Below are 41,782 nucleotides of genomic sequence, written 5' to 3' on the forward strand. Positions count from 1 at the left end.
CATTGGTTTGTAATAGACGTAAAGTGATGTGGTCTCCGGGTTGTGGAACTTTGACTGAGATTTGTCGTGCTGAAGAATTAGGTTGTGAGATAGTAAAACTGTTTCCGGGTGGAACATACGGTGCTGATTTTGTAAAAGCTATTAAAGGTCCGCAACCATGGACAAGTATAATGCCTACAGGTGGTGTCTCTCCAACTAGAGATAGTTTAGAAGCTTGGTTTAAGGCAGGTGTAACTTGTGTAGGGATAGGTTCTAAGCTTATCGCAAAGGGTGCTGATGGTAGTTATGATTTAGATAAAATAAAATCTACAACAGAAAGTACTTTAAAAATTATAGATTCGTTAAAATAATACGTTATTTAGCGCTATTAAATATATCCCTTCAATATTTTTTATTGAAGGGATTTTTTACTTGAAAATGAATTATAATAAGTCCATCATATTTATGGTTGTAAGTGCATTAGCTTTTGCACTTATGAATTTGTTAGTCAAATATCTAAATGGGTTTGGTGTGTATCAAATTGTTTTTTTTAGAGCCATCGGTACATTAGCTTTTACAACGCCATTAATCTTAAAAAATAAGATTCCTTACTTTGGTAAAAAGAAGCAATTAATGATAATAAGAGCCATAGTAGGTGTGATATCTTTGACCTGTTTCTTTCAATCTTTAAATTATATTGCTGTTGGTACTGCTGTGTCTTTACGGTATACAGCGCCAATTTTTGCAGCAATTTTAGCTGTGTTTTTACTTAAAGAAAAAATCAAATTATTGCAATGGTTTCTGTTTGCGTTAGCCTTTTCAGGAGTTTTAATTATCAAAGGGTTTGGTCAGGATATAAATACATTAGGATTAGTTTTAATCTTTGTTTCGGCTTTTTCTAATGGATTAGTTTTTGTTTTAATTAGAAAAATTGGAAAGGATGAAAGCCCATTGGTTATAATCAATTACTTTATGCTTACAGCCTTAATATTTGGAGGTGTAATGAGTATTGGAGACTGGAAGACGCCAAATCAAATAGAGTGGCTAATACTGCTTAGTTTAGGTGTTTTTGGCTATGTTGGACAACTCTATATGACCAAAGCTTTTCAAACAGGAAAAACTAGTGTTGTCGCACCGTTTAAATACGTTGAAGTAATTTTTACAATTATAGTAAGTACATTCTGGTTTTTAGAATCCTATAGTGCTATGGTATTATTAGGAATAGCTATAATAATAGCGGCTTTAATAAGTAACACCTTGTATGCTGCTAAAAAATAGTACTGTTTTTATTGCTGTAAATAGGTCATCACGGTAGTTGTAGCACCTTTGTTTTTTGCTATAAAATCTAAGTTTTTTAATCCCGTCGTTTTTCTAAAATCCGTATCATTAATAAGACGGTTTAAATTAGTGGTAAGTAAATCTATGTTAGCAATAGAAAACACACCACCATTGTCAATCATGTCAAAAGCTTCAGGAAATTTACTATAGTTTTTTCCAATCAGTATTGGTACACCAAATACAGCAGGCTCTAAAATGTTGTGCAGACCAGTGTTACCCATAGCGCCACCAACATAAGCAATATCTGCATAGCTATATGCTTTATTTAATAGCCCAATAGTATCTAAAATAAACACATCAAAATCTTGTAAATTCTGTCCTTCTTTTTTTGAAAATAAGACGGAAGATTTAATTAATCCAGACTGTATGTTTTCAATCTGTTTGGATTTAATATTATGTGGTGCAATTATAAACTTAACTGGTAGGCCTTCATAATCGTTGATAAAATCAATTAAAAGCAATTCGTCTTCCGGCCAAGAACTACCAACTACAATACATAATTTGTCGTCTTTAAAGGCTTTTATAAATGGTAAGTTGTTATCAATTAGTAATTGGTTAGAAACGCGATCAAATCTAGTATCTCCAGATATGGTTGCATGCTTATAACCAATAGTTTCTAAAAGTGTTTTTGAAGTTTCGTTTTGTGTAAAAATATGGTCAAAAGCAAATAGCGCTTTTTTAGTTTCCTTACCATACCATTTAAAAAAGGATTGGTCTTCTCTAAAAGCTGCTGATATTAATATAGCTTTCAGCCCTCTGTTTTTTATTTCATTTAAGTAATTAGGCCAAATTTCATATTTAACAAAAACAGTTAACTCTGGGTTAATCATAGTTATAAAACGTTTTGCATTTTGTTTACTATCTAAAGGCAAGTAAACAACGATATCCGCAAAAGGGGCGTTTTTTCTTATTTCAAAACCAGAAGGAGAGAAAAACGATAACACAATTTTATGATCGGGATAGTTTGTGCGTAATTGGTTAAAAATTGGTAAACCCTGCTCGTACTCTCCCAAAGACGCACAATGAAACCATAGTGTTTTATCACCAGTATTTAACGCTTGTTGTAGTTTTTTAAAAGTTTCAGCACGCCCAATAACCCCTAATTTAAGCTTGTTATTAAATAAACTTAGACCTTTTAAAGCTAAATTAGCTACTATAATGGTTGTGTTATAAAGTGTTTTCACGTATCTATTTTTGCTAAAATAAACAATTCATTGCTTAGCGTTTGGTATTTTTGTAAATTCGATAATTATAAATTAAAAGTAAAACTAAGTTTCTAACATTAGTTTACCACATATACAGCGATGAAAAAAATACAAATGGTTGATCTTAAAGGTCAATACGCAGCTATAAAAAATGTTGTAGATTCTTCAATTCAAGAAATTATAGACAACACCAGTTTTGTAAATGGGCCTAAGGTGCATGAGTTTCAAAAAAATCTTGAAGATTACTTAGATGTAAAACACGTAATCCCTTGTGCTAATGGTACAGATGCATTGCAAATTGCAATGATGGGATTAGGTCTGGAGCAAGGAGATGAAGTGATCACAGCCGATTTTACCTTTGCTGCAACTGTAGAGGTTATCGCATTATTAAAACTTACACCTGTTTTAGTAGATGTAAACCCTGACGATTTTAATATCAGTATTGAAGCCATTAAAAAGGCAATTACACCAAAAACCAAAGCGATTGTACCTGTACATTTATTTGGGCAATGTGCCAATATGGAAGCAATCATGCAAATAGCAGAAGAGCATAATTTGTATGTTATAGAAGATAATGCACAAGCAATTGGCGCAAACTATAAGTATAGCAATGGGACAAAAGCAAAAGCGGGTGCCATAGGTCATGTGGCTTCAACATCCTTCTTTCCTTCTAAAAATTTAGGATGTTATGGAGATGGAGGCGCTATTTTTACTAACGATGATGCGTTAGCACATACTATAAGAGGAATAGTAAATCACGGAATGTACGAGCGTTACCACCATGATGTGGTAGGGGTAAACTCGCGTTTAGATTCTATACAAGCAGCAGTTTTAGATGCAAAATTACCTAAGTTAGATAGTTATAATAATGCACGTCGTAATGCCGCAAGAAAATATAGTGCAGCATTGGCAGGCGTACCGCAAATAACAACTCCAAAGACGGTAAATAATTGCGAAGGTATTTGTGATACGTGCGACTGTCACGTGTTTCATCAATATACTTTAAAAATCCAAAACGCAGACAGAGATGCTTTAGTGAAGCACTTAAATGATAACGGAATTCCATGTGGTGTGTACTACCCAATCCCGTTACATTTACAAAAAGCATACAAAGATGAGCGTTATAACGAATCTGATTTTCCTGTTACAAACCAATTAGTAAAGCAAGTAATATCATTACCAATGCATACCGAGTTGGATGACGAGCAAATCGAATTTATAACAACAACAATTAAAAATTTTTTAGCCTAAACCATTAGGGCGTTACCACAAGGGTCGGGTTATCCGCTAAAATCTTTTTTTGCCATATATGGCAGCAAAAAAAGGATACCGCTTCTATCCCTAACGCATATAACCACATATGAAAATACTAGTAACAGGCGGTTTAGGGTTTATAGGGTCACACACCGTTGTCGAGCTTCAAAATAAAGGATACCAAGTTGTAATAATAGATAATCTCTCCAATGCCTCATTAGACGTTTTGGAGGGTATTGTTTCAATTACAAATCAGGCGCCTATTTTTGAAAAGCTAGATTTAAAAGATAAGTCAGCAGTTCAAAACTTTTTTAAAGCACATCAAGACATTCAAGGTGTTATCCATTTTGCAGCAAGTAAAGCAGTAGGAGAGAGTGTAACCAATCCTTTAATGTATTATGAGAATAATATCAATACCTTGGTTTACGTACTACAAGAACTAATAAAATTAGAAGTGTCTAATTTTATCTTTAGTTCTTCGTGCACCGTTTATGGGCAGGCAGACGTAATGCCAATAGCAGAAACTGCACCAGTAAAACTAGCAGAATCACCCTACGGAAACACAAAACAAATTGGAGAAGAAATAATAAAAGACACATGTAATATCAATGCTAAATTAAACAGTATTGCTTTGCGTTATTTTAATCCAATTGGCGCACACGATTCTGCAAAAATAGGCGAGTTACCAATTGGTGTGCCTCAAAATTTAATACCATATATAACGCAAACTGCCATAGGACAAAGAGCACAATTATCTGTGTTTGGAGATGATTACCCAACTTCGGACGGCACTTGTGTTAGAGATTATATTCATGTTGTAGATTTAGCAAAAGCGCATGTTGTGGCATTACAACGCTTATTAAATAAGAATAATCAAACTAATTTTGAGGTCTTTAATTTAGGGACAGGAACAGGTAGTACAGTATTAGAAGTCATTAAAGCATTCGAAAAAGTTTCAGACACAAAACTTAATTATAAGATAGTAGACAGACGTCAAGGTGATGTTATTTCTGCTTATGCAGATACGTCAAAAGCTAACGCAGAATTAGGATGGAAATCAGAGCATACATTGGAAGATGCTATGCTATCTGCTTGGAAATGGCAAAAAGTGTTACACTCTAATTAACATATTAGGTGCCAGATGTTATTCTAGTTGTCAATCTTATAATTATAACGGAACATAGTTAACACATTTGTATTAATTATCTGATTAACACTATTTTAGTTTTTTAAATTCGTTGTTGGTCATTATTCTTTATTCCTTTGCAACTAATGCAAATGATAAAACAATGAAATTGATCACAGTAAAACGTCAGACAAGACAGGAAAACAGATTTGCTCCCAAAATGGGGAGACTTAGTGCCAAAGTAACGTACATTAAAAAACAAGTGCTTGGCATACCAATTAAAACGCTTCACAAGTATCGCGAAACGTATTACGGAGAAGTTAAAGATTGCAGTGCATGTAATTTAGCTAGATAAATAAAAAAGCCTCGATAAATATCGAGGCTTTTTTTTTATGCTTTTTTAGTATTAAAACTGCCCACTATCAAACAGCCCATTCCAACCATAACAGATACATCTGCTAGATTAAAAATTCCTGTTCTAAACACACCACCTAAGTCAATGTGTAAAAAGTCGGTTACAGAGCCATATACAATACGATCGTATACATTGGCTATTCCACCACCTATTATACAACAAAACCCAACTAAGGTCATTGTATTCATCGTTTTGTCTTTAATAATATGTCTTAAAACTAAAGCTAAAACTATTATAGGTAATACTAAAAGTAACCCAATACGCAGCGCAGGACTAAAGTCACTACCCATACCTAAAAAGGCACCTTTATTCTCTACATTATGAAGTGTAAAATATTGTCCAAAAATTTCAGTTTCAGTACCTGCAATAACATCAACTCTAACAATGATTTTAGAGACTTGATCCAAAATTATATTTAAAACAATTAAGCCTAGAATAAGTATATTTCTACTACTCATCATTTTTTAGATCTAAGGTTGCAGATGCCGTCTGTGCGTCTCTGTTAATCTTTTTTACCAACCCTTGTAATACTTTTCCAGGTCCAACTTCAGTAAATAAAGTTGCCCCATCTGTTATCATTTGCTGCACAGATTGTGTCCAACGCACAGGTGCAGTTAATTGAGAGATTAAGTTTGCTTTTATTTCGTTTTCATCAGTAATTGCAGTTGCAGTTACATTTTGATAAATTGGGCAATGTGGTGTGCTAAATGTTGTGTTTTCAATAGCTGCTGCTAATTCTTCTCTTGCAGGCTCCATCATTGGTGAGTGAAATGCGCCTCCAACAGGAAGCATTAATGCACGTCTTGCTCCTGCTTCTTTCATTGCTTCACAAGCTTTTTCTACTGCACTAACTTCTCCAGAGATTACTAATTGTCCAGGACAATTGTAATTTGCTGCAACAACAACACCATCTATATTAGCACAAATATCTTCAACAACTTTGTCTTCAAGACCTAATACTGCAGCCATTGTACTTGGTTGTATTTCGCAAGCTTTTTGCATGGCTTGTGCACGCTGAGATACTAATTTAAGTCCATCTTCAAAGCTTAGTGCGCCTGCTGCTACTAAAGCAGAAAATTCACCTAAACTATGTCCTGCAACCATTTCAGGTTTAAAAGTGTCTCCTAAGGTTTTTGCTAAAATAACGGAGTGTAAAAAAATAGCAGGTTGTGTAACCTTTGTTTCTTTTAATTGCTCAGCACTACCTTCAAACATAATGTCTGTAATGTTGAAACCTAAAATTTCATTTGCATCTTCAAATAAATGCTGTGCTTCTGGTGAGTTTTCGTATAAATCAAGACCCATTCCTGTAAATTGGGCACCTTGACCTGGAAATATATATGCTTTCATTGATTTCTAATTTAAGAGGCAAAAATAAGAATAATATCTTTATTTGAAGCACGACTAATATTAAGACTTATAACCGTAAAGGTTAAGTCTAAATGGATTTATGTCTATGTTAATAGCGCTTTTAAAAGGACCTATTATAGTTTGCCTGTTGCAGCTTCTGCACAACGTTCACCATCCATGGCAGCGCTAATAATTCCACCAGCATATCCACCACCTTCACCGCAAGGATATAAGTTTGTGATTTCTGGATGCGCTAACGTTTCTCCTCTTGGAATACTAACCGGAGATGAAGTACGAGATTCAACCCCAATAATATTAGCTTCTTCAGTATAGTATCCTTTCATTTTATCTCCAAATGCTTTAAACCCTTTTCTTAAAGAGGCTCCTATTAATTTAGGAAATAAACTATGTAAAGGGGCACTGTTTAGACCGGGTTGGTAAGAGGTTTCATTTAAACTACTTGATAATTTACCTTCAACAAAATCAGTCATTCTTTGTGCGGGCGCTACTTGGCTGCGTCCACCTGCATTAAATGCTAACTTCTCTAAGTCTTTCTGAAATTCTAATGCTTTTAAAGCGCCAAAATGTTCGTATTTTTTAAGATCGCGATTGGCATCAATTTCTACAACAATTCCTGAGTTTGCAAATTTGTTATTTCGCCTTGAAGGTGACATTCCATTAACAACAACTTCTCCATTAGCAGTTGCTGCAGGAACAATAAATCCACCTGGACACATGCAAAAACTGTATACACCACGTCCATTGACTTGTTGTACTAAGCTGTAAGAGGCAGCGGGTAATAACTCAGGTCTTGGTCCTTCACAATGGTATTGAATGCTATCAATAATATGTTGTGGATGTTCTGCTCTAACACCCATTGCAAAAGACTTTGCTTCTAGTGCAATATTTTTGTTATGTAGTAGATTAAAAATATCTCTAGCAGAGTGCCCTGTTGCTAGTATCACTTTATCGGTTATTAATTCGTCTCCATTTTTAAGTTGGATAGCTTCGATCTTATTATTTTTAATTGTAAAATCTGTGACACGGGTATTAAAATGGACTTCTCCACCATATTTAAGGATATTCTCTCTAATATTTTGTACAACTTTTGGTAGCTTGTTGGTTCCAATATGTGGATGCGCATCAACCAAAATTTGATCCGTAGCGCCGTGATAAACAAGGTTTTCAAAAATACGACGTACATCACCACGTTTTAAACTACGGGTGTATAATTTACCATCACTATAAGTTCCTGCACCTCCTTCTCCGAAGCAGTAATTAGAGTCTTCGTTTACAAAATGGTCTTGATTGATGGCTTTTAAATCGCGTCGTCTATCTTTTACATTTGCACCACGCTCTAAAACTATAGGTTTAAACCCTAATTCTATACAACGTAAAGCTGCCCACATACCAGCGGGACCAAATCCTATAATATGTATAGGTTTTGCTTTTGATACATCTTTATAGTCAAAGGTGTAGTCAGATGTGTCAGGCATAGGTTCCTTAATAAAAACCGAAACCTTATAATTAAAGATGATTTTTGGTTTTCTGGCATCAATAGATTTTCTTAAAACCTTAATTCCTGTAATGTCATCTCTTGACATGGAAAGGGATATCGCAGATTTTTTAATTAAAATATCTGGAATCTCTTCTTCTTTTAACGAAACACGAAGTTGAATATCTTTTACCATGCTGCAAAATTAGTCAAATTTGAGATAAAAGACATGAACTACGATTTATCTTGTTTAACATTTTTTTTATTTGCTACTTATTAGAGAATAGGTTATTACAATATAAAGGGGTTTTGTGTGTTTTAAAACTATATGTTTAGTAATTGAAAACCGTCTTATTTATATTACTTTTACAGTCTAATCCTTCAAAATAAAAAAATCTTGATTTCAAAATCTTCCATAGACCAAGTATATGAAGTCTCCAGACTTGAAGAGGTTATTGGTGACTTTGTTCAGCTTAAAAAAGCAGGTAGTAATTTTAAGGGTTTAAGTCCTTTTTCTGACGAGAGATCGCCAAGTTTTGTGGTGTCTCCTGTTAAACAAATATGGAAAGATTTTTCTAGTGGTAAAGGGGGTAATGTCGTTGCTTTTTTAATGGAGCATGAGCATTTTACTTATCCAGAAGCTATTAAATATTTGGCTAAAAAGTATAATATTGAAATTGAAGAAACAATACAATCTGACGAGCAGAAACAAGAACAGGATAAACGTGAAAGTTTATACTTAGTTAGCGAGTTTGCAAGTAAGTATTTTCAAAATATACTGCATAATACAGATCAAGGAAAGGCAATTGGTTTAAGTTATTTTAAAGAGCGTGGTTTTACACTAGAAACCATAAAGAAATTTGATTTAGGATATAGTTTAGATCAGTGGAGTGGATTTACAGACGAAGCTTTAAAAAAAGGATATAAATTAGAGTTTTTAGAAGCTACAGGATTAACAATTGTAAAGGAGAGTAAGCGTTTTGACCGTTTTAAAGGGCGTGTGTTGTTTCCTATACAAAGTATGAGTGGTCGTGTTTTAGGTTTTGGAGGACGTATTTTAACCAACGATAAAAAAGCTGCTAAATATCTAAACAGCCCAGAAAGTGATCTGTACCATAAAAGTAAAGTGTTGTATGGTATTTATAATGCCAAACAAAGTATAGCTAAAGAAGATAATTGTTATTTGGTAGAAGGGTATACGGATGTTATTCAATTTTATCAAACAGGAATAAAAAATGTTGTATCCAGTTCTGGAACAGCTTTAACAAGTGATCAGATTAGATTAATTAACCGTTTAACTAAAAACATTACTGTATTATTTGATGGTGATGCTGCGGGTATGCGTGCCTCTTTAAGAGGAATTGATTTAATCCTTGAACAAGGTATGAATGTTAAGGTTTGTACATTTCCTGAAGGGGAAGATCCGGATAGTTTTGCTAAATCTAATACCTTAGAAGAGTTAACTAAGTATTTAGAAGACAATGCTCAGGATTTTATACAGTTTAAAGCTTCTGTGTTATACGAAGGTGCAAAAAATGACCCAATAAAAAAGGCGGAAACTATTAGAGATATTGTAAACAGTATTGCTAAAATTCCGGATAGAATTAAAACTGAAATCTATATTCAAGAGTGTGCTAGAATAATGGATATTAGTGAGGAAGTATTGTTTTCTACTTTGGCACAAATCACAAACAAAGATCAAAATAGTGGGTCTAAAGGTCCAGAAACACCTAAAGCTTTTGAGGTTGTTAAAAACACACCGACAGTTAAAAAAGTAGATGTACAATATACATTAGAACGAAAAATTATTGAAATTTTATTGCTTTATGGGGATAGAACAGAGGATTTTGAAGATTTAATTTTAAAAGAAAACGAAAAAGGACAGTTGGAGTTAGAACCTGTTGTGCAGCAATCTAAAGTGTTTGAAAAAGTGTTTTTAGATTTGCAAGAAGACGAAATGGAGTTTTTAAATCCAATGTTTAAAGATATTTATTTTGCAATAATTGAGACCTTAAATCAAAATCCTGAATTTAAAATAGAGAGTATTATAAATACAATTCATCCTGATTTAGCTTCAGAGATTACGTCTATATTAATGGAAGATGAGCGTTATGAATTGTCCGATTGGGAACGTAACAATATATTCCCGAAAACTAAAGTAGACTCTGTGCCACAGTTAGTAAGCGAAACGATTTTAACGTTAAGATGCTTTTTAATTGATCAAAAAGTACTTAATTACCAGCAACAAACACTTCAAAACAGAGCAGAAGTAAATAGAGACATCTTAGAAGAGGTCAAGGACTACTCTGGTTTGAAAATGTTGTTAGCTAGAAAATTAAACCGAGCGTTATAAATCTAAACTTTTGGCTTGATTTACAAGATCTATTAAGTTAGTTACGTTTAGTTTTTTCATTAAACGCGCTCTGTATGTACTTACCGTTTTCTCGTTGATTTGTAATTCTTCAGCAATTTCTTTATTTCTTCTTCCGTTAGATAAAAGTTTTAAGACTTCAACCTCTCTAGTAGATAGTTTTTTATAGTAATTACTTTTTCCAGAATTTTTATCAAGAGCAATCTTTCTAGATAGACTTGGGCTTATATAAACGCCACCCAAATGTACTTTCATGATGGCATCTTTTAGTGTTAATAAGTCCGTAGATTTTTGAACATAACCATCTGCGCCAGCTTTTATAGCACTTACCGCATACACTTCTTCTTGTTGTGCGCTGTAGATAATAACTTTTACTTCGGGATGTTCTTTTTTAATACGTCTTAAAACACTAATACCATTAAGCTTTGGTAAATCTATTTCACAAAGTAAAATATCTGTAGTGTATTGTTTTAGAGCGCCAAAAATAGCTTCGCCGTCAGGAACAGCTTCAATAAATTTTATATCACGCGAACTTGCGAAGACCAATTCTAACCCTTTTGTGACAATAGGGTGTTGGTCCGCAACCATTAGTTTAACCATGGTCAATTAGTTTTTAAGGTGCTCCTTTTAAATAAAAAAAGCACGAGTTATAGAAATAATAATAGCATGGTAAAGGTATGTAAAATTTTATTAGCTTAGACTTTTAGATTAAATCTTTAGGTATCTCGCAAACCGGAATTGGGTTCATTTTATGTAAGTTGTTGGTATTGTATCTTTTAAAAATTTTAAATACTTCTTTTTCTCTTCCAGAAAAGTCTGTTTCGGTTTTTCCTTCGTCTTTCATTTTCATTGCCCATTCTAATTCTGGGTAAGATGCACCAATTTGATCTTCGTCACTTCTAGCATCACCAAAAAGCCCATCACTAGGTGCCGCATTGATTATAGAACTTGATACTTTTAAATAATCGGCAAGGGTATAAACTTCACTTTTAAGTAAATCTGCAATCGGACTTAAATCCACACCGCCATCACCATATTTTGTGTAAAAACCAACACCAAAATCTTCTACTTTGTTCCCTGTTCCTGCCACTAGTAAGCCTAGTAATCCAGCATGGTAATATAGGGTTGTCATACGTAAACGTGCACGTGTATTGGCAAGAGCCATATCTACAATTTCTTGTTTCCCGTCTAAAGACACTTCGGTTTTAAACTCTTCAAAAACAGGTGTTAGGTCAGATATAATACCGCTAACGTTAGGATATCGTTTTTTAAGTTGCTCAATATGCTCTTGGCCTCTAGAGACATGACTAGCTGGTTGATGTATAGGCATTTCTACACATAAAACCTTTAAACCTGTTTCTGCGCAAAGCGTTGAGGTAACTGCGCTATCAATTCCGCCAGAAATTCCAACAACAAAACCATTAACTTTTGCGTTAGTAGCATAATCTTTTAACCATTTTACAATATGTTTAACAACTTTTTCTGTTTGCATAATCAAAGAATTTTAAACAAAGAATAGTACCTTTGCCTAACAAAAATAAAGTAAACCCTTTAGTAATAAAAATTAAGAGCGCTTAAGTTTTATGAGAGTATCCATTTTAATTATATCATTATTTTTCTTAGTGTTTTCTTGTCAAGATAATAACAAGGATGCAGATCAAATCGCAAATATTGATGTAAATCTTAATATTGCGCGTTTTGATGTCGCTTTCGCGGAAGCAAGGCCTGGTGATTTAGATCAGTTAAAGACAGAATTTCCATTTATGTTTCCTAGTCAGTTTGATGATGCCTTTTGGGTAGGAAAAATGAGCGATACTTTACAGCTTCAATTAAATGAAGAAACTATAAAACAGTTTCCTGATTTAAAAAAAGAAGAAGAGGAAATTAAGCAATTATTTCAATCCTTAAAATATTACTTCCCAACATTTAAAACCCCTCGCGTAATAACAACAACATCGGATGTTGATTACAGAAACAAAGTTATAGTTACAGATACTATTGCTGTTATAGAGTTGGATACCTATTTAGGGAGTGATCATTTTTTTTACGAAGGACTTCAAAATTACATTGTAGCTAACATGCGACCAGAACAGATTGTGGTGGATTTAGCAGATGCTTATGCTAAAAAGTATGTGTCCAACGCAAAAAGAAAAAATCTATTAGACGAAATGGTTTACTCAGGAAAGCTTTTATATATCAAAGACAAGCTTATTCCTTTTAAATCGGATGCAGAGAAAATAGGATACACACAAGCTCAATTAGATTGGGTTACGGCTAACCAAGAGCAAATGTGGCAATACTTTATTCAAAAAGAATTGTTATACAGTACGGACTCTAAATTACCTAATCGCTTTATTAATGCAGCACCATTTTCTAAGTTTTACTTAGCAGAAATAGATAACGAATCTCCTGGGAAAGTAGGGCAGTTTGTAGGTTGGCAAATTGTAAAAGCATACATGGAAAATAACGATGTGACATTAGCAGAATTGCTTAATGCACCAGCGCAAACAGTATTTAATAAATCTAAATATAAACCAAGACAGTAATGGCTAAAATTACCTCAGAAATAACTTTAAAAGTAGAGTTAGACGAAAACAGAGTGCCGGAAAAATTAAATTGGACAGCACAAGATGGAGGCATTAAAAATGCTGAAGCTAAAGCAATGATGTTATCCGTTTGGGATAATGTAGCACAAGAATCTTTAAGAATAGATTTATGGACTAAAGATATGCCTGTGGATGAAATGAAAGTGTTTTTTCATCAAACCCTAGTAGCGATGAGTGATACTTTTAATAGAGCAACTCAAGACGAGAAAATGACGGCAACAATGAAAGATTTTTGCGACTATTTTGCCGAAAAATTAGAACTTAAAAAGTAGTAGACTTATTTTTTATAGTTTACAATAAAGCAAAAAAAAACGCGAACCATTGGTTCGCGTTTTTTAGTTTATAAATAGTTGTTATACTATTCTCCTAAGAAAGGATATCTATAATCTACTGGAGTTACAAATGTTTCTTTAATCATTCTTGGAGATACCCAACGTTGTAAGTTTAAGATACTTCCTGCTTTGTCATTTGTTCCAGAGCCTCTTGCGCCTCCAAATGGTTGTTGTCCTACAACAGCACCTGTTGGCTTATCGTTAATATAGAAGTTTCCAGCACAGTTTTCTAAAGCTTTAGTTGCTTCGATAACAGCATATCTGTCTTTTGCTAAAATAGCACCAGTTAATGCGTAATCACTAGTCTCGTCTACTAATTTTAATGTTTCAGAATAGTTGTCATCTTCAAACACATAAATAGTAATAACAGGACCAAATAACTCATCGCACATTGTTGTGTATTTAGGGTCTTCTGCAACAATAACAGTAGGCTCTATAAAGTAACCCTTGCTTTTGTCGTGTCCACCACCAACAATAATGTCAGCACCTTTGTCTGCTTTTGCTTGATCTATGTATTTAGCTAATTTGTCAAATGATCCTTCATGGATTACAGCAGTTATGAAGTTACCCATATCTTCCGGAGATCCCATTTTAAATGACTTAACATCTGCAATTACTTGCTCTTTTACTTCGTTCCAAATACTTTTTGAAACGTAAGCACGAGAAGCAGCACTACATTTTTGACCTTGAAATTCAAAAGCACCTCTTGTAATAGCTGTTGCTACTTGTTTAGGATTAGCAGTTTTGTGTGCAACGATAAAATCCTTACCACCTGTTTCTCCAACAATTTTTGGATATGTTTTGTAGTTATGGATATTGTTACCAATTTGTTTCCATAATTCTTTAAATACATAAGTAGAACCTGTAAAGTGTAAACCAGAAAAATCAGGGCTAGCTAATACAGTATCTGTAATCATTACTGGGTCACCAAATACAACATTGATAACACCTGCAGGTACACCAGCTTCTTCAAATACATCCATAATTACTTTTGCAGAGTATATTTGAGAATCACTTGGCTTCCATACAACAACATTCCCCATCATTGCCATACAAGCAGGTAGATTACCAGCAATAGCAGTAAAGTTAAATGGAGATACAGCGTATACAAAACCTTCTAGTGGTCTGTATTCTATTTTATTCCAAGCACCACTTGTACTTTGTGGTTGCTCATGATACATTTCTGTCATAAACTGTACGTTAAAACGTAAAAAGTCTATTAACTCACATGATGCATCAATTTCTGCTTGATGAATGGTTTTTGATTGTGCAATCATAGTTGCGGCATTAATCTTAGCTCTGTAAGGACCTGCAATTAATTCGGCAGCTTTTAAAAAGATAGCAGCACGATCTTGCCAAGGCACTTGAGACCAGCTTTTTCTTGCTTCTAAAGCAGTAGAAATAGCTTCGTCTACGTGAGATTTCTCAGCTAAATGATATTGACCAACAACATGTTTATGATCATGCGGAGGAGACATTGTTCTAGTGTTTCCAGTTGTTACATCTTTTCCGTTAATATACATTGGCACGTCTAAGTTGCTATTGTACATTGTTTTGTATGTCTTAGCTATTGCTTCACGATATTGACAGCCTGGAGCATATTCTCTTACTGGTTCGTTAACAGCAATTGGTACATTGAAAAATCCTTTTCCCATGATAAGTGTTGTGTTTTTAGTTTGAAAATTTAAAGCACAAAGTTACGATTTTTTGTTGGGTTATATGTGTTAGTAAAATTGTAAAATATTAGAATTTAATATTTACATTTTTAGTATAACAGAGTACATTAATAAGAAAAGTAATCCGTGCTATTAATTGAGTGCAAAAGGAGCACTTAATTTAAAACTAGGAATAGCAACATTAAACTTTTTGGTAGTAGTAAAGTTTACCATACTGTAATACCCTTTCATCGCTCCAAAAGGAGAGGTTAGTAAGCATCCAGACGTATAGGTGTGGGATTCTCCAGGTTGTAATACTGGTTTTAGGCCAATAACACCTTCTCCAGAAACTATTTCTTCATCATTTAAGGCATCAGAAATAATCCAATGTCTAGCGTTTAGTTGCACAGAGTCTTTACTTTGATTTTCGATAGTAACAACGTAACCAAAAGCGAAGTTGATTTTATAATTTTTATAAAATGTGCCCTCAAAATTAGTTTCTACCGTAATTTTAATCCCGCTTGTAACTTGTTGAACCATAGTGTTAAGCAATTTGCTTATTGTAAAAATAATGAATTATTTGTTACAATGTAATAATTTATAGAGGTAAGGCTGTTTTTAACAATTAATTAGTGATTCCAACAGAGTTAGCTTCGCCTAAGCCAATAATTTTGTCATATCTAGTGCCTAGTGCTCTGTAATAGACTAATACTTTGTAGTTGTTTTCGGTTTGCCAAAAACTGCCACCAATAGTATGTTCTTGCAGTGTTCCGTCTTGGTCTACTATTACATATTTGTAATTATAATACCCTTGTTTTAATTGTATAGCGGTTGCGTAAATATCTTCCCCTTCATAATATTCTAAAGCTGTTTGAGGTTCTATAGCATAATTATTAAAATTACCATAGACGTGTATGGTTTGGCCTTCTTTTAGTTTTGGGTATTGTAAAGCAAAGTGTACCCAAGCATAATCTGCTTCCGTTTCTGGTTGATCAGAATTTAAAGCATTTATAAAAAAGTTTCCGTTAAGGTCGGGGCTATAAGTGTATTCTAAGTCAGCACGAGATGTGTTGGTGTAAAGATAGGTTTGATATAAATCTTCTAATCTTATGTATTGTACACCAGTATTTGCAGCTCTAATTTCTTTGTTTTCAAAGCTTAAAAACTCATTACCACCCAAAAAACTTGAGGCTTCATTATATCTGTAGCTTAATTCATTACCAAGTATGTATTGCGGTTTTAAGTCTGTAATAGCAGATGTTAGGTTGTTATTCTGAATTATTACTGTTTTTACGGTTTCTTTTGGGTTGACAAATTGTAATTGTCCCGAGCTTATTGAAATGTCTACCGATTGTTTTTCGGCAATGGTAGAAACATTTCTAGAGCGCTTAATTTCTAAACCTACATTGGCTTGAGATTGATAAACCATGAATTTTCTAGTAAAAATAACATCGTCATAATCGTCATAAATAGTAAGCAGGTAGTTACCTGTAATTTTTATGCTTTTAGTAAATTGATTGGGAATAGATAATTTGTAATGCGAAAACGTTTGTAGCGTATTAAATGAGTTGTCGTAGTCTCTGATGCGTTGCTCATCAAAGCCATCAATGTACTCTGATTCTACTAAAATAGAGGGTGTCCAATCAAAATTATAGTGTTCTATTTTATAATAATAATCTTCCTCGTCTCCGTTTAACGCATCAAATTCTAATAGTAATGTCTCTCCTAATTGTATTATTGGTAGTTGACTTTCTGAAGTACCTCCGTTAAAATAAATAGTTTTGATATAGTCGGGAGGTGTGATTTCTTCAACTTGAGAAAACCCCGTTGTAAAAATTAGAAACGCAATGACAAAGTGTTTAATATTTATAGGCATTTATAGGCTATTTTGAATAACAAAGATAAACAAAATCTATGCCTAAGTTATTTTTGTTATTTAGAATAATTATAAATAAAGCAACTACAGTCTTCTACTCAAAGAAATTTTGTTATTAATTTGTATTTTTGCACGGATTTTTAAGCCTATAAAAATCACAATCAGTATAACTATTAACCAATAGATTTATAATATGTCAAACGACATTAAGATTAAAAAAGGTCTGGATATTAAATTAGTCGGAGCAGCCGAAAAGGCTACCGAAAATGCTATTGTTAGCAATTTCTATTCAATACGACCGGAAGATTTTCATCAAGTTACACCAAAATTAGCAGCTAAAGAAGGCGCAAAAGTAAAAGCGGGCGAGCCTGTTTTTTACGACAAGTCAAATGAAGCTGTAAAATTTGTGTCTCCTGTTTCAGGAGAGATTATTGAGATAGCTCGTGGTGAAAAAAGAAAAATACTTTCAGTAAAAATCAAAGCAGACAAGGAACAATCGTTTCATGACTATGGTAAGTTAGATTTAAATTCAGCGAAAGCGGAAGATATTAAATCACGTTTATTAGAGTCTGGATGTTGGGCATTTGTAAAACAACGTCCGTATGATGTTATTGCAAATCCAGCAAACCAGCCTAAAGCGATATTTATATCAGCTTACGCTAGTGCGCCTTTAGTAGCAGATTTAGATTATGTGTTACAAGGTAAAGAAGCCGAGTTACAAGCTGCAGTTACTGCTTTAAGTAAATTAACAGACGGTAAAGTACATGTTAGTATTGCAAAAAATGGTAATTCGCCATTAGCAGGACTTTCAAATATTACTTTACACAAAGTTTCTGGACCGCATCCATCAGGAAATGTAGGGACACAGATTAACAAAATTGATCCAGTAAATAAAGGTGAGGTAGTTTGGACTATAAACGCTCAAGACCTTGTTATTATTGGAGAGCTGTTGTTAACTGGTAAGTTTAATGCAGAGCGTACAGTTGCTTTAGTTGGGTCTTCAGTTAAAAAGCCTCGTTATTTTAAAACTAAATTAGGAAGCGAAATAGCAACCATGATTTATGATAACGGTGTAGACAAAGATGGTAATGACCGTGTGATTTCTGGTAATGTATTATCAGGAAAACAAGTTAAGCCAGATGGTTATTTAGATTATTATAGTAACACAATTACTGTAATTCCTGAAGGAGACGATTATGAGTTTTTTGGATGGAATAAACCAGTTTTTAATAAAGTATCAACTTCAAGAGCACTAACTTTTTCTTGGTTAACACCAAACAAAAAGTTTGACTTAAATACCAATACTAATGGAGAGCACCGTGCTTTTGTTATTACAGGTAATTATGAAGAAGTATTTCCTTTAGATATCTTTCCAATGCAGATTTTAAAATCTTGTATGTATAAGGATTTAGACGAAATGGAAGCTTTAGGTATGTATGAAGTTGCACCAGAAGATTTTGCTTTGACAGAATTTGTTTGTGTTTCTAAACAACCACACCAGAAGATAATTAGAGAAGGATTAGACTTAATGCTTAAAGAGATAGGATAATGGGCTTAAAAAGTAATTTACATAATTTAAAAGAAAAGTATAAAGGAACCAAGATGGCTCCTGCGTTTAACGCGATTCATACTTTTTTATACTTGCCAAATGAAACCACTCATGGTGGAACGCACATTAAGGCAGCAGATGATTTAAAACGTACCATGAACATCGTAATTATGGCTTTAGTGCCATGTTTGATTTTTGGTATTTTTAATGCAGGTTACCAACATTATGCGGCTATTGACGCTGCAGCAGGTTTAACAAGAGAAGCATCTTTATTTGCAAACTTCTTGACTTGGGATAACTTTGTTGTTGGGGCATGGACAGTATTACCATTGGTAATTGTATCCTATGGAGTTGGTCTTATTGTAGAATTTATTTTTGCAGTAATTAAAGGTCACGAAGTAGAAGAAGGTTATTTAGTTACCGGGATGTTAGTGCCATTAATTGTACCAGTTGATATTCCTTTATGGATGTTGTCTGTTGCAGTAATTTTTGGTGTTGTGATTGGTAAAGAAGTATTTGGTGGTACAGGAATGAATATTCTAAACCCAGCATTAACAATACGTGCTTTCTTATTCTTTGCATATCCAACTTGGATGTCAGGAGATAAAGTTTGGGTACACGAAGCAGTAGAGCGTGCAGGAACAGCAGATGCTATTTCTGGAGAAACATTGCTTGGTGCGTATGCTCAAAACAGTAGTTTAGCCGGTATTGATTACATGGATATGTTTTTTGGTTTTATTCCAGGATCAGTTGGAGAAACTTCTAAATTGTTAATTATTCTTGGGGCATTGTTCTTAATCTTTTCAAAGGTAGGAAGCTGGAGAATTATAGTGTCTACTTTAATTGGAGCGCTTACAATGGGATTAATATTTAATGGTGTTGTATCTGCAGAATGGATTGGAGAATCTAGTAAGTTTTATGGATTAATGAATGTGCCTTTCTGGCAACATTTAATAATTGGTAGTATCTTATTTGGAGCCGTATACATGGCAACAGATCCAGTAACTGCATCTCAAACAAATAAAGGTAAATGGATTTATGGATTTTTAATCGGTTTTATTTCAATAATGATCCGTGTATTTAACCCAGCATATCCAGAAGGTGTATTCTTAGCTATTCTTTTAATGAATGTCTTTGCACCAACTATTGACCATTACGTAATACAAGGAAACGTAAAACGCAGAATGAAACGTTTAAAAGTTAAAACAGCATAATCATGGCAATGAACACAGATAAGAATTCATATACCGTAATATTTGCAATTGTAATGGTACTAGTTGTAGGGTCTTTATTGGCTTTTACAGCAGCAACATTAAAACCAAATATTGCTGAAAACAGAAGAATGGAAAGGCAACAGAACATTCTGTATGCAATGGGAGTTAATGGTAATGAAGGTGATGGAGATATCACTTTTGTATCTACTGATAAAGTTGCTGGAGATTTCTCAAAATACATCACTAAACAATTAGTAATTGAAGACGGTGTAGTTAAAGAAGATAAAGAAGCATACTTAATTGATGTTAAAAAAGAACAAGCAAAAGCTAAAAATGGAGGAACAAGACGTTTGCCTTTATTTGTTGGTGTAAAAGATGGTAAAACATTTTATATCGCGCCAATAAGAGGTAAAGGACTTTGGGATGCTATTTGGGGTTATGTTGCTTTAGACGAAAACATGGTTGTTCAAGGAACGTTCTTTGATCACGCAGGTGAAACACCAGGTTTAGGAGCTAACATTAAACAACGTTACTTTATGGATGATTTTTATGGTGAAAAACTACTAACAGATGCAGGAGCCTTTAAAGGTATTACTGTTGCTAAAGGTAATAATGATCCTAAAAATTTAATTAAAGACGATTACGAAGTTGATGCATTAGCAGGAGCAACTATTACAGGTGATGGTGTATCTGCAATGATTAAAAAAGATTTAAAGTTATACCAACCGTATTTCGAGAACTTAAAAAAACTAGCTAGCAATTAATTATGGGACTACTTTCAAAAAAAGACGCAAAGTTAATAACAGATCCTTTAGCAGATAATAACCCGATTACTATTCAGGTATTAGGTATTTGTTCTGCTTTAGCTATTACCGCAGAGTTAAAAGCGTCGTTGGTAATGGGTATTGCTGTAATGTTTGTATTAGGAATTGGTAACGTGGTAATCTCTTTAATGAGAAACATCATACCTTCTAAAATTAGAATTATTGTTCAACTTATTGTAGTTGCTGCTTTAGTAATTATAGTAGATCAAGTACTAAAAGCTTTTGCTTATGAGTTAAGTAAAACATTGTCCGTATTTGTTGGATTAATTATTACTAACTGTATTATTATGGGACGTTTTGAAGCTTTTGCTTTAGCAAACAAACCATGGAGATCATTCCTTGATGGAATAGGTAATGCTTTAGGGTATGCACTTATCCTTTTAATCGTTGGATTTTTTAGAGAACTTTTAGGTTCTGGTACACTTTTTGGAATTCCAGTTTTAGGAGATCCAATCGAGAAAACAGGAGTGTATTCTTTAGGATACGAAAACAACGGATTTATGTTAATGCCTCCAATGGCATTAATAATTGTTGGACTTATCATTTGGGTACAACGTAGTAGAAACAAAGCATTAATCGAAGACTAAAAATATTATGGAACATTTAGAATTATTTTTCAAGTCGATTTTTATAGACAACATGGTATTTGCAGTATTCTTAGGAATGTGCTCTTACCTTGCAGTATCTAAAAAAGTAGCAACAGCTGTTGGTTTAGGAGCAGCAGTAATATTTGTATTAGCTATTACAGTACCATTAAACTGGTTATTGGATCAATACATTTTACAACCAGGAGCATTATCTTGGTTAGGAGCAGAATATGTAGATTATGATTTAAGTTTCTTATCATTTATCATGTTTATTGCTACCATTGCAACAATGGTGCAATTAGTAGAGATAGTGGTAGAGAAGTTTTCACCATCACTATATAACTCTTTAGGTATTTTCTTACCACTTATTGCAGTAAACTGTGCCATTTTAGGAGGGTCATTATTTATGCAATCTAGAGAAATTGAAACATTAGGTTTAGCATTTAATTATGGTGTCTCTTCAGGTATTGGTTGGTTTTTAGCAATTCTTGCTATTGCAGCAATTAGAGAAAAAATTAGATACAGTAATGTACCAGCACCTTTAAGAGGATTAGGAATCACATTTATCATTACAGGGTTAATGGGAATTGGATTTTTAAGTTTTGGAGGGATGTTAACTGGAGGAGACGAAGAAGCACCTAAAAAAGAAACGACAACTGAAGTAAAAACGTTGTCTGTGGATAAAAAAGAATTAGCTAACAATACTAAAATAGTAGAGTAATATGATTTTAGCAGCAGGAACAGGAGGAACAGTAATAGTAACTGTAGTAGCGTTTTTACTTATTACGCTAGTATTAGTAAGTTTACTACTTTTTGTAAAACAAAAATTATCACCATCAGGACCAGTAAAAATCTTGATTAATGGTGAGAGAGAAATTGAAGTATCTTCAGGAGGATCATTATTATCTACCTTAGGTAGTAATAAAATCTTTTTACCATCTGCTTGTGGTGGAGGTGGAACTTGTATTCAATGCGAGTGTCACGTTTTATCTGGTGGAGGTGAAGCTTTACCAACAGAAACACCTCACTTTTCAAGAAAAGAATTAGCACACGGTGCGCGTCTGTCTTGTCAAGTAAAGGTGAAACAAGATATGGAGATTACTATTCCGGAAGAAGTTTTCGGAATTAAAAAATGGGAAGCAACAGTAGTGTCTAATTACAACGTAGCAACCTTTATTAAAGAGTTTGTAGTGGAGATCCCTGAGGATATGAACTATAAAGCTGGAGGGTATATTCAAATTGAAATTCCTAATTGCGAAATTAAATATTCAGAAATGGATATTAGTGCGCATCCTGAAGATCACCCAGGAGAGCCTGATAAGTTTGAAGCAGATTGGGATAAGTTTGGGTTAAGACCTTTAGTAATGAAGAATGCCGAGTTAGTTGAAAGAGCTTACTCTATGGCTTCTTATCCTGCCGAAGGTAGAAGAATTATGCTTAATGTACGTGTTGCAACACCTCCTTTTGATCGTGCTAAAGGTGGATGGATGGATGTAAATCCAGGAGTAGCATCGTCTTATATCTTTAATCAAAAAGTTGGAGACAAAGTAACAATTTCTGGACCTTACGGTGAATTCTTTATAAATGACTCTGAAGCAGAAATGCTTTATGTAGGTGGTGGAGCTGGTATGGCACCAATGCGTTCTCATTTATATGAATTATTTAGAACTATTAAAACAGGAAGAAAAGTAACATATTGGTACGGTGGACGTTCTAAAGCAGAATTATTCTACATCCATTACTTTAGAGCATTAGAAAAAGATTTCCCGAACTTCAAATTCTTTATTGCATTATCAGATCCAACAGAAGCTGATAATTGGACATTGAAATCGGATATCCATGACGAGTCTGGAGATGGATTTACAGGATTTATTCACCAAGTAGTTATTGATCAGTATTTATCTAAACATGAAGCTCCTGAAGATATCGAATTATACTTCTGTGGACCGCCATTAATGAACCAAGCGGTTCAAAAAATGGGAGAAGATTTTGGTATTGATGATGAAAACATCAGATTTGATGACTTTGGAGGATAGAAATTGATTTCTTAAAGTTATTATAAATATATCTTAATATGTAAAAGCCTAATACGAAAGTATTAGGCTTTTTCGTTGTAGTTAGATATGAGAAAAGTTGCCCTTATTGTTTTAATTATTACAACATTAATCTTATTGGTTTATAAACTTAGTCCGCAACCAATTAATCAATTGGTTAGTACCATTTCTAAAAGTATTTCGGCGGTTAATAAAGATAGTTTAACCATCGCGTCGCGTGTTAATGCTCCAAAAGGATTTAGACGCGCAACCTATGCTAAAGGAAGTTTTCAGGATTATATAAGGCATTATAAATTAAAACCGTTTGGTAGTAAGATTATAAATTATGATACCTCTGAGTATTATTGGCAGAAAGGACATATTGGTATACTAGAAGTGCCTGTACCTAAAAATGGTTTACAGCAGTGCGCAGATGCTTTAATTAGAATAAGAAGCGAATACCTTTGGGACAATAATAGGAAGGACGAAATAGGCTTTAATTTCACGTCAGGACACTATTGTTCTTGGAGTAAATACGCCAAGGGTTTTAGACCAAAAATAAATGGTAATAAAGTGACGTTTCATAAAACTGCTACATCAGATTATAGTAAATCTAATTTCTACAAATATTTAAACCTACTTTATACCTATTCTGGTACATTGTCTTTGTATCAAGAATTGAAGACTATAACTAATGTTGAAGCGCTACAAATAGGTGATATGCTTATTTTAGGTGGTAGTCCTGGTCATATTGTTATGTTGGCGGATCAAGTAACTAATAATAAGGGCGAAAACTTATTTTTACTAATTCAAGGTAATACACCAGCTCAAAGTGTTCATTTAGTTAAAAATTTGGAGGATAATGCCTTATCGCCTTGGTATGATTTAAAACTTAATGCTGTAATCCCGGTGTCCAATTTTACCTTCTATAACTCTAAATTTGCAAGATTTAAGTAATTTGTTATCCGGCTTTTTTTCCGCGAAAGCGAAATAAACTTTATTTTTGCAGTATGAGTAAAGCACTTTCTAAACAAGAATTACATAATCTGGCAATGAATCACGTAGGTAAAGACCTAGAGAAACGTGGTTTTGAATTTATTGCTATTAATAGTCAGTTAAAAAAGCAGCCACAATTTGTGGTCATGGATAAAAACAAGCAGTACTTTTTTGTTATTGTCCGTGCTGTTTTGCTACCCGCTAATGCCAATAATTATGATATTGTTTGGATGGAATCTTTTAAAAAGCACGCAACAGAGCATAATTCTAAAATTTTATATGCCGGCGTTGGTTTAGGAAATCCAAATGGCGATGATTTGCCTATTTACTTAAATGAGGAATATCTTATTGAGTATAACGGAATTCAATTAATTGAAACTAATTTGAATTAATATCTCCTTTATTAAACTAACTATTTTCCCTATATAGGGTAGTAATCTTCCTTCTTATGAAAAAGTATATACTTGTATTTTTAATTTTTAGTGTTTGTTTATCTTGTCAAAAACAACCTCAGTTATTAAAAGTGTCAGGACCTGTTTTTGGTACCAGTTATAGTGTACAATATTACGATGTTGATGGGGTAAGTTATACACAACAATTTGATAGTTTATTTACGGTTATTAATACTTCAATGTCTAATTATCAGTCGGATTCTGATATTTCAAAATTGAATAGAAATGAGGTTATTGAAGTCGATAACCATTTTAAAACTGTGTTTAAAGGTGCCAAGCAAATTTATAGAGAGACAGAAGGTGTTTTTGATCCTACTATAGGACAATTAGTAAACGGATGGAATTTTGGATCTGAAACAAGTAAAACTGCCTTAGATAGCATAAAAGTGGATAGTTTAATGCGTTTTGTTGGACTTAACAGGGTAGGTTTAGTAAATAGTACTATTAAAAAGCCAGAGGCTTCTTTTATAGATTTTAATGCCATTGCTAAGGGGTATGGGGTAGATGTTATCGCTGATTTTTTAGAGTCTAAAAAAATCAATAATTATCTTGTTGATATTGGGGGAGAGTTAAGAGCCAAAGGTATTAACCTTAATAAAAACAAAGGATGGACTGTAGGTATTGAAAATCCTAATTTTGATGGTTCTCAAAGTTATAATAAAACACTAGTGCTAGAAGATAAGGCTATGGCGACTTCTGGTACATATCGTAAATTTAAAATAGATAAATTTGGTAATAAATATGCACATATTATCAACACTAAAACTGGTTATCCGTCTAAGACAAATATTTTAAGTGTATCCGTTATTGCTGATAATTGTATGATGGCAGATGGTTATGCAACTGCTTTCCAAGCCATGGGAATTAAAAAAGTGGACAATTTTATGGCAAAGCATCCAGAGTTACAAGCTTATCTTATTTTCGAGAATGATAAAAATCAACTGGAAACCTTGGTCTTTAATGGTTTTAAAACTAATTAAATTTAAAACGCATTAACCAATACTAGTAACCAACCTGTTACTAATAATAAACCTCCAAGTGGCGTTATTGGTCCTAGAAATTTTAATTTTTTGCCCTTAGCGTCGGATAAAACTAGTCCATATATACTAAACGAGAAGAGTAGTATACCAATAACAAAACACCAGTAAATAGCAGTACTCATAGGTCCTTGTCCATAACCTAAAGCTATTAAAACTATAGCGTGATACATTTGGTATTTGACACCTACTTCAAAGCTATGTAATTGATCTGTAGATAAAATCTTTTTTAAAGCATGTGCTCCAAAAGCACCAAAAATAACAGATAACATCCCAAAAAGGGCTCCTGTTGCAATTAATATTTGTGAGGTCATTAAATAGGGGATTAACTTATGTTATTTGTAAACTACAGGTATAATTTCTCCTGGAGCTAAGCAGTATTTTTTTATCGCTTCCGCGGAAAGTTTAGCCGTATAATCAACTTCATTAACCATAAAACCAATGTCTCTTAGTTTATTAAAGTAGTCGTATCCATAGACACGTACATGATCGTATTGGCCAAATATTTTGGCGCGTTCCTTTTTATCTGTAATTGTATTGTCTTCAAAAGTAGTTTGTCTACGTATATCCTGCGGAATTTGAAATACGCCATAACCTCCTGGTTTCATGACACGAAATAATTCTTGCATGGCTTTAGTGTCATCAGGAATATGCTCTAATACGTGATTACATAAAATAATATCATAACTATTATCCTCAAATGGAAGATTACAGATGTCTGCTTTGACGTCTGCAATTGGTGATAATAAATCTGTAGTTGTGTAGTCTATATTTTCTAAAGCTCTAAAACGTTTTAAAAAACATTGTTCTGGCGCAAAATGAAGCACCTTTTTTTTGTTTTCCGATGGCGTAAAAAAGCTAGTTTCGTTTTGTAAATACAACCACAATAATCTGTGACGCTCCAAACTTAAAGTAGAAGGCGATAATACATTATCACGTTGTGTCCCATAACCATAAGATAAAAAGCTCTTAAAACTTTTACCATCTATAGGGTCGGTATATGTATTTCCTTTTAAAAAGAATGCTAAAATAGGTCGCGCAACGTAGCTTAACCTTATTAATAAAGGTCTTGGAATGCTATTTAATATTAATTTGAATATTTTTTTCAAAAGTTTTAAGCTTCAATAGCTAAGTTTACTGTTATTAATTTATAAATACCATCCCATAATGCTATGCGATACTGTAATGCTTGTTTAGAGACTTCTAAAACCTCATTCCATTTAATAGTATCATTACCACAAAGTTCTTCTATCATTTTTAAAGATAATGGACCATGCTCATCACCATCTAACTCGATATGGCGATTTAAATAATAGGTTAGTTTGCTAAAGGTATTTTGATCTGCTTTAGATTGATTTATAATCTGAAAAAACATATCAGGAATAACATCTTCACGACCAAAAGTAAATGCAGCAGCTATTTTATGCACTTGATTTGTTTCAATTATTTTGAATGTAAATAGTACAAACTCTAAAGTTTCAGGGTTTAACTCGATTTTATTTAAAGCCTCGTTAATTGAAAAACCTTGTTGTAAATAAGATATTAAATGGTGTATTTGATCTGTATTAGCTTCTATTTGTTGCATAGCTTCTAGATACATTTCAAAGTGGCTTTTTGCTTCGCCTAACTCATTGATATCACTTTCTTCACCTAAAACTATTTCATTTATAAATCTAGCAGTTGATGGATTTACAACAGGAACCCATGGTAATGTTGTCGTTGTTAATTTATTTTGAAGCGCTTTTAGTAGCGACATAAAATCCCAAACAGCAAAAACATGCTGTTCCATAAATAGCTTTACATCTTCAATGTTTGTTAAAACAGAATATAGCTTGTGTTTATTTAATGCTTGTCTTAATGGCTGAAGTTGATCTTCTAAATGGCTAATGGACATCTTTATAATTTATAATACTAATGCCTTCTGTCTAAACTCATCTTCTTCATTGCTAACAATACCTAATGCATCATAGATATATGCAAAGGTTGATAATAACTCAGGTTTACCATCTACAATAGCAACATCATGCTCAAAATGTGCACTTGGTTTACCATCTAAAGTCGTAATTGTCCAGCCATCTCTGTGTTGTTTGATGCGTTGCGTTCCAAGGTTAATCATAGGCTCAATAGCCACAACCATACCTTCGATAAACTTTTTACCACGACCACGTTTACCATAGTTTGGCATTTCTGGATCTTCGTGCATTTTAGTACCTAAACCATGACCTACTAATTCGCGTACAACGCCATAGCCATGATCTTCGCAATATTTTTGTATCGCATAACCAACATCTCCAACGCGATTACCAACTTTAAGTTCTTTAATACCCATGTATAAAGATTCTTTAGTCACTTGAAGTAATTTTTCTGTTTCTGGATCAATCTCACCTACAGCAAAAGTGTAAGCATGATCACCATAATAACCATTTAAAATAGAACCACAGTCAATTGATATAATGTCTCCGTTTTCTAAAGGAGTATTATTTGGTATTCCATGCACAACTTGAGAATTTGGGCTCATACATAAGGTGTTAGGAAAGTCATACAATCCTAAAAATCCTGGTACAGCACCTAAATCTCTAATATGTTCTTCGGCAATTTTATCTAATTGTAAAGTGGTAACACCTGGTTTTACAGCTTTTGCAACTTCACCTAATGTTTTAGAAACAACTAATGCTGCTTCGCGCATTAATTCTATTTCTTCTTTTGTTTTTACTATAATCATGGTTAAAAAAATATGTGCAAATATACTTAAAATAAACTGTTTTCTAAATTTTGAAGACATGACATTTAGCAGGTTTTAAAGTATTTCTTAGTATTATTTTTGTTCTCTAAAAATTAAAATTATGTTTTCACCAGTTACTGCAGATGAAGCTGTAAAAGTTATAAAATCTAATGATCGTGTTTATATTCAGGCAGCAGCAGCAGCGCCTCAATCTTTAATTCAAGCGATGACTAAAAGACATGAAGAGTTACGTCATGTTGAAGTTTGTCATTTACATACAGAAGGAGAAGCACCTTATGCTAATCCAGAATTAAAGGATAGTTTTCATGTTAATTCCTTTTTTATAGGTAAAAATGTAAGACATACTTTAAGAGCAGGGAATGGCTCTTATACGCCTGTTTTTTTAAGTGAATTACCAGTGTTATTTAAACGTAATATTATTGACATTGATGTTGCTTTTATACATGTGTCCGTACCCGATAAACATGGGTATTGCTCATTAGGTGTGTCTGTAGAAGCTACTTTAGCAGCAATTGACAATGCAACAACTGTAATTGCTCAGGTTAATAGTTTTATGCCAAGAACACATGGTGCGGGTATTATCCATGTGTCCGAGATTAATACGTTTGTAGAAAGTCATCAGCCTTTACCGGGTCATGATATGGTAGCCCCTACAGCTATTGAAAATACTATTGGTGATTATGTTGCTAATTTAATTGAAGATAGAAGTACACTACAAATGGGGATTGGATCTATACCAAATGCTGTGCTAACTAGATTAGTAAATCATAAAGATTTAGGGTTACATACCGAAATGTTTTCTGATGGCGTTATTGATTTGATTTTAAAAAATGTAATAAACGGAAACTATAAAGCAATTAATAGAGGGCGCGCGTTATCTACTTTTTTAGTGGGGTCGCAACGTTTATATGATTATGTAGATGATAATCCTTTTGTTGAAATGAGAGCATCAAATTATACAAACGATGTGTCTATTATTAAACAGAATCCTAAAATGGTTGCTATTAATAGTGCCATAGAAGTTGATGTTACAGGTCAAGTTTGTGCCGATAGTATTGGTGCGCATATGTACTCTGGAGTAGGAGGACAAATGGATTTTATTAGAGGGGCTTCTTTAAGCGAAGGCGGTAAAGCAATTATTGCATTACCATCTGTAACTAGAAAAGGAATTAGCAGAATTGTGCCAACATTAAAACCCGGAGCTGGCGTGGTTACAACACGATCACACGTGCATTATGTGGTAACAGAATATGGTGTGGCTAACTTGTTTGGTAAAACAATTAAAGAGCGTGTAAAAGCATTAGTTAATATTGCGCATCCAGATCATAGAGAACTAGTGGATAGGCAGTACTTTGATTTGATAAAATATTAGTAATTAAAACTTAAACCAGCTTTTTTTCTTTGGTTTTGGTAGTTGGGGAGTGTCATTAGTTAACATCTGATAGATAGCTCCCCAACCTAAAATACCACCAATATTACGGTCGTCTATAAATAGGTCTGCGTGGATTTTTCTGCTAACATCGTTTTTAAAGTCTTCTTCAGGAAAACTTTGGTTTACAGCATAGAAGGTAATTCCATTATCTTGACAGTAAGTTACAGCGTCGTCTAATTTTTTTCCATGTCTATAGGTCCATAAAATTAAGCGATGACCGTCAGCTTGCAGGCGTTTTAAGGTTTCGAAAGCAAAAAGACGTTCTTGTCCAATGCCTGGATACCCGTCTTCTACGATGGTACCGTCAAAATCTACTGCAATTATAAGTCCTTTAGAAAGCTTCATTTTATATAAAAATTGAAATCAAAAATACAATAATTAATGATAAACTAAAGGGCTATTTTATAGGTGTACATTAAATATAATAGAAATTGTAGTGATTACGGAGGGAGTTCTCGATACACTTTTTTCGTGCCTCAAAAAGCATTGGAAATGACGGGTGTGTAAAACATTGTTGTGTTATAAATAGGGTTGTTATTTGTTCTTGTTTTATTTTAATGGGTGAATGAATTTTATTTCACTTTAAAAGAAATAAAAAGCAAGAGGCATTAAGCTAGTTGAAAGTTTTATACTTGTTTTAATATCTTATTTATGAAACAAAAAAAACGTCCTATTTGATTACAATAGAACGTTTTTAATATTTAATTAGTGTTACACTAAGCTATGACAAGTCATTGCTTTAGGTTGTTCTACTCCCATTAAATTTAATATTGTTGGAGCCATATCACCTAAAACACCATCTTTAATTGTTTTTAATTCTTTATCAATTAAAATAAGTGGAACTGGATTAGTTGTATGTGCTGTATTTGGAGATCCATCAGGGTTAATCATTGTTTCGCAATTACCATGGTCAGCAATTAATAGTGTTGTATAACCATGTGCTAAAGCAGTAGTCACGACTTGTTCTACACATTTATCAACAACTTCGCAAGCTTGTATTGCTGCAGACATTGATCCTGTATGGCCTACCATATCACCGTTCGCAAAATTTAAACAAACAAAATCCGTAGTTTCTTTTTCTAATTCTGGGACTAAAGCATCCGTTAATTCAAACGCAGACATTTCCGGTTTTAAGTCATAAGTTGCAACTTTAGGCGAATTTTTTAAGATGCGACTTTCTCCTTTAAAAGGAGTTTCTTGTCCACCAGAAAAGAAAAAAGTCACGTGAGGATATTTTTCAGTTTCGGCAATTCGTATTTGTGTTTTATTGTTTTTTTCTAAAACCTCACCTAAGGTTTCTGTAATATTATCTTTATCAAATACGACATGAATTCCTGTAAAAGCATCACCATAATTAGTCATGGTCACATAATACAAATTTAATTTATGCATGTTTTGTTCGTGATGATCATTTTGATATAAAGCATCGGTTAATTCGCGCCCACGATCTGTTCTGAAGTTAAAAAAGATAACAACGTCGTCTTCTTTAATGGTTGTTAACGGAAGCCCTTCAGCATTTGATTTTATGATTGGCTTTATAAATTCGTCAGTAATATCAGCATCATAATGGTTTTGCACACTTTGTGGTAAATCATTAGATAATTCGCCTGTACCATTAACTAAAGCATCGTATGCTAATTTAATACGTTCCCAACGATTATCACGGTCCATTGCATAGTAACGTCCGGTTAAACTAGCTAATTTTGTGTTTTTATTTTTAGTGAAAGTTTCTAAATCTTGAACAAAACCTTTTCCCGATTTTGGATCGACATCACGTCCATCTGTAAAGGCATGGATATAAGCGTTTTCTAAACCAGAAGCTTCAGTAGCATCAATTAATCCTTTCAGGTGATTAATGTGAGAATGAACGCCACCATCACTTAATAATCCTAAAAAATGAATATTTTTATTATTCGCTTTAGCATAACTAAAAGCATCTTGTAATACTTGTTCTTTTGCCAGTGTATTGTTATCAATAGCTAGGTTGATTTTAGCCAAATCTTGATAGACAATGCGTCCCGCACCAAGATTCATGTGTCCTACTTCACTATTACCCATTTGCCCTTCTGGTAAGCCAACGTGTAAGCCATCTGTGCGAAGCTGTGCGTTTGGATAATTGTGGTATAAGCTATCTATAAAAGGTGTGTTAGCATTATCTATGGCAGAGACTTTTGGGTCAGGAGATTTTCCCCAACCATCTAAAATCATTAAGATTACTTTTTTGTTCATTTTATAAGATTTTGTTATACAAATATAAAAACAAAAGTCCTGCGATTGCAGGACTTTAAGGCTTATTTACGATAACGATTTAGTTAATACTGTACTTTTTAATTGACTTTCTAATTTCTTCAATACGGTTATCTGGGTCTGGATGCGTACTCTGCATTTCTGGTTGTCTGTTTGGTCCAGCAGCGCGTTTTAAGATTTCCATAACTTTAATCATTTCTTCAGGATTGTATCCAGCACGAAGCATAAATCTGACTCCTAAATCATCACTTTCTAACTCGTCATCACGACCATTAGTCAATAATTTTGTCATCCCGTACTGTTGTATAAAACCACCAGCATCTGCACCTACAGATCCCGCTGTAGATAGTCCTTGCCATAGCTCAGAGTTGGCTATACGCTCAGCACTATGCTTTCCTAATACATGTCCTATTTCGTGTCCTAAAACACCTGCTAATTGATCCTCGTTTTCTAACTGAGAGTATAAGGCGTATGTTATAAAAATTTGACCTCCTGGCAATGCAAAAGCATTTATGGCATTTGGGTCTGCTAATAAATGAAACTCATATCTATATGGCGTCTCTTTAGCAATACTATTATTTACAAGTTTGTTACCTACGTTGTCTACTAGTGCTTGGTAATTCTCGTTTGGATATAAACCGCCATGTTGTGCTGCCATTTGATCACGACTTTGTAAACCCATTTGGATTTCTTGATCAGTAGTCATTGAAATTGCTTGTTTTTTTCCTGTATATGGGTTTATTTCTTGCTGACTGCAGTATTTAAAGCCAAAAAAAGCAGCTATACATAAACCTATTAATAATCGTCCTTTTAAATTTCCTCTCATTTTAATTAAAGTTGTTAATATTCCAATTTACAAAAGTTCTGGGTTAATATCTAAAATATTTTGGTTGATGTACTGATTTATAAATGATTCTGAAAAAGAAGCACTTCCAGACAAGGCTTCTTTTTTTAATATTTCAGAAATGTTTAATGTTCTGTAAGTGTTTAAATAATCTGACGAAAGTGCTTTATAGCTAAAGTGCCAAGGTTCATATTTAAAACCTTTACGGTTAGCATTATCCGTGTATACTAGATAAAAACCATATGTTGCTGCGTTTGTATCCATCCATTCTTTAAGCTTACAATATGGGCCATTAGCGTGGAAATTTTTAGGTAACAAGACGTTTTTTGGTTGCTTTACGTTTGTTTGATAGATGTCAATATCTGTCCCCCAATGGTGACGCGAAGTCCCTGGGATTGTAGAGTATTCTATTATTTTTTTAATATTAGCAAGATCGGATAGTCCTTTTGCTTTATTGCTCTTAAACTTACGTTCCCATATGCGTTGTTGATGTGCAAAGCTTCTATAGCTTGATACCGCGCCAATACTTATACCGTCTTTTAAAGCAGCTGTTTGCATATTTATAAAAGCAGTATGTGCTTCTGCTCTTAATTTGTAACCTTTACCAAATAGTTGCGGGCTACCTTGACCTATTAATTCTTGATCCGAAATAGGGGGTAGGTTAAATGCGTATTGTGCTAGTGTAGCAATTACAAAGCAGGTGGTAAAGACATATTTTATGATGTTATTTTTTTTCATTTTAATGATTTATGCATCGTATAGTGTGGGCCAACATCGGGGATGTCAAATTGGTTGCCAATAGTTTCAAAACCGTTGTTTTTGTAAAAGTTTAGAGCAACTAACCTTGCATTAAACCATAGGCGATCTATATTTTTTGTTTTTAGAAAGTCGATACCATGCGTTAAAAGTTGTTTTCCAAAGTGTAACCCTTGGTGTTGTTCTAAAATACCCATAGCACGGAGTCTGTATTGATTGGCATCACTAAATAAAGGCGATTGGTCAGCAACTAAAGTACAAACACCTACTAATTGATTTTTGTAATATAATCCAAAATGAAAGGTGGTATCTAAATCATCTTGAGGAAGCACACAAGCATCAATAGGTTTGCCTTGACGTAAAACAGCATGTCTAACAGGAATAGTGTCAATGCCTAGTATTGGTTTGATGACAATATCTTTATTTTGCATGTGGTTTAAATTATTATGCATAGTGTTAAAACTATATTTATTATAAAAATGATGTTTCAAAATTAACTAATTTTGAACAAAATAATTGCAATGGCTTTCAGCTTTAAATTAATTGAAAAGGATAATATTAATTGTATCATTCCTTTGATTCAGAAATTAACTAATAATAAAAACTCTGACGCTATTTTAAAAGAGCGTTTTGCCGAAATGGTTACTCAAAATTATGAGTGCGCAGGTGTTTACGATGGCGATGTGTTAATTGGTGTTTCTGGTATGTGGTTTCAGACGAGACATTATGCTGGTAAAAGTATGGAAATTGACCATGTTTACATTGAAGCAGAGTACCAAGGAAAAGGTTTGGGAAAACAGTTTTTTAAATGGCTGTATGCTTACGCAGAAAGTAAGGGCTGTAATACCTCAGAATTAAATACCTATGTTCAAAATTATCCTTCGCATAAGTTTTATTACAACGAAGGATTTGAAATTTATGGGTATCATTTTTATAAAACCTTATAAGATTTAATACGTAATGTATATCCAACCAGAATATGCTTTGTCTTCTTCTGTCAACTTTAATACGTAAAAATAAGTTCCTACAGGAAGTTTTTCGCCTTGGGTACCAACAACTGTTTTGTTTGATACACCGTCAAATGTGTTATCATAATTTTCGGCATCGTATACAATTCTTCCCCAACGGTTATAAATTTCTAAAGTATTATTAAATAGCTCTACACCTTCAATAACAAAAACATCATTTAGTCCATCATTATTTGGGCTAATTCCATTATAAATAGTTAAGCCACTGCTTCCTATTAAAGCTCCAAAAGTTATTATTTCGTAATCTGCAGGAATAAATTCAATGGAGCTGATTGTACCTGTACTTAAGTCTCCTGTTATTGACGAGTTTCCAAGATCTAACCATTTGTTTTCGGTTTTACTCCAACCAACAACTCTTAAATTCATTAAATCATCAACTAAATTATCAATCTGACTATCTGGGTCCCAAGTTAAAGTTACAAAAGTTTGGTCCACTCCGTCAAAATCCCAAAATTCTTCCGTGTTTACTTGATTAATTATACCTTCAGAAATAGAAGTGTCAAATGTATTTGTAAAAGTAGAAGGGAAGTTAGGGTCTTCATTAAAATAGGCAGCACTAAATCTTACAACACTAGGTTGAGCTGGTGTGATTAGCGGTCTAAATTTATCGTCTTGACCTATAGGGAAAACAAATGATTGGTCGCTGGTTGCGGATGCATAACCGTCTACGTTTCTAAGGTCGTCTTCAAGAGTGTAGATAGCACTGTCAAGATAGTCTAAAGAGATTGAAGGTGTTAGTCTAGGAGTAACAACATCTCCGATCAAATAATCGACACCGTTAGTTACTTCAGTATTAATCTCTAAAAACAGGTGGTTATCTACTGCCACTTCCATGTCAAAAAATCTAGGTATTTCTGTTCCAAAAATAGTTATTGAACCTATGTCGTTATAAAACCCGGCTAAACCTAAGTTTTGATTAAACATACCATCGTTTTGTAAATCAAGATGAAATCCCATAGCACCTTGATCATGTATTTGGACATTACCAAAATTATGAAAAGCATCTTGTGCATTCATAATTAGTGAAAAGAACGTGAAAATTAATATATATGTTTTTTTCATGACTGTAATGTTTTTTTAATTTTATCTACTAATGCAGATTGATCACTGTCACCATTTTCAATAGGTATATTAAGCTCTTTAGCAATTGCTTCCAAATCTTTTTTCTCGATTCTCTCTATTATCCAACTGTTTGGATTTCCTTGGTTATTGTAATCTATAAATTTTAATAATAATTTGCTTTTTGGTTTTGGAGCTTCTTCTATAATAGAAAAGTTAGCAGCTAATTCTTTGTCATTTGCTTTAACTATTGAATCTAATTTTTTAATGGTTTGTAGTTCAATTCTATCTAACTCAGATTTAATTTTAGAATTTTCTGAAGCGATTTTCTCATTAGTTTGTTTAGTAAAACCTTTTTGAAAAGCTTCTTCTTTTTTAGACATTACGTCTATTAATCTGTTTAGTTCAGTTTCATCATCTGCAGCCAACTCTATTAGTTTTTGTATTGAGTCTCTTTCAATTTCAAAAGCCTTTTCTAAATCTTCTTGTGCACTTACCGTTACTGTAATAGCTAAAAGTAGTATGGTATATATGTATTTCATCTTAAAAATTATCGATATAACTATTAATAATATTTATGTTTGTTTTTATAGGGTTAGCTATTGTATTGCTATGTCTACCTATACCAAATAGTCCTGATTTTGTACCACTAGCACCACTAGTTAATTGATAGTAGTATGCACTCATAGCAGAATAATAATAGTTACCACTAGAATTGGTATATCTAATTATAGATTGGCTTGAAGCGTCTAATGAATAAAATCTTGTTTCTCCTGTATTATTTCTTTGGCTAATCTCTCCATTAGAATTAGCATTACAATAATAGAAGTAATGTGCACTAGAATTATCATAATCGTATAACCGAGCACTTGATGTAAAATTAGAATTTCTCATGTGGCCATTTGTACTATTGTTATGATCAATAGCAACTGCAGAAGTAAAGGTGTTATTAGAGTGTTGTACACCGTTGGTTGTTCCTCTTAATCTAACATAACTACTTCCTCTAACGGTTACTTGACTTATTAAATTATCTGTTGCAGAGTTTTCAAAATATATTCTAGACCCTGATGCTGCTAAATCTGAATAATTTACAGTGTTTATACCACTACTATTCTGATCTATATAAGCACTGTTTTTAGTGTCTGTATATTGTACCGTTAATTCGCCATTTCTAACACGGTTAAATGCTGCGTTTGAAACGGAAGAATAATTAAAAGCTCCTTTTTTACCAGCGTACACTTGAAAATAACCATAATTGTTGGCAGTAATACCTATGGCTTTTACTGATGCTGCGTTAGCAAATAAAAAGCGTCCATAACTAAATCCTGTTGCTCTTTGTATTGATAAATCTGCAACGCCATTAGCAGTCATTGTTGATCCTGATAGATCAACATAATTAATTACTCCAGATGAATCGTATGCAGCAATGTTAGAATAGGCGCTGATTGTGTTTCCTAATAATGATACATCTCCAACTCTAATATTGGATCCCGTTGAGATTTTATTATTTGTTGCACTTTTTGTAGATGATCCTTCCATTCTAAAATAAGATCCATTTTCAATAACCATATTGTCAACTAATGAAGCTCCTGAGCGGTCATATCTGATATACGATTGGTTATTAATAAATAACTCATTAGAGGATAAAGTTCCTGTGTTAAGGTCTACATAAGAATTTCCTCTTACTTGTCCGTAATTCATGGTTAAAGATGTTCCTGAAGCTTGAGATGTTCTTCCGTAGCTTTCAAAGTCATTTCTAGTAATACTTAATAAAGCAGCTCCCGTTGATGAAAACGAACTGTAGCTACTAAAGTTGGTGTCTAATAATTTTAAGGATACTATGTTTTGTGCTGCTGTAGCATAAAACCTATTAAAATTACATTGTGCAATACTACCTGCGCTACCAGTCATGTATAATACTGTAGCGTTGGTAAAAGTTGTGCTAACTATGTTTACATCTCCGTTTCTAATATTACAATTATTGGATAGCGTAGAGAAATTAATAGTTCCAGAACCTTGTTGGTTGTATATAACATTTTTGAAAACGTTATTGTTATTTGTTCCACTAAGTATAGTTATACTAGAATCACTGATTTCATTATCATTAAAACTCCCTGCTGTATAATCGAATACTGAATTTTTAACTGTATTTCTTTGCACTGCTGTGTTACCAAAAGGAAATGTTTTTATAGTTGCAACACCAGTAACTTCGTTAAAAAGATTATCATAGACTTTTTTAAATTGATTTGTACCGATATCATAAATGGCGCCCCAACTATGCGTGTCATGATCTGTTAATACAGAAACATCCATGCTTAAAGAGGTTGGCGAAACCGCGTGTAAAGAAATTACACTAGCCAATAATGTTCCACTTTCTGGTGCATCTGTAACAATGTAGTGACAGCCTTCGTCATAAGACCCACTCATTGCTATAATTTGAGCTCTTGTCCCTTTTATTGCACATGAAGCGCTTAATGGTATAACATCTTTAGTGCCATCTTCCTTAGTGTACTCTAAATCGCCATCTACTAATTGTAAAGTTGTGTTGGTTTCGTTAATTGCTATTGTGTCTCCATTTCCAGAAGTATGCATGGCAATAATATTTCCGCCTGTAACCGTTTGAGTTATCGAAGAGGTTAAAGTAGATAGGTCAGTTGATATTGTTCCACCAGCATCCGAAGTTTCTAAGTTTAAACCATTAAGTATTACTGTTGTATTTAATTCGTTAGTTGAATCACCATCTAAATCACTGGCATTATTTACTGTTCTCCATCCAGTAGTAGTATACATGTATACATTTTGATCTGTTGGATTAAATAGTAAACTTCCAATTATAGGATCGGTTACATTACCTAACTCAGTCGTAGGTACAGTATTTAAACCTAGCATTTCTGCGCCTGTAGGGGTTTGTGCAAATGCAGATTGAGCGAAGCAAACACTTACAAGAATTAAAATAAATTTGTATGATTTGATTTTAGTTAGTATGTCGCTTTTAATTATCATTAGTTTTATAGGTTGTAGGTGTTACATGTGGTGTGGGGCAACCACATGTAACGGGTTAAGTTGTTCTTACAATTAAGATGTTTTTTAAAATACGGATAAATTAATAAAATAAAATTTGTGTTATATTTTAGGTTACTTTTATTTGTAGGCAGTATACATGACTAATAAGCTTTCGTTATTTACATCTCCAGGTTGGACATTAACCGTGGCTGTTGTACTATTAACTGTTATTACTCCATTAGTGTAGTTTACTGCAATTGTAAATCCATCCGGAGTAAAAGCATTAAAAGCACCTTCAATTTTACCTAAACTACTACCGTTTTGATCTCCGTATCTAACACCTATACAATTGGAACTGCTGGCATATCTAGAATTATCATTAATTGAATTTCCGTGTCCACCAGAATACATTGATTGTTGTACTAAAGTGCCATTGGTATTTCTGGCAAAACCATTCATTGTTCCAAACGAATTTGAGATTCCTCTAGCATTGTCTCCTACTGCGTTGTCACTATCAATATCCAAACTTTCTACATTAGCATTAGCTACAAATGTAACTTGTGACGGTTGAAAAGGAATACCTGTTACTGTAGTTGTTCCTTCCCCTGAAATAATAAAAGTTCCTGTGTAAACTGTAGGTCCTAAATAGGCTCCTCCATTTGCACCAACTTCTATTTGGTTGTCAGTTTCTGCTGCAATAACTTGTGCTGTATTAGCAATTCCAGATTCATTGGTATATGTTATTTCACCGGTTGCACTAGTCGCATTTTGAACAAGTGACGTATTACTTTCGGTTATGTTTGTAGTTGTCGTACCGCTAGTATGTGTTGCAATGGTGTTTCCTGTTGTAACTACTGGTGTTACGGTAGAGGTCAATGATGCTAAGTTTGTTGTAATAGTTCCACCAGCATCTGTAGTTTCTAGATTTGTTCCATTAAGAACGACAGTTGTATTTAATTCATTAGTAGTATCTCCATCTAAATCATTAGCATTATTAATAGTCGTCCATCCTGCAGTGGTATACATATATACATTTTGATCTGTAGGGTTGAATAATAAACTTCCAATTATTGGAGCGGTTACATTTGCTAACTCCGCAGTAGGTACATTATTTAAACCTAGCATTTCTGCTCCGGTCGGTGTCTGTGCAAGTGCTGTTTGAATAAAGAAACTACAAGTGACAGTCAAAATTATTTTAAATGATTTCATCTTTACTGTTTTTTAGTTACTGTAAAATGTTACACATCCACAAGAGCTTCCTGTTCCTGCAGGTACAGGTAAATCTCCAGTGATTTTAGGGACACTCGCCCAAGCTGCAACAGAATTAGTATAAGAAAATAAGTAGTCGTATGTACCGTCTCCATTGTCATTTATTACTAAAGTGTGATCACCTAAGTTTAAATTTGGTATGCTTGAATAAGGTACGTTATCTAATAATATTTGATATCCATTTGCAAAGGTAGTACCTGAATTGTTTCTAATTTGAAGGTCAAAAGGAGCGTTACCATTACCGTCTTGAAAATTATCAGATACTAGATTTCCAGTTATCGCTCCTGTTGGAGTTGCAGTATTAGTTCCGCTTCCGCCAGGTGCACTTGGACCCGGTTTAGAAACCGTTACATCTGTTATTACTTCTTTTGTCGCTGAGGTATTAAAATACCAAACTTCATCAACTAATACATCGGCTGTAACACCGTTATCACCAGTTGCTACCATCACTTGAAAACCATTAGCTGTTTGTGTACCCGTCACAACAGAAGCTAGTCTTGAATCACGATTAACAGCATCTTCTTGTACTCCAAAAGCGATATCATAGTTTACGCCATTTGGATGTGCTGTTGCAAAAGCGACTGTATATCTTCCAACCCCAGTTCGTGTTACGGAGCAATTAATATTAAACGAATTTGTACCATTAGCTTGTGTATGTGCAGCAGCGAAAACAATACCAATTGTTTCTTTTACTAGAGTAATTGTTGGAGAGACTCCATCAACACCTGCAGGACCAGGAGGTCCAGTAGCACCTTGAGGACCTACACTTCCAACAGTCGTTGCAACATTGTTTTCATTAGTGTAAGTAACAGTACCATCCGTGTTTTCAACAAATGTTGTAACTGTTTCTAAAATATCGGTCGATGTTCCAGATGCACTTTGATGAGTAGCAATAGTGTTACCAGCTGTAACTACTTGTGTTACTTCAGAGTCTATGTCTGTAAGAGGCACGCTTAGTGCACTTCCACCATCTGTTATAGTAAGATTTGTTCCGTCAGCACTAAAAGCAGTATTATGTTCGTTTGTTGGGTCTGAATCAGCATCGTCACCACTTGCCCAAACTGTTCCTGTAGCTGTTGCTGTAAGTACTTGTCCAGGTGTTCCTGGTAAATCGTTTTCGTCTAGCACAGGCCCGTCTAAGTCTAAAGTTTCATTTATTGTTACTGTAGTAGCACCACTTGTTTCGTCAATATTTAGAGCTTCTACACCACCAACAGTAAATCCAATTTCATCTGCTGCTGGGCTATACATACCTGTGTTTGTGTCGTCAGTAAATCTGTATGAAGGTTCTCCAGCATTTCCATCTGAGTTAAGGAAACCAGCAGAGCGTATAGCTCCTGAAACTTGTAATTTATTATCTGGTGTATTAGTACCAATACCCATTCTGTTATTAGTTTCATCCCAGAATAATTGGTTGTTATCCTCAGTTGGATTTCCATCAGCACCAGCAAAGAATATAGATCCTTGTGTTCCTGTGTGCACTAATGAGCTTAAATCAACAGGGTTTCTTGTACCATCTTCGTCAATATATTCTAATTGATTAGTTGTTGTATTGAACGTTAAAGAAGTAACCGTTTCTAAGTTATCTACTAAATCAGTTAGGTCTAATTGCGTTACTAACCCATTTTCGTCAGTATAATCAATATTGGTATCATCAGCATTTAAAGCGATGATAGTCGTTGTTTCGTCATAAGTCGTTTCAGTACC

Annotated in this window: 42 protein-coding genes (1 of these 42 running past the window's edge); 19 read left to right on the plus strand and 23 right to left on the minus strand. The window is 33.7% G+C overall.

Features of this window, described 5'->3' with window-relative positions; all coding sequences use genetic code 11:
- Together BMZ09_RS14420 and BMZ09_RS14425 are read left to right on the plus strand one after the other, a co-directional pair.
- Positions 1-350, plus strand: partial view of a bifunctional 4-hydroxy-2-oxoglutarate aldolase/2-dehydro-3-deoxy-phosphogluconate aldolase gene (locus BMZ09_RS14420; RefSeq protein ID WP_090841888.1) — the 3' portion only. The gene continues 316 nt to the left of window position 1, outside the view; only the last 350 of its 666 coding nucleotides appear in the window; its start codon lies off the left edge, out of view; it ends in the stop codon at positions 348-350.
- Between the two features lie 67 nt (positions 351-417).
- Positions 418-1,257 (plus strand): DMT family transporter, encoded by an 840-nt coding sequence (locus BMZ09_RS14425; protein ID WP_245741153.1) that lies wholly within the window; start codon positions 418-420, stop codon positions 1,255-1,257.
- Between the two features lie 8 nt (positions 1,258-1,265).
- Here BMZ09_RS14425 and BMZ09_RS14430 read toward each other — a convergent pair whose 3' ends face one another.
- Positions 1,266-2,501, minus strand: a complete 1,236-nt coding sequence (locus BMZ09_RS14430; protein WP_090841892.1) for a 3-deoxy-D-manno-octulosonic acid transferase — start codon at positions 2,499-2,501, stop codon at positions 1,266-1,268.
- Positions 2,502-2,621: 120 nt separating this feature from the next.
- Between BMZ09_RS14430 and BMZ09_RS14435 the strand changes: the two genes are divergently transcribed.
- The 3 genes from BMZ09_RS14435 to BMZ09_RS14445 all read left to right on the plus strand — a co-directional run bounded on the left by BMZ09_RS14435 (position 2,622) and on the right by BMZ09_RS14445 (position 5,257).
- On the plus strand, positions 2,622-3,773 hold the full coding sequence (locus tag BMZ09_RS14435) for a DegT/DnrJ/EryC1/StrS family aminotransferase (RefSeq protein ID WP_090841894.1): 1,152 nt from the start codon (positions 2,622-2,624) through the stop codon (positions 3,771-3,773).
- A 109-nt stretch (positions 3,774-3,882) separates the two neighbouring features.
- Positions 3,883-4,902: a UDP-glucose 4-epimerase GalE gene (galE, locus tag BMZ09_RS14440; RefSeq protein WP_090841896.1), complete on the plus strand. Its 1,020-nt coding sequence runs from the start codon at positions 3,883-3,885 to the stop codon at positions 4,900-4,902.
- 163 nt (positions 4,903-5,065) lie between these two features.
- Entirely contained in the window at positions 5,066-5,257 is a 192-nt protein-coding gene (locus BMZ09_RS14445) for a hypothetical protein (RefSeq protein WP_090841898.1), read from the plus strand.
- Positions 5,258-5,292: 35 nt separating this feature from the next.
- Here the strand turns inward: BMZ09_RS14445 and lspA are convergent, their stop codons facing one another.
- From lspA to BMZ09_RS14460, 3 genes are all read right to left on the minus strand, one after another.
- A complete protein-coding gene (gene lspA, locus BMZ09_RS14450) occupies positions 5,293-5,778 on the minus strand; it encodes a signal peptidase II (RefSeq protein ID WP_090841901.1) in 486 nt (161 codons plus the stop codon).
- Positions 5,768-6,667 carry an ACP S-malonyltransferase gene (gene fabD / locus BMZ09_RS14455; RefSeq protein ID WP_090841903.1) on the minus strand — a complete coding sequence of 300 codons (900 nt, stop codon included), beginning with the start codon at positions 6,665-6,667 and terminating at the stop codon, positions 5,768-5,770. The genes lspA and fabD overlap by 11 nt, the downstream gene beginning before the upstream one ends.
- A gap of 134 nt (positions 6,668-6,801) precedes the next feature.
- A complete protein-coding gene (locus tag BMZ09_RS14460) occupies positions 6,802-8,358 on the minus strand; it encodes an NAD(P)/FAD-dependent oxidoreductase (protein ID WP_090841906.1) in 1,557 nt (518 codons plus the stop codon).
- Between the two features lie 201 nt (positions 8,359-8,559).
- Between BMZ09_RS14460 and dnaG the strand changes: the two genes are divergently transcribed.
- Positions 8,560-10,515 (plus strand): DNA primase, encoded by a 1,956-nt coding sequence (dnaG, locus tag BMZ09_RS14465; protein WP_090841908.1) that lies wholly within the window; start codon positions 8,560-8,562, stop codon positions 10,513-10,515.
- Here dnaG and BMZ09_RS14470 read toward each other — a convergent pair.
- Positions 10,510-11,133 (minus strand): response regulator, encoded by a 624-nt coding sequence (locus BMZ09_RS14470; RefSeq protein ID WP_090841909.1) that lies wholly within the window; start codon positions 11,131-11,133, stop codon positions 10,510-10,512. The genes dnaG and BMZ09_RS14470 overlap by 6 nt on opposite strands.
- Before the next feature lie 103 nt (positions 11,134-11,236).
- Positions 11,237-12,025 carry an NAD(+) synthase gene (gene nadE, locus BMZ09_RS14475; protein ID WP_090841911.1) on the minus strand — a complete coding sequence of 263 codons (789 nt, stop codon included), beginning with the start codon at positions 12,023-12,025 and terminating at the stop codon, positions 11,237-11,239.
- A 91-nt stretch (positions 12,026-12,116) separates the two neighbouring features.
- Here nadE and gldB point away from each other — a divergent pair, with 91 nt between their 5' ends.
- The gene (gene gldB / locus BMZ09_RS14480; protein WP_090841914.1) at positions 12,117-13,079 is read left to right on the plus strand and encodes a gliding motility lipoprotein GldB; all 963 of its coding nucleotides are present in this window, start codon (positions 12,117-12,119) and stop codon (positions 13,077-13,079) included.
- Positions 13,079-13,411 (plus strand): gliding motility protein GldC, encoded by a 333-nt coding sequence (gldC, locus tag BMZ09_RS14485; RefSeq protein ID WP_090841916.1) that lies wholly within the window; start codon positions 13,079-13,081, stop codon positions 13,409-13,411. Before gldB ends, gldC begins: the two co-directional genes overlap by 1 nt.
- Before the next feature lie 86 nt (positions 13,412-13,497).
- On the opposite strand, the gene pruA is transcribed toward gldC, so the two are convergent.
- The 3 genes from pruA to BMZ09_RS14500 form a co-directional block, all read right to left on the minus strand.
- A complete protein-coding gene (gene pruA, locus BMZ09_RS14490) occupies positions 13,498-15,126 on the minus strand; it encodes an L-glutamate gamma-semialdehyde dehydrogenase (RefSeq protein ID WP_090841918.1) in 1,629 nt (542 codons plus the stop codon).
- Positions 15,127-15,279: 153 nt separating this feature from the next.
- Positions 15,280-15,666, minus strand: coding sequence for a Co2+/Mg2+ efflux protein ApaG (gene apaG / locus BMZ09_RS14495; protein ID WP_090841920.1), 387 nt, complete (start codon positions 15,664-15,666; stop codon positions 15,280-15,282).
- Positions 15,667-15,751: 85 nt separating this feature from the next.
- The gene (locus BMZ09_RS14500; RefSeq protein WP_090841922.1) at positions 15,752-17,002 is read right to left on the minus strand and encodes a type IX secretion system plug protein; all 1,251 of its coding nucleotides are present in this window, start codon (positions 17,000-17,002) and stop codon (positions 15,752-15,754) included.
- 193 nt (positions 17,003-17,195) lie between these two features.
- Between BMZ09_RS14500 and BMZ09_RS14505 the strand changes: the two genes are divergently transcribed.
- The 9 genes from BMZ09_RS14505 (at position 17,196) to BMZ09_RS14545 (ending at position 25,637) form a co-directional block, all read left to right on the plus strand.
- The gene (locus tag BMZ09_RS14505) at positions 17,196-18,551 is read left to right on the plus strand and encodes a Na(+)-translocating NADH-quinone reductase subunit A (RefSeq protein WP_090841924.1); all 1,356 of its coding nucleotides are present in this window, start codon (positions 17,196-17,198) and stop codon (positions 18,549-18,551) included.
- Positions 18,551-19,765 carry an NADH:ubiquinone reductase (Na(+)-transporting) subunit B gene (locus tag BMZ09_RS14510; RefSeq protein ID WP_090841926.1) on the plus strand — a complete coding sequence of 405 codons (1,215 nt, stop codon included), beginning with the start codon at positions 18,551-18,553 and terminating at the stop codon, positions 19,763-19,765. The genes BMZ09_RS14505 and BMZ09_RS14510 overlap by 1 nt, the downstream gene beginning before the upstream one ends.
- A gap of 2 nt (positions 19,766-19,767) precedes the next feature.
- Entirely contained in the window at positions 19,768-20,529 is a 762-nt protein-coding gene (locus BMZ09_RS14515) for a Na(+)-translocating NADH-quinone reductase subunit C (RefSeq protein WP_090841928.1), read from the plus strand.
- 2 nt (positions 20,530-20,531) lie between these two features.
- Complete coding sequence (locus tag BMZ09_RS14520) at positions 20,532-21,176, plus strand: NADH:ubiquinone reductase (Na(+)-transporting) subunit D (protein ID WP_090841930.1); 645 nt, start codon at positions 20,532-20,534, stop codon at positions 21,174-21,176.
- Positions 21,177-21,183: 7 nt separating this feature from the next.
- Complete coding sequence (nqrE, locus tag BMZ09_RS14525; RefSeq protein ID WP_177183547.1) at positions 21,184-21,897, plus strand: NADH:ubiquinone reductase (Na(+)-transporting) subunit E; 714 nt, start codon at positions 21,184-21,186, stop codon at positions 21,895-21,897.
- Position 21,898: 1 nt separating this feature from the next.
- Positions 21,899-23,212, plus strand: coding sequence for an NADH:ubiquinone reductase (Na(+)-transporting) subunit F (nqrF, locus tag BMZ09_RS14530; protein ID WP_090841934.1), 1,314 nt, complete (start codon positions 21,899-21,901; stop codon positions 23,210-23,212).
- Between the two features lie 87 nt (positions 23,213-23,299).
- The gene (locus BMZ09_RS14535) at positions 23,300-24,166 is read left to right on the plus strand and encodes a DUF4846 domain-containing protein (protein WP_090841936.1); all 867 of its coding nucleotides are present in this window, start codon (positions 23,300-23,302) and stop codon (positions 24,164-24,166) included.
- A gap of 53 nt (positions 24,167-24,219) precedes the next feature.
- Complete coding sequence (locus tag BMZ09_RS14540; RefSeq protein WP_090841938.1) at positions 24,220-24,597, plus strand: Na(+)-translocating NADH-quinone reductase subunit F; 378 nt, start codon at positions 24,220-24,222, stop codon at positions 24,595-24,597.
- A 56-nt stretch (positions 24,598-24,653) separates the two neighbouring features.
- On the plus strand, positions 24,654-25,637 hold the full coding sequence (locus tag BMZ09_RS14545) for an FAD:protein FMN transferase (protein WP_090841941.1): 984 nt from the start codon (positions 24,654-24,656) through the stop codon (positions 25,635-25,637).
- A gap of 2 nt (positions 25,638-25,639) precedes the next feature.
- Here the strand turns inward: BMZ09_RS14545 and BMZ09_RS14550 are convergent, their stop codons facing one another.
- From BMZ09_RS14550 to map, 4 genes are read right to left on the minus strand one after another with little or no spacing between them, the layout of a single operon-like run.
- Positions 25,640-26,008 carry a DUF423 domain-containing protein gene (locus tag BMZ09_RS14550; RefSeq protein ID WP_090841943.1) on the minus strand — a complete coding sequence of 123 codons (369 nt, stop codon included), beginning with the start codon at positions 26,006-26,008 and terminating at the stop codon, positions 25,640-25,642.
- A 21-nt stretch (positions 26,009-26,029) separates the two neighbouring features.
- Complete coding sequence (locus BMZ09_RS14555; RefSeq protein ID WP_090841945.1) at positions 26,030-26,803, minus strand: class I SAM-dependent methyltransferase; 774 nt, start codon at positions 26,801-26,803, stop codon at positions 26,030-26,032.
- A gap of 5 nt (positions 26,804-26,808) precedes the next feature.
- The gene (locus tag BMZ09_RS14560; protein WP_090841947.1) at positions 26,809-27,588 is read right to left on the minus strand and encodes a DUF3050 domain-containing protein; all 780 of its coding nucleotides are present in this window, start codon (positions 27,586-27,588) and stop codon (positions 26,809-26,811) included.
- 9 nt (positions 27,589-27,597) lie between these two features.
- Positions 27,598-28,416 (minus strand): type I methionyl aminopeptidase, encoded by an 819-nt coding sequence (gene map / locus BMZ09_RS14565; protein WP_090841978.1) that lies wholly within the window; start codon positions 28,414-28,416, stop codon positions 27,598-27,600.
- 121 nt (positions 28,417-28,537) lie between these two features.
- Between map and BMZ09_RS14570 the strand changes: the two genes are divergently transcribed.
- Positions 28,538-29,809 (plus strand): acetyl-CoA hydrolase/transferase family protein, encoded by a 1,272-nt coding sequence (locus BMZ09_RS14570; protein WP_090841949.1) that lies wholly within the window; start codon positions 28,538-28,540, stop codon positions 29,807-29,809.
- A 3-nt stretch (positions 29,810-29,812) separates the two neighbouring features.
- Here BMZ09_RS14570 and BMZ09_RS14575 read toward each other — a convergent pair whose 3' ends face one another.
- The 5 genes from BMZ09_RS14575 to BMZ09_RS14595 form a co-directional block, all read right to left on the minus strand.
- Entirely contained in the window at positions 29,813-30,214 is a 402-nt protein-coding gene (locus tag BMZ09_RS14575) for a BT0820 family HAD-type phosphatase (RefSeq protein ID WP_090841951.1), read from the minus strand.
- Between the two features lie 366 nt (positions 30,215-30,580).
- On the minus strand, positions 30,581-32,098 hold the full coding sequence (gene gpmI / locus BMZ09_RS14580; protein ID WP_090841953.1) for a 2,3-bisphosphoglycerate-independent phosphoglycerate mutase: 1,518 nt from the start codon (positions 32,096-32,098) through the stop codon (positions 30,581-30,583).
- Positions 32,099-32,177: 79 nt separating this feature from the next.
- Positions 32,178-32,942 (minus strand): M48 family metalloprotease, encoded by a 765-nt coding sequence (locus BMZ09_RS14585; RefSeq protein WP_090841955.1) that lies wholly within the window; start codon positions 32,940-32,942, stop codon positions 32,178-32,180.
- 27 nt (positions 32,943-32,969) lie between these two features.
- Complete coding sequence (locus BMZ09_RS14590; RefSeq protein ID WP_090841957.1) at positions 32,970-33,698, minus strand: M15 family metallopeptidase; 729 nt, start codon at positions 33,696-33,698, stop codon at positions 32,970-32,972.
- Complete coding sequence (locus BMZ09_RS14595; protein WP_177183548.1) at positions 33,695-34,147, minus strand: GNAT family N-acetyltransferase; 453 nt, start codon at positions 34,145-34,147, stop codon at positions 33,695-33,697. The genes BMZ09_RS14590 and BMZ09_RS14595 overlap by 4 nt, the downstream gene beginning before the upstream one ends.
- A 72-nt stretch (positions 34,148-34,219) precedes the next feature.
- On the opposite strand from BMZ09_RS14595, the gene BMZ09_RS14600 reads away from it, so the two are divergent.
- Positions 34,220-34,663 (plus strand): GNAT family N-acetyltransferase, encoded by a 444-nt coding sequence (locus BMZ09_RS14600; protein ID WP_317042613.1) that lies wholly within the window; start codon positions 34,220-34,222, stop codon positions 34,661-34,663.
- Positions 34,664-34,666: 3 nt separating this feature from the next.
- Here the strand turns inward: BMZ09_RS14600 and BMZ09_RS14605 are convergent, their stop codons facing one another.
- The 5 genes from BMZ09_RS14605 to BMZ09_RS16220 form a co-directional block, all read right to left on the minus strand.
- Complete coding sequence (locus tag BMZ09_RS14605) at positions 34,667-35,806, minus strand: T9SS type B sorting domain-containing protein (protein ID WP_090841965.1); 1,140 nt, start codon at positions 35,804-35,806, stop codon at positions 34,667-34,669.
- On the minus strand, positions 35,803-36,345 hold the full coding sequence (locus tag BMZ09_RS14610; RefSeq protein WP_090841967.1) for a hypothetical protein: 543 nt from the start codon (positions 36,343-36,345) through the stop codon (positions 35,803-35,805). The genes BMZ09_RS14605 and BMZ09_RS14610 overlap by 4 nt, the downstream gene beginning before the upstream one ends.
- 1 nt (position 36,346) lies before the next feature.
- Positions 36,347-38,806 (minus strand): hypothetical protein, encoded by a 2,460-nt coding sequence (locus tag BMZ09_RS14615; RefSeq protein WP_090841969.1) that lies wholly within the window; start codon positions 38,804-38,806, stop codon positions 36,347-36,349.
- Positions 38,807-38,944: 138 nt separating this feature from the next.
- Complete coding sequence (locus tag BMZ09_RS14620; protein ID WP_090841971.1) at positions 38,945-40,015, minus strand: hypothetical protein; 1,071 nt, start codon at positions 40,013-40,015, stop codon at positions 38,945-38,947.
- Positions 40,016-40,027: 12 nt separating this feature from the next.
- On the minus strand, positions 40,028-41,782 hold a 1,755-nt coding region (locus tag BMZ09_RS16220; RefSeq protein WP_090841973.1), incomplete at its 5' end, for a hypothetical protein.

Origin of the sequence: Olleya namhaensis (assembly GCF_900114005.1) — a bacterium.
GTDB classification, from domain to species: domain Bacteria; phylum Bacteroidota; class Bacteroidia; order Flavobacteriales; family Flavobacteriaceae; genus Olleya; species Olleya namhaensis.

Coding starts and splice junctions, on each gene's coding strand:
- BMZ09_RS14425 (WP_245741153.1), top strand. CDS start 418: ATGAATTATAATAAGTCCATCATATTTATGGTTGTAAGTGCATTAGCT.
- BMZ09_RS14435 (WP_090841894.1), top strand. CDS start 2,622: ATGAAAAAAATACAAATGGTTGATCTTAAAGGTCAATACGCAGCTATA.
- galE (WP_090841896.1), top strand. CDS start 3,883: ATGAAAATACTAGTAACAGGCGGTTTAGGGTTTATAGGGTCACACACC.
- BMZ09_RS14445 (WP_090841898.1), top strand. CDS start 5,066: ATGAAATTGATCACAGTAAAACGTCAGACAAGACAGGAAAACAGATTT.
- lspA (WP_090841901.1), bottom strand. CDS start 5,778: ATGATGAGTAGTAGAAATATACTTATTCTAGGCTTAATTGTTTTAAAT.
- fabD (WP_090841903.1), bottom strand. CDS start 6,667: ATGAAAGCATATATATTTCCAGGTCAAGGTGCCCAATTTACAGGAATG.
- BMZ09_RS14460 (WP_090841906.1), bottom strand. CDS start 8,358: ATGGTAAAAGATATTCAACTTCGTGTTTCGTTAAAAGAAGAAGAGATT.
- BMZ09_RS14470 (WP_090841909.1), bottom strand. CDS start 11,133: ATGGTTAAACTAATGGTTGCGGACCAACACCCTATTGTCACAAAAGGG.
- nadE (WP_090841911.1), bottom strand. CDS start 12,025: ATGCAAACAGAAAAAGTTGTTAAACATATTGTAAAATGGTTAAAAGAT.
- gldB (WP_090841914.1), top strand. CDS start 12,117: ATGAGAGTATCCATTTTAATTATATCATTATTTTTCTTAGTGTTTTCT.
- gldC (WP_090841916.1), top strand. CDS start 13,079: ATGGCTAAAATTACCTCAGAAATAACTTTAAAAGTAGAGTTAGACGAA.
- pruA (WP_090841918.1), bottom strand. CDS start 15,126: ATGGGAAAAGGATTTTTCAATGTACCAATTGCTGTTAACGAACCAGTA.
- apaG (WP_090841920.1), bottom strand. CDS start 15,666: ATGGTTCAACAAGTTACAAGCGGGATTAAAATTACGGTAGAAACTAAT.
- BMZ09_RS14500 (WP_090841922.1), bottom strand. CDS start 17,002: ATGCCTATAAATATTAAACACTTTGTCATTGCGTTTCTAATTTTTACA.
- BMZ09_RS14505 (WP_090841924.1), top strand. CDS start 17,196: ATGTCAAACGACATTAAGATTAAAAAAGGTCTGGATATTAAATTAGTC.
- BMZ09_RS14510 (WP_090841926.1), top strand. CDS start 18,551: ATGGGCTTAAAAAGTAATTTACATAATTTAAAAGAAAAGTATAAAGGA.
- BMZ09_RS14515 (WP_090841928.1), top strand. CDS start 19,768: ATGGCAATGAACACAGATAAGAATTCATATACCGTAATATTTGCAATT.
- BMZ09_RS14520 (WP_090841930.1), top strand. CDS start 20,532: ATGGGACTACTTTCAAAAAAAGACGCAAAGTTAATAACAGATCCTTTA.
- nqrE (WP_177183547.1), top strand. CDS start 21,184: ATGGAACATTTAGAATTATTTTTCAAGTCGATTTTTATAGACAACATG.
- nqrF (WP_090841934.1), top strand. CDS start 21,899: ATGATTTTAGCAGCAGGAACAGGAGGAACAGTAATAGTAACTGTAGTA.
- BMZ09_RS14535 (WP_090841936.1), top strand. CDS start 23,300: ATGAGAAAAGTTGCCCTTATTGTTTTAATTATTACAACATTAATCTTA.
- BMZ09_RS14540 (WP_090841938.1), top strand. CDS start 24,220: ATGAGTAAAGCACTTTCTAAACAAGAATTACATAATCTGGCAATGAAT.
- BMZ09_RS14545 (WP_090841941.1), top strand. CDS start 24,654: ATGAAAAAGTATATACTTGTATTTTTAATTTTTAGTGTTTGTTTATCT.
- BMZ09_RS14550 (WP_090841943.1), bottom strand. CDS start 26,008: ATGACCTCACAAATATTAATTGCAACAGGAGCCCTTTTTGGGATGTTA.
- BMZ09_RS14560 (WP_090841947.1), bottom strand. CDS start 27,588: ATGTCCATTAGCCATTTAGAAGATCAACTTCAGCCATTAAGACAAGCA.
- map (WP_090841978.1), bottom strand. CDS start 28,416: ATGATTATAGTAAAAACAAAAGAAGAAATAGAATTAATGCGCGAAGCA.
- BMZ09_RS14570 (WP_090841949.1), top strand. CDS start 28,538: ATGTTTTCACCAGTTACTGCAGATGAAGCTGTAAAAGTTATAAAATCT.
- BMZ09_RS14575 (WP_090841951.1), bottom strand. CDS start 30,214: ATGAAGCTTTCTAAAGGACTTATAATTGCAGTAGATTTTGACGGTACC.
- gpmI (WP_090841953.1), bottom strand. CDS start 32,098: ATGAACAAAAAAGTAATCTTAATGATTTTAGATGGTTGGGGAAAATCT.
- BMZ09_RS14585 (WP_090841955.1), bottom strand. CDS start 32,942: ATGAGAGGAAATTTAAAAGGACGATTATTAATAGGTTTATGTATAGCT.
- BMZ09_RS14590 (WP_090841957.1), bottom strand. CDS start 33,698: ATGAAAAAAAATAACATCATAAAATATGTCTTTACCACCTGCTTTGTA.
- BMZ09_RS14595 (WP_177183548.1), bottom strand. CDS start 34,147: ATGCAAAATAAAGATATTGTCATCAAACCAATACTAGGCATTGACACT.
- BMZ09_RS14605 (WP_090841965.1), bottom strand. CDS start 35,806: ATGAAAAAAACATATATATTAATTTTCACGTTCTTTTCACTAATTATG.
- BMZ09_RS14610 (WP_090841967.1), bottom strand. CDS start 36,345: ATGAAATACATATATACCATACTACTTTTAGCTATTACAGTAACGGTA.
- BMZ09_RS14615 (WP_090841969.1), bottom strand. CDS start 38,806: ATGATAATTAAAAGCGACATACTAACTAAAATCAAATCATACAAATTT.
- BMZ09_RS14620 (WP_090841971.1), bottom strand. CDS start 40,015: ATGAAATCATTTAAAATAATTTTGACTGTCACTTGTAGTTTCTTTATT.